Origin of the sequence: Amycolatopsis azurea DSM 43854 (genome assembly GCF_001995215.1) — a bacterium.
Lineage (GTDB): Bacteria > Actinomycetota > Actinomycetes > Mycobacteriales > Pseudonocardiaceae > Amycolatopsis > Amycolatopsis azurea.
Map to the genome: position 1 here is coordinate 1 of NZ_MUXN01000029.1, position 46840 is coordinate 46840.

A 46840-nucleotide genomic window follows, 5' to 3' on the forward strand; every position below is an offset into this window, starting at 1 on the left:
CCGGACAACCGGGGGAAGCTCAAAGTCGCGTTCTAACGACACTTACCACTCACGACCACCTTGACCCACCCGATACCGGCACCCTCGCCGCCCGCCCCGCCCGCGCCCTACCCGCCGGTAGCCATCCGATCATCCGAACTAAGCTCGTTCACAGCTTCCTGCCGTAGGGTCCCCGCCCGTCGGTGGCCGGTGATCTTGGTGGGTGGTTGTGTGCGGGAGAGTGCTGCCGAACGACGGTTCCGTCCGGAGATCCAGGGACTGCGGGCGCTGGCGTGCGTGCTGGTGGTCGTCTATCACGTGTGGCTCGGCCGGATCTCCGGCGGCGTCGACGCCTTCTTCCTGATCTCCGGGTTCCTCGTCACCGGCCAGCTCCACCGCGCGGCGGCGCGCGGGAAGATCGAGTACCGGCCGATGTGGGGCCGGATGATCAAACGGCTGTTCCCGGCCGCGCTCACCGTGTTGCTGCTGATCATCGCCGCGAGCACGGTGCTGCTGCCGCAGAACCGCTGGTTCCAGACGATCAAGGAGGTCGTCGCCTCCGCGCTCTACCTGGAGAACTGGCAGCTGGCGGCGGATTCCACCGACTACTTCGCCCAGCACAACTCGGCCAGCGTCGTCCAGCACTTCTGGTCGCTGTCGATCCAGGGGCAGTTCTACGTGGTCTGGCCGCTACTGGTCGGCTTGGTGCTGCTGATCGCCAAGAAAGCGGGCCGCAACGTCCTCCCGCTGCTGCTCACGACTCTCGGCGCGATGTTCGCGGCCTCGCTGGCCTACTCGGTGTGGCTCACCGCGGCCGACCAGCCGCTGGCGTACTTCGATTCGCTGACCAGGGCCTGGGAATTCGCGCTCGGTGGCCTGCTCGCCCTGCTTCTCGACCGCGTCCGGGTGCCCCGGTCCGCGCGGGTCGTGTTCGGCTGGGCCGGCGTCGTCGGGCTGGTTTCCTGCGGGCTGGTGCTTCAGGTCGGGACGGTCTTCCCCGGCTATCTCGCGTTGTGGCCGACGCTTTCGGCCGCGCTGGTGATCCTCGCGGGCGACACCGCGTTCAAGGGCGGCGTGGACCGCTTCCTGTCCAGCCGCCCGCTGACGTACCTCGGCGACCTGAGCTACGCGCTCTACCTCTGGCACTGGCCGGTCCTGGTGTTCTACCTCGTCGCCCGTGACCGGCAAGAGGTCGGCCTGCGCGGCGGCGCGGTGATCATCGCGCTGGCCTTCGTCCTCGCCGTGCTGACCCACCACCTGGTCGAAAAACCGGTCCGCGCATCCGCGATCGGGGCAGGGAACCGGTGGGGCGCCTACCGGTTCGGCGTCGCGACCCTCGCGGCCGTGCTCGCCGCGACGGGCGCTTGGCAGTGGGTGAGCGTGAGCCAGGCGGACACCTATTCGATCGCGGTCGACGATCCCGACCACCCCGGCGCGCTCGCGCATACCGAAGGCTTCAAGTACTGGGGCGCCGCCGACGCCACCCTCGTCCCGTCGTTCGTCGCCGTGTCCGAAGACTGGGCGGGGATCGACCCGGCCCGCTGCGGGGTGTCTCCGCGCAACGCCGACCTCGAGGTCTGCACTTCGGAGACGTCGGGGCATCCCACCCGGCGGATCGTGGTCACCGGCGACTCGCACGCCGGGCAGTTCCTCGGTGCCCTGCTGCCGATCGCCGAGCAGCGGAACTGGGAGGTGACCTCGATCCTGCGCGGCGGCTGCCCGTTCTCCACCGACTCCGACGCCGTGCCGGGCGACCAGGCCTGCATCGACTGGAACTCCGCCGTGGTGGACGAGATCGTCACGGCCCGGCCCGACGCGGTGATGACGATCGGCACCAGGGACGTGCGGACCGGTGTCGAGGAACGGGTTCCGGGCGGCTACGTCGCCCAGTGGCGCAAGGTCGACGAGGTGGGCATCCCGGTGCTGGCCGTGCGGGACAACCCGCGGTTCGGCCAGTCGCCGTCGGCCTGTGTCGAGAGCCGGGGCGCGCAGGCGCCCGAGTGCGCCGCTCCACGCTACGACCTCTATGCGGAGGAACCGCCGTACGAGACGCTGCCGGATCTGCCGCCGAACGTGCGCTTCCTCGACTTCAGCGACTACTTCTGCACGGCCGAGGTCTGCCCGCCGGTGATCGGCAACGTGCTGGTCTATCTCGACGACAACCACGTCAGCGGTACCTATATGTCGACCATGTCGGCCATCGCGGAGAAGGCGATCACCGAGGCGCTCGGCTGGGCGGACGACCAGGCGGAGGAGCCGGCTCCGGGCGGGTGATCCAGACAACAGATCGCCGCAGAATTGCAGCGAACCGCATCAGTTCGAGGGTCTGCCAGCTCCACGCGCAACGATTGGCCCTTATCGGCGCATCGAAACGGCGGATATCGTCGTCGGTGTGAAGATCGCCGTCCATCAAGGTTCCCATGCCGAGCTGCCGTCCGCCGTCGCGACGTCGGACGCCGATCTCGTGATCGCCGCCGAGATGATCACCACCGGCTATCACATCGGCGCCCGCTCCCACGAACTCGCCGAACCGGCCGACGGCCCGACTTCGGCCCGGATGTCCGCGCTGGCAAGGGAAAACGGTGCCGCGCTGGTCTACGGCTACCCCGAGTCCGACGGCGGCCGCGTGTACAACGCCGTCCAGCTGATCGGCCCGGACGGACGCCGTCTGGCGAACTACCGCAAGACCCATCTGTTCGGCGACATCGACCGCGACTGGTTCGAGCCGGGCGCCGAAGCGGTCGTCCAGGCGGACCTCGACGGCCTCCGGATCGGCTTGCTGATCTGCTACGACGTCGAGTTCCCCGAGCTGGTGCGGGCGCACGCGCTGGCCGGGACCGAGCTGCTCGTGGTGCCGACGGCGCTGATGAGCCCGTACGAGCTGGTCGCCGACACGCTGGTTCCCGCCCGCGCCTACGAAAGCCAGCTCTTCGTCGCCTACGCGAACCGCTGTGACACCGAACAGGACCTGACCTACTGCGGCCGGTCCTGCGTCGTCGCCCCGACCGGCGAGGTACTCGCCCGCGCGGGCTCCGGCCCGGAGCTGATCAGCGCCGACGTCACCCGTGACGCGCTCGTCGCGTCGCGACTGGAGAACACCCACCTGGCCGACCGACGGCCCGATCTGTACCGAGGACTTTCCGCATGACCTCCGCCCTCCCGACCGCGATCCACAGCGACGAACCGGCCGGCCGCCCGATCACCATGTTCGGCCCCGACTTCCCGTTCGCCTACGACGATTTCCTCGCCCACCCCGCCGGCCTCGGCTCGCTCCCCGCCGAACGGCACGGCACCGAGGTGGCGGTGATCGGCGGCGGCCTCTCGGGCATCGTCACCGCGTACGAGCTGATGAAGCTGGGCCTGCGCCCGGTCGTGTACGAGATCGCCGAGATCGGCGGCCGCCTGCGCACCGTGAACTTCCCGGGCTGCCCGGACGACGTCGTCGCGGAGATGGGCGCGATGCGCTTCCCGCCGGCGTCGACCGCGCTGTTCCACTACATCGACAAGGTCGGCCTGGAGACCACACCGTTCCCGAACCCGCTGGCGCCGGGAACGCCGAGCACCGTCGTCGACCTCAAGGGGGAGAGCCACTACGCGCGCTCGGCCGACGAACTCCCCGCGGTCTTCGGCAAGGTCGCGGCCGCTTGGGACAGCACGCTGTCCGAGCAGGCCGCGTTCACCGAGATGCAGAAGGCGATCCGCGAGCGCGACGCGAAGACGATCAAGCGGCTGTGGAACGAACTCGTGCCGCGCTTGGACGACCAGACCTTCTACGGTTTCCTCTGTCAGTCACCCGCGTTCGCCTCCTTCCGCGACCGTGAGATCTTCGGGCAGGTCGGATTCGGCACCGGCGGCTGGGACACCGACTTCCCGAACTCCATCCTGGAGATCCTGCGGGTGGTCTACACCGGCGCCGACGACGAGCACCGCAGCATCGTCGGCGGCAGCAGGCAGCTTCCGTTGCGGCTGTGGGAACACGCGCCCGAGGACCTCGCGTTCTGGCCCCAGGGAACGAGTCTGAGCTCGCTGCACGGCGGCGGCCCGAACCCCGGCGTAGCCCGGCTGCACCGCACCGCGCCGAACAACATCACAGTGACCGACACCGAAGGCCGCATCCGCACCTATCCGGCGGCGGTGTTCACCGCGCAGAGCTGGATGCTGCTGTCGAAGATCGAATGCGATGAGGCGCTGTTCCCGATCGACCACTGGACGGCCATCGAGCGCACGCACTACATGGAGTCCTCGAAGGTCTTCGTCCCGGTGGACCGGCCGTTCTGGCTGGACAAGGATCCGGTGACCGGACGCGACACGATGAGCATGACGCTGACCGACCGCATGCCGCGCGGCACCTATCTGCTCGGCGACGATCCGGACGCGCCCGCGGTGATCTGCCTGTCCTACACCTGGGCCGACGATTCGCTGAAGTGGCTGCCGCTCTCGGTGTCCGAGCGGGTCGAGGTGATGCTCCAGTCGCTCAAGGAGATCTACCCGGGCGTCGACGTCCGGCGGCACATCATCGGCGACCCGGTGACCGTGTCGTGGGAGGCCGAGCCGCATTTCATGGGCGCGTTCAAGGCCAACCTGCCCGGCCACTACCGCTACCAGCACCGGCTGTTCACGCATTTCAAGCAGGACCGGCTGGAGGAGCGCCACCGCGGTCTCTTCCTCGCCGGTGACGACGTTTCGTGGACGGCGGGCTGGGCCGAAGGCGCGGTTCAGACCGCGCTCAACGCGGTGTGGGGCGTCATGAACCACTTCGGCGGCGAGACGGACCCGGCCAACCCGGGACCGGGCGACGTCTACGACGACATCGCGCCCGTCGAACTGCCCGACTGAGCGCGGCGGTTCGCCGGCCGGGCCGTGCCTGCCGCGAGGAGTGCGCCGAGGATCGCGCCGAGGGTGTTCATCAGCCAGTCGTTGGTGTCGCAGGCACGGCCGATCGCGGGCACCAGCGCCTGCAAGGCCTCGATCACGGCGGACAGCGCCGAGCCCGCCGCGAGCATCGCCAGCGGGCGCCGGGACGCCAGCGCGGCGAAGCAGACCGGCGGTAGGAACAGGGCGACGTTGGCCAGGAGTTCCACCGCGCCGAGCGTCGGCAGCGAGAACTGGACCGTGCACACGATCTCGTCGATCGTGCGGCCGGTGGGCACCAGCGTCAGCGCGAAGACCGGGACCAGCGACACCCCGGCGAGGGCCCACAGAATCCGGCGCCTGCCCGCGAACAGCAGGCCGAGGACGGCGCAGAGGAGCGCCACCAGGAGGATCGCCACCGGCACCAGGGCGGAGTGGTCGAGCAGGAAGTTCGTGATCATGGCGGGCCGATCCTACGATCACGCCCGCTCAGGCGGTGAACTCGAGCTCCGCCGCGGGCACCACGCGCAGCCGTCCGCCGGGATGGATCGCGGTGGCCAGGAGCAGGTTGTGCCGGGCGATGACCTGTTCGGCGGTCAGTCCCACGGTGGGATCGCCGTCGGACGAGGGCGCGTGGCCGTCGCCGACCAGCACGACGTCCAGACCGTGGCTCTGCGCGGACCGCGCGGTCGCGTCGACGCAGTAGTCGGTGGCCAGCCCGGTCAGCACCACGGTGTCGACGCCCCGGTCGACGAGCAGGCCTGCCAGTCCGGTGCGGTGGAAGGAGTCCGTCGCGGTCTTGTCGACCACCACGTCGATCGGTTCGAGGCCGAGCAGCGGGCTGAGCCGGGTGCCCGGTGACGCGGGATCGAAGTCGGTGCCGGGCGCGCCGACCTGCCGCAGCGCGATCACCGGAACGCCATGGGCGCGGGCTTTCCGTGCCAGCGCCGCGATCCGGGTGGCCAGCTCCTCGCCGCGCCAGACCAGCGGAACGAGCATCTCCTGCATGTCGACGATCAGCAGCGCGTCCTTCATTTCCGGAAGCCTAGGACACGGCCTACTCGAGCCGAAGGTCAAAGTCGTCCTGTCGGGCTGCGGGCGACGCCTGCTCGGATGATCGCTACGGCTCGCCGGGCACGTGGCCTCGTCGGGAAGCGTTGTGAAAGCCACTTTCGGGACGTCTGATGTCCCGAAAGTGGCTTTCGCGACACCCGACTCCGGCAGGCACGCGAGCAGTCGAACACGCCGCGTTCGCCAAGAGAACATCGCCACTCACGACCCCTCATTAAGGCAGCGCGGCGGGCGATTCGGCCTCCGGGATGAGCAGGTGCGGAGCTCCGGTGCCGTCGGCGGGAACGGCCCAGACGTCGGAATGTCCTTGCGTGCGGGGGAGCGCGTAGGCGACGGTGCGGTCGTCGAGCCACGCGGGCTGGTCGTCGACGTTCCGGGTCTCGGCCAGCGGCGTCACGGTGCCGCTCGCGAGGTCGAGCACCGAGACCCGCCAGCCCTTGGCGGGATCGCCGTCGATGGCGGACTTGAAGGCGATGCGGGTCTCGTCGGGGGAGAGGGAGGGGCATTCGACGTTGTCCCGCAGCGTTTTCACGGTCCGGGCGGCGGAGTCGCCTTCGACGAGGTACCGGTGGGAGCCGGTGGACATGGTGGCGTAGAACCGATTCGACTGCCGGGTGAAGGTGACGCCCCAGAAGTTGAAGTCGGCCGCCTTGTACGGCTTGCCTTCCACGGTCACGGCGAAGTCCTCCAGCGTGCCCTCGACGCTGTCGGTGGTGAGGTCGAGGGTGCCGGCGCGGGTGGAGAACCGGCCGCCGTTGTAGGAGTCGCCGGTGACGAACACCGTCCACGCGAGCCGCCGCCCGTCGGCCGAGACGCGGGCCCGGTTGGGCAGCCCGACCAACGGGATCTCCTGCGTGACCGCCAGCTTGCCGTCGAGCACCGCCAGCTGATACGTGGTCAGACCCGACTCCGGTCGCAGGCAGATCCCGGTGCCGCCCGCCGCGTAGACCCGGCTGCACGACACGGTCGACACCGCCCGTGCTCCACCCGGATCGGCGGCGGCGACGCTGGACACGTGCCCGCGGTCGGCGTCGGCGGTGCTGCGGAACAGCAGCCGCCCGCTTTCGAGGGTGACCGCGCCGCTGGTGCCCGCCGACGCGGTGTCCTGGTTGCGCGCTCCCGCCACCCCGACGTAGATCACGGCGGCCGCGGCCAGCGCGAGTACTCCGGTGACGGCGATCAGGACGCGGGTGCGGGTGTTCACGGTCGTGCCTTCCTGCGGGGAGCCAAGAGAACGAGGGTGGCGGCGACGGCGGCCAGTACCGTTCCGGCGGCGATCGCGATCGCCGTGGTCGCACCCCAGAATTGCCATGAGAGTCCGAAAAGGACGGACGAGACGAAGTAGGCGAGCGCCTGCCCGCTCTGCACGATCGCGATGCCGGTGGTGCGCAACGCCTCCGGCAGCAACGGCCCGGCCAGTGCCATCAGCACGCCGTCGGTCGACGCGTAGAACACGCCGTACAGGCCGAGGGTGAGCGCGAACAGCGCCCAGCCGGTCAGCGGGCTGAGCAGCAGCAGATAGACGGTGGCCAGAGCGCCGTAGCCGGCGAGCATCACCGGCAGCCTGCCGATCCGGTCGGCCAGCGCGCCGAGCGGCGCGGCCAGTAGCAGGTAGCCGAGGTTCGTGCCGACCGCCAGCAGCGGGAACCAGCCGGTGGCGATGTCCTCCTTCGCCTGGAGCAGGAGGTACACGAATCCGTCGCCGATGGTCGCGAGACCCAGGACGCAGGCGGCGATCAGCAGCCGTCGCACGCCGGTGCCGCGCAGGAGCCCGGTCGCCGCCCGCAGGGACACGGTGCCCGAGGGTGGTTTGGGCGTGCGGTGGTCGCGGACGAACAGCGCCAGCAGCAGCACCCCGGCGGCGGCGATGCAGAAACTGGTCACGAAGACCGCGTCGAACCCTTCGACCCCGGTCGCCGAACCCGCCACGGCCAGCACGGCGACCGCGGCGAGCGGGCCGAGGAACGCGCCGACGCTGTCCATCGCCCGGTGCACCCCGAACGCGCGGCCCAGCATGTGCTCGGGAGCCGAAAGGGTGATCAGCGCGTCGCGGGGCGCGGTCCTCAGGCCTTTACCCGTCCGGTCCGCGGTCAGCACCACGCCGATCGCGGTCGCCGACGAACCGGCCGCGACCAGCCCCAGTTTTGCCACCGCCGACATCGCGTAGCCCAGCCCGGCGACCGCCTTGCGCCGCCGGACGCGGTCCGCGACGTAGCCGCCGACCAGGCGAAGGAACGCGGTCGCGCCGGTGTAGAGGCCGTCCACCACGCCGTAGGCCGCCGGGCCCAGGTGCAGCCCGAGCACCAGGTACACCGGCAGCACGGCCGTCACCATCTCCGAGGAGACGTCCGTGACGAGGCTGACGGTGCCCAGGGCGAAGACGTTCCCGCCGAGCAGGGCGAAGGACTTCTTGGAAACGCCGCCGGGATGCTCCCGGCGGCCGATCGTGGACAGGTACACGCGACGGACCACCTTTCCCGCCCGCGGGCGCGTCCACAGTGGACACGCCCGCGGGGTTCACCCGATTACTGCCACACGCTCGTGATCGGCGACTTGTTCGCCGCGTTGGCGATGCCCGGCAGGCCGAACGCCGCCTCCATCGTGCGGAGGATCGAATAGTGGTTGACGGATTCGCTGTAGCTGCCCGGCTTCACGTGGGCGCCGACGAAGGTGGTGTAGATCTGGTTCACCGATGTCCCGCTGTCCTCGTCGAAATTGACGATCAGCAGGCTGTTGTGCGTCTTGGCCCACTGCGCGTACGCGTCGAGGTTCTTCTTCAGCCATTTGTCGCCCGTGTCGACCGAGCAGTCGTGCATGTCGCTGCACAGGTCGGGGGTCACGAAAGCGACGTGCGGAAGCTTGGTGAAGTCGGTCGGGAACGACGAGAACCGTTTGTTGGCCGAGGCGGGGACATTGCCGAAGCTGACCCAGCTGTTGTGCTTTCGGGCGTAGTTGCCCTTTTCGCAGCCGGTGTAGCCGTCGGACGGCATGCTTTCCGCGTAGCCGACGAACTTCTTGCCGATCCCCGCCAGCTGGGAGGCGATGTTCTCCTTGTTCCCCAGATCCTGGCATTTGTTGCTGTCGACACCGTGCGTCGAACCCGCGAACTGGGCGATGTAGTTCGGCTGGCTCGGGTGCGTCGTCCCGTAAGCCTTGGTGAACTTCGCCCCCTGCGAGGCGAGTTTGTTGAAGTAAGGCGCCTTGGAGCTGCCGTTGATCTCCTTGTAGTCCTTGTTCTCGAACATCACGAGGACGATGTGGTCGAACGCGGGCACCTTCGCCGCGGCGGGCTCGATCGCGGCGGCGGGAGTGTCCTGATGGGACACCACCAGCGCCGCGGCCAAGCCGGTCGCGGCCACGGCGGCGACCGCGATCCGTTTCCAGAACATGCGAAAACCTCCTGGTGAAAAGTTGAAACTTTGACGACCAACCATCGGGTTCAGCGGCGCTCCGCGGGCGTCGACAGAGTCGAGACATCAGATGTCTTGGCAGCATTTAAACGGTAAGGAAGTCCCCGGCCCACCAAGATCGCCTGACCGGAGTAGTCGGCGGGCGGAGAACGCCCCAAAACCGGCATCGGCTGGCACGAAACCATGTAAACCTCCCGTTCACCTTGTGTTCCCGGGCGGGAACCGATGGACTTATGGCAACTCGTTGATTCAGCCGGGTGACGGTGGTGCCGCCATTGCGCCCGCCTTCACTGGGTACTCATCCGACCATTGGTTAAGCTGGTCGGCGTGAAGCCCTTTTCGTCGCGACCGGCCGGATACACGATCGAAGAACTGTCCGCGATCGTCGGCATGTCGGCACGCAACATCCGGGCGCATCAGACGAGAGGCCTGGTGCCTCCGCCGGTCCGCCGTGGCCGATCCGCCTACTACGGCCCGGTTCATCTGCGGAGGCTGAGGCGTATCACGGTGCTGCAGAAACAGGGCTTCAACCTGGTGTCCATCGCCGCGATGCTCGGAACGACCACGGTGGACGCCGCCGAGCGGCTGGACGCGGCGATGGCCGACATCGCCCGCGACCAGCCCGCCGTCGCCCGGTGCCTGGAACGGCACGGCGTCCTCGGCAAGGACGACGCGGGAGCGCCCGCCGTCGTGCGCCAGTCCGTTTCCCGGGCGGTGGCGGACCTCGCCGGGGCCGGGATCCCGCCGCTCGCGGCACTGCGGTTCCTCGGCCAGTTCATGGACCGGATCGCACCGCTGGCGAGTGAGCAGCTGGCCGTGCTGAAGGCCCAGACCGGAGGTGTCTCGGCGGCGCCGCGGGCCTGTTTCGCCGAGCTTCTTGTAAGCGCTTTCAGGGCGACGGTGGAGAACGCCGCCGAAGTCACTTTTCCAGACGGGGAACCAGGGACTCGGCGGTCGAAGTAGCCGATGCTGTCGCCACCCCGAGGTCGGTGCCTTCGGCGAAGCTGGACAGGATGACGACGATGTAGCGGTCGCCCCCGCCGACGAGCCCGGTCGTATGCGCATCCACGGCGCCGTGTCCGGCCGCCCAGCCCTGTTTCACGGCCCACGGCCGGTCCTGGAAGGCCGACGGGATGCCGAAGTGCTGGTCGAACCCGTCGGCGGCGGTCCTGGGCGCCTCCCGCAGCGGCTTCAGGATCAGATTCCGCTTGGCTTTCGGCAGCGCGAGGATGTGCCGGTAGGTCGCGACGATGTCGTCCGCGGTGGACAGCGTGTCGCCCCAGCGGCCCGCGTCGGCGGGCGGGGTGGTGTTCTTGAGGCCGATGGCGGCCACCGTCCTGGTGACGATCGCGGACGAGCCGTTCCGGGTCCACAGGGTGTTGGCGATCGCGTCGTCGCTTTTCGACAGCATCCGGTGGATCTGGGCTTCGTCGGACTTCCGCGGGCCGCGGGTGATGGCGTCGAGCGCGATGAACAGTTTCACCACCGAGGCGGTGCGAAATCTCTCGTCGCCATGGTTCCCGACCACCTGCTCGCCCGACGTACGGTCGAAGACGACGGTGGCGCTCCGCTCGTCCCGCACGGGGCGGCCCGCCGCGTTGGCCCGGAAGATCACGTAACCGAGGATTCCGGTGACGACCAGGAAAGCGGTCACGACCATCACGCGGAGGCGGAGCCGCCGGTTCGCGCCGGGAACGGCTATCGGCCTGGTTCGTTCGTCGTCGAACATGACGTCGATGTTCAGAGACGATCATCGTTGTCCCGTCTCGTTCTTGTCATGAGTCCGTAACAGCGGCGGACCGCACGAAAACCGTTCCGGCGCTTCGGAAACCAGGTCGGAAATGGTGTCCGGACACCGGCCGATCGGCCGATGTGGACCGACTTTCCGGTCGATGCGGGAAAGGCGGCGGCTCCCGCGCTCGGCGGTGCCGGGGGCCGCCGCCGGGTCAAGAGCGCTGCACGATGATCTGATCGACCAGGGTGCCGTCGGCACTGATCGCCCGGACGTCCATTTTGGGCGGTGTGGTGCCCGTGCCCGCGATGACGTCGACCGCGACCAGGCTGTAGCCGCGGAACCGGACACGGGACCAGGTGACCTTCTTGGTGCGGTCCTGGCCGTCCCGTTCGGAATATTTCATCGGGACCGGGGAGTCGTTGGTGGTCTCGTGGCCCAGGTAGGTGTCGGGCGCCGGGAACTCGGAAACGCTGCCGCCGCCACCGCCCGCGGTGATGTAGGTCGTCCCGTCCTTGACCGGATTGGTGGTCCCGCGCGACGGCACCTTCTTGACGGCCTTGCCGGCACGGATCGGGTCGGTCCGTTCGTAGATGTGGTTGTGCCCGTTGAGTACAAGGTCGACCTGGTACTTGTCGAACAGCGGGGCCCAGTCCTTCTGCGCGCCGAGTTCGGCGCCGTTGGAATGGCAGGTGGAGTACGTGCACTGGTGGCAGTAGACGACGATGAAGTCGATCGTGGGGTCGGCGCGGAAGGCGGCGAGCGTCTTGCCGAGCCACTTGAGCTGCTTGCCCTTGGTGTAGTCCAGATTGGACGGACTGTTGTAGCAGACGTCGTTGCCGTCCAGGCTGATCAGGCCGACGTTCTGGTAGCGCCACGAGTAGATGCAGGTGGACCCGTCCCAGGCGTTGTCCGGCATGGTGAACCGCGCCCGGACGCCGCCGTAGCCGTCCTCGGAGTACCAGCCCTCCATCTCGTGGTTGCCGAGCGCCATCATCCACGGGATCCCGGCGGTGACGGGCTCGTTCTGCACGAAGAACGAGTCCCACAGCCGGGCGTCGTACTGGTCCTCCTCGGGGTGCCCGCCCTCGCCCTCGAGGGCGTAGCTCAGGTCGCCCATGGCGAGGTGGAAGGCCGGGTCGAGCCCTGCGATCAGGCTGCTGGTCGCGACGGCGTTGTAGCCGACGCCCTGATCGCCGAACGCCGTGAACGAGAACGTGCCGTCGCCACCCGCGGCCGGGGCGGTGCGGAAACTCGCCATCTCGCCGAGCCTGCCGGCGGGGTCGTAACCCTCGTGGCCGACGACGTAGTAGTACGTGGTGTTGGGCAGCAGGCGGTCGATCCGGGCGTGGAGGTAGTACTGCGTGATCGACTTCGGGCTGTTCGGCGGATACTCCTCGACCGGGTGCTGCCAGGACATCTGGCTGGTCAGCGCCCGGACCTCGGCCTGGATGGGCGGGCTGAAGTCGCCGGGGACCGTGCCGATCCGGACGAACGGCGCGGTCACCGCCGCGGGTACCTGCCAGGAGACGACGACCTGCTGGGACGGGTCGGCGCCGTAGGCGATGTGCCGTCCGAACGGCCGCAGCGCCGAACCCGCGACCTTGTCCGCGTTGAGCAGCACGGTCGGCCCAGGGGAGGCCATGGCGGTGCCGGGCAGAAGGACACCGCCGGCGGCGAGCGCCGCGCCGCTCACCGCGCCCACCCGGAACAGGGTCCGCCGCGAATACTGATTGACGAATTTGTCGTGTTTCTCGGCCAAGCTGAGCCGACGGTAGGCTTGGGACCTGCTGTTCCGGGGAGTTTCGGCCATGAAATCGAAGTTAAGAAGGCTTCCTAACTAAGTCAAGAGGCTGCTGCGGGCTGCATGGAACCGTGCAACCGGGCGTGACTCGCGTGCTTGGACGCGGAACTCGGTGTGTCGCGTCCAAGCACGCGATCAGAGCAGCTCGGAGGAGACGACCGCGTCCAGGGTGCGCAGCCGGTCCAGCAACGGCTCGATCTCGTCCTCGGCGATCAGGACGGCGCAGGTCATGGTGCTTTCGCGGACCCCGTCGCGCACGTCGAGCGACAGGTCGTGGACCAGACAGCCGAGCGCGTCGACCAGGCCGGGGATCCGGTCGACGCCGCCGATGAAGTAGGTGGCGATCCGGCGGCGGATCAGCATGGACGAGCGAGGGGCGGGAACCTGGAAAGTGGTGAGCGACATCGTGGTCTCCGAAGGCGAGGGAACGAACAGGCCATGGAGGGCCAGGTCCCGGGAGATGCCCCGTGTCGAGGGGTCGCCGGAATGCGCGCCGGCGACCTGGTTCAGCCGGCGCGCTTGACTACGAGTCGGGTAAAGCGGCGCACGGCGACAGGCTAGCACGCCCTGCCGGAATGTCACGAAAGCCGCAGCCGCGGCCCTTGCTCGCGGACGTGCGCGATGGATCCACAGTCGAGGTCCAGCTGTCGCTGCCGTTCCGCGACGAAAGCCCGGCCGAGGCCGGTGCGGTCCGAAGTGGACAGTGTGCGCCGGAGTTCGTTCAGCAGCCCGCGTTCCTCGGAACGGATATGGGCGTCGACCGAGTTCTCCAGAGCTGCCAACGCTTTTTCGAAGTCGTCCGATTCCAGCACCGCGAGCAACTCGGAAGCGAGCCCGCTCTCCGTCGCATCGGGACGGACGATCCGTTCCGTCGCGGTGGCATGCGCGACCAGCGACGCGGACAGCTCCGCGATGAGCGCCGGACGATCGGCCTCGTCGTTGCGGAGGTCCCGGAAGAGCTGCTCGATCCGGCGGTGATCGGCCAGGACGACCTCGACCAGGTCGGAGCCCGGGGGAGCGGCCGTCGGCCCGGGACGCATCCAGCCGAACGTCAGTTCCACGGCCTGCCGCCAGTGCGCGTACTCGCTGTCGCGGCGGGCGGGGTCCATGGTCGGCAGCCACTGCCCGGCGCGATGCCAGTTCCGGCGCAGGCCCTCCAGATCCGGCCAGTACCCGACCGACAGCCCGGCCGCGTACGCCGCGCCCAGCGACACGGTCTCGGCGACCATCGGGCGGACCACTGGCACGTCGAGGACGTCGGCGACGAACTGCATCAGCAGATTGTCCGCGGTCATCCCGCCGTCCACTTTGAGCGTCGACAGCGCCAGGCCCGAATCGGCGTTCATCGCGTCGACGACCTCTCGGGTCTGCCAGCCCGTCGCCTCCAGCACGGCCCTGGCCAGGTGCCCCTTGGTGATGTACGACGTCAGCCCGGCGATCACGCCGCGGGCCTCGCTGTGCCAGTGCGGCGCGAACAGGCCCGAAAAGGCGGGCACGATGTAGCAGCCGCCGTTGTCCTCGACCGTCCGCGCCAGCGTCTCGATCTCAGGAGCGCTGCCGATCAGCTCCAGGCCGTCCCGAAACCACTGCACGAGCGACCCGGTGACCGCGATCGACCCTTCGAGGGCGTACACGGCGGGCTCGTCGCCGATCTTGAACCCGACGGTGGTCAGCATGCCGTGCGTGGAGTGCACCGGCGTCGGACCGGTGTTGAGCAGCAGGAAACTGCCCGTCCCGTAGGTGCACTTCGCCTCACCGGGCGCGAAGCAGGTCTGGCCGAACAACGCCGCTTGCTGATCGCCGAGCGCCGCCGCGATCCGGATCCCCGGTACCACCCGCGACGTCGTCCCGTACACCTCGGTCGAGGGCCGGATCTCCGGCAGCATCGCGCGCGGGACGTCGAAGAACTCCAGCAGTTCGTCGTCCCACGACAGCGTCCGCAGGTTCATCAGCATGGTGCGCGAGGCGTTGGTGACGTCGGTGACGTGGACGCCGCCCTCCTGGCCGCCGGTCAGGTTCCAGATCAGCCAGCTCTCGACCGTCCCGAACAGGACGTCGCCGCGTTCGGCGCGTTCCCGCAGGCCAGGAGTTCTTTCCAGCAGCCAGCGGATGCGGGGTGCGGAGAAGTAGGTCGCCAACGGCAACCCGCACAGCCGACGGACCCGGTCGGCGCCCGGTTCGCGGGCGAGGTGTTCGAGCATCGCGTCGGTGCGGGTATCCTGCCAGACGATCGCGCGTCCGATCGGGTTCCCGGTGTGCCGGTCCCACAGCACCGTCGTCTCGCGCTGGTTCGCGATGCCGAGACCGACCACCTGCCCCGGTTCGGCGCCCGCGTCGGCCAGGGCCTGCGGCACGATCCGGCCGACGTTGCGCCAGATCTCCGTCGCGTCGTGTTCGACCCAGCCCGGCCGGGGGAAGTGCTGCTGATGTTCGCGTTGCGCGACCGACACCAGCCTGCCGCGTGCGTCGAACAGGATGCATCGGGTCGAGGTGGTGCCCTGGTCGATCGACATCACATAGCGCTGGACCACGCGAGCACCTCCATCACCATCGGGACGCGCCGAGATCGCGGGAGACCGCCCGTGCCGCGTCGCGCACATGACCGAGCAGCCGGGGGAGCGGGCTGCCGTCGGGTTCACAGATCCGTTCCGTCGCGCCGGACACCCCGATCGCGCCGACCACGATGCCGCCGTGCCCGCGGATCGGCGCCGCTATCCCGGCCTCGCCGGTGATCATCTCGCCGTTCTCACTCGCCCAGCCGGCCTCGCGCACCTTGCCACAGGCGCGTTTGATCGCGGTCTGGGTGACCAGGGTCCGGCGGGTGTAGGCCTCCGGTACGCCGGAGCGCAACGATGCCACGAGACCGGTGTCGTAGGCCAGAAGTACTTTTCCGAGCGCCGTCGCGTGCAGCGGCAGAAGCGTGCCGACGTCGAGTGTCTGCAAGCTGTCGTCGGGCCGGAACACGTGGTGCACCACCAGGACCCGGCCCTCCAGTGGGGCGCCGATCCGGACTGCCTCGCCGCTGCGCGCGGCCAGCGCGTCGGCCCAGTTGATCGCGCGTGACCGGAGTTCGTTGACGTCGAGATAGCTCGTGCCGAGGTGCAGAAGTGCCGCGCCCAGTTGGTATTTCCCGGTATCGCGGTCCTGTTCGACAAAACCGACCCCTTGCAGGGTGCGGAGGATCCCGTGCGCCGTTCCCTTGGCCAGTTCGAGGGAATCGGCGATCTCGCCGACCCCGAGACGGCCGGAACCGCGCGCCAGCAACCGCAGGATCGCGGCGGCGCGCTCGATGGACTGGATCGGACCGGGCACGGCCCAACCGTAGCCCGACCGGCCCTGATTCGACAATGTCGAACATCGTCTTCGGACGTTCGACAATGCCGACCGCCGTCCGTTGACCCCGGGTTTCCGCGAACTTAACTTCGGCCTCAACAGGGCAACGGTGTCCTTTGTGGAGGAAGCAATGGTGCGAAACCTCAAGACTCGCGGACTCGCGGGCGAACTGGCGGCGGAGTTCGTCGGGACGATGATCCTCATCCTGTTCGGCTGCGGGGTGGTGGCTCAAGTCGTCGCGGGCGGCATCGGCGACCACGACAGCATCGCGTGGGCGTGGGGCATCGGCGTCACGCTGGGGATCTATGTGGCTTCACGGATCAGCGGCGCGCATCTGAACCCCGCCATCACCGTGGCACTCGCGGTGTTCAAGGGCTTCTCGTGGCGCAAGGTCGCCCCGTACGCCTTGGCGCAGACCGCCGGCGCGTTCCTCGGCGCCCTGCTGGTGCGCTGGAACTACACCGAGGTGCTCAACGCGGCCGACCCCGGACTGACGATCAAGACCCAGGGCGTCTTTTCCACCCTTCCGGGTAACGGAACCCTTCCGGTGGGTGACTGGGGCGCGTTCCGCGACCAGATCATCGGCACCGCCATCCTCGCCTTGGTGATCTTCGCCATCACCGACCTCCGCAACACCGCGCCCGCCGCGAACCTCGCCCCGGTCGTCGTCGGCTTCCTCGTGGTCGCGATCGGCATGGCCTGGGGCACCAACGCCGGCTACGCGATCAACCCCGCCCGCGACTTCGGCCCGCGGCTGATGTCCTGGCTCACCGGCTACGACACCGCGTTCACCGACCAGTACGGCTATCCGTACTGGTGGATCCCGATCGTGGCCCCGATCGTCGGCGCGGTCATCGGCGGCGCGATCTACAAGTTCTTCATCGAGCGTTACCTCCCCAGCGATCCCGCGCCGGAAGCCTTGCCCGCCAAGGATCTCGAAACCGCCGCCTGAGCCGTCCTCAAAGGAGAGAACATGCCTGACTACATCGGCGCCGTCGACCAGGGCACCACCAGCACGCGGTTCATGATCTTCGACCACGGCGGCAACGAGATCGCCCGCCACCAGCTGGAGCACGAGCAGATCCTGCCGAAGCCGGGCTGGGTCGAGCACGACGCGACCGAGATCTGGGAGCGGACCCGCTCGGTCATCGCCACCGCGCTCAACAAGGCGAAGCTGACCGCCGCCGACCTCGCCTCGCTCGGTATCACCAACCAGCGTGAGACCACCGTCGTCTGGAACCGCCGGACCGGGCGCCCGTACTGCAACGCGATCGTGTGGCAGGACACCCGCACCGACCGGATCGCCTCGGCGCTGGAGCGCGAGGGCAAGGGCGACGTCATCCGGCGCAAGGCGGGCCTGCCGCCCGCCACCTACTTCTCCGGCGGCAAGTTGCAGTGGATCCTGGAGAACGTCGACGGCGTCCGCGAAGACGCCGAGAAGGGCGACGCGCTTTTCGGCACCACCGACTCGTGGCTGATCTGGAACCTCACCGGCGGCCCCGACGGCGGCGTGCACGTGACGGACCCGACCAACGCGTCGCGCACCATGCTCATGGACCTCGAAACGCTGGAGTGGGACGACGAACTGCTGTCGTTCTTCGGCGTCCCCAAGCAGATGCTGCCGTCGATCCGGCCGTCGTCGAACAACGGCCACTTCGGCGTCACCCGCGCGGACGGCCCGCTCGGTGGCGAGGTCGCCATCACAGGCGTGCTCGGCGACCAGCAGGCAGCGACCGTCGGCCAGGTGTGCTTCCGCCCCGGCGAGGCCAAGAACACTTACGGCACCGGCAACTTCCTGCTGCTCAACACCGGGCACGAGGTCGTCCGCTCGAAGCACGGCCTGCTCACGACGCTGGCCTACCAGTTCGGCGACGACAAGCCGGTCTACGCGCTGGAAGGGTCCATCGCCGTCACCGGTTCCGCCGTGCAGTGGCTGCGCGATCAGCTGGGCATCATCAGCGGCGCGTCGCAGAGTGAAAGCCTCGCTCGGCAGGTCGAGGACAACGGCGGCGTCTACTTCGTCCCCGCGTTCTCCGGCCTTTTCGCGCCGTACTGGCGTTCGGACGCGCGCGGCGCGATCGTCGGCCTCACCCGCGCCACCACCAACGCGCATCTGGCGCGGGCGACGCTCGAAGCGATCTGCTACCAGACCCGCGACGTCGTCGAGGCCATGCAGAACGACTCCGGCGTCACGCTCGACGTGTTGCGGGTGGACGGTGGCGTGACCGCGAACGAACTGTGCATGCAGCTGCAGGCCGACATCCTCGGCGTGCCGGTGTCGAAGCCGGTCGTCGCCGAGACCACCGCGCTCGGAGCCGCCTACGCGGCGGGGCTGGCCGTCGGGTTCTGGAAGTCCACCGACGAGCTGGAACAGAACTGGAACGAGGACAAGCGCTGGGAGCCGTCCTGGACGGACGAACAGCGCGCCGTGGGCTACGCGGGCTGGCAGAAGGCCGTCGGCCGCACGCTCGACTGGGTCGAGGTCGAGTGAGCCCGATGAAGAGGAGGAACACAGTGACACCCGTACCGCTTTCCCCGGTCTACCGGGCCGAGACGCTGCGCAAACTCGCTCGCGAAGAGATCGACGTGCTGGTCGTCGGCGGGGGAGTGACCGGTGCCGGCGTCGCGCTCGACGCGGCGTCGCGCGGGCTCTCCGTCGCGCTCGTCGAGGCCCGTGACTTCGCCGCCGGGACGTCCAGCCGGTCGTCGAAGCTGATCCATGGTGGGTTGCGCTACCTGGAGAACCTGGACTTCAAGCTGGTGCGCGAGGCGCTGAAGGAACGCAGCCTGCTGCTGCAGACCCTCGCGCCGCATCTGGTGCGCCCGGTGAAGTTCCTGGTGCCGCTCAAGCACCGGGTCTGGGAGCGCGGGTACATCGGCGCGGGTGTCACGCTTTACGACACCCTCGGCGGGGCTCGCGCGCTGCCGAGGCACCGGCATCTGTCCAAGCGCGGCGCGGGCAAGGTCGCTCCCGGTCTCGCCGACGACGCCCTGATCGGCGCCATCCAGTACTACGACGCCCAGGTCGACGACGCCCGCCACACGATGACGATCGCGCGGACCGCGGCCGAGCAAGGTGCTTCCGTCCTCACCCGGGCGCGCGTGACGTCGTTGATCCGTGACGGCGAACGCGTCGTCGGCGCCAAGGTCGTCGACCGCGAGAGCGGCGCGGAGATCGAGGTCCGGGCGAAGACGGTCGTCGCGGCCACTGGCGTGTGGAGCGACGACATGGCCGAGGCGGCGGGCATCCCCGCGCCGTTCACCGTGCGCGCGTCCAAGGGCATCCACCTGGTGGTGCCGCGCGAGAAGATCGACCTGGACACCGGGCTGATCCTGCGCACCGAGAAGAGCGTGCTGTTCGTCATCCCGTGGGGACGGCACTGGATCGTCGGCACCACCGACACCGAATGGGACCTCGACCGCGAGCACCCGGCGGCCAGCCAGGCGGACGTCGACTACGTGCTCGATCACCTCAACGCGGTCCTGCGCACGCCGATCACCGCCGACGACATCGAAGGCGTGTACGCCGGGCTTCGGCCGCTGCTGGCCGCGAAGGCGACGTCGACGACGAAGCTGTCGCGGGAGCACGCCGTGGCGCATCCGGTGCCGGGGCTGGTGATCGTGGCCGGCGGCAAGTACACGACGTACCGGGTGATGGCCGCCGACGCGGTCGACGTCGCGGTCGAGGACCTCGGCCGTCCGGCGCCGTCGTCGTGGACCGAGCGGCTGCCGATCGTCGGGGCGACGGGCTACCACGAACTGTGGGGCGCGCGGCACGCGCTGGTCCAGCGCACGGGCCTGCCGATCCGCCGGATCGAGCACCTGCTCCAGCGCTACGGCACCGCGATCGAGGACATCCTGGAGTCGATCTCGGACCGTCCCGAACTGGGCGAGCCGATCCCGGGGACGGCGGAGTACCTCAAGGCGGAGGCCGTCTACGCCGTCTCGCACGAGGGCGCGCTGCACCTGGAGGACGTCCTGACGCGCCGCACCCGGATCTCCATCGAGGAGCGGGACCGTGGCGTGACGGCCGCGCCGGTGGTGGCCGAGCTGATGGCGCCGCTGCTGGGCTGGGACTCGCACCGGCAGGAGCGCGAGGTCGCCAACTACCTCGCGCGGGTCGAGGCGGAGCGTTCCGCCCAGGCCCAGCCGGACGACGAGGCGGCGAACGCCAGCCGTCTCGCCGCCCCCGCTCTGCTGCCCAGCTGACGTGGGCTGAAGGGGCCCTTCACCGCATGTGACGCGGCGAAGGGCCCTTTCGTCGCGTCACATGCGGGCATGGTTCCCTTCAGCCCACGGCTACTTCAGCCAGTCGAGGTAGCGGGTCGCGGCGATGCGGGCGCCCTCCCTGGTGGTGAGCACGTCACCGGAGACGGCGGAGAACATGCCCGCGGTCTCGTCGGTGGTCACCGAACGCGTGTCTCCCTTGACGGACAAGGTGATCCGGCCCAGTTCGTCGAGCGGGTAGACGTCCGGGCCGCCGACGTCGAGCGTGCCGTTCAGCGGCTTCCCCGCCGAGACCTCGGACACCGCGGCGGCGACGTCGGCCGCCGCGATCGGCTGGATCGGCGTGCTGGGCAGGCGGACCGTGGTCTCGTCGGCGGTCCAGGACAGGACCGCGTCGACGAACTCCATGAACTGCGTGGCGCGGACGATCGAGTAGGGGAGGCCGCTTTCCTTGAGGATGTCCTCCTGCAGCGTCTTCGCGCGGTAGTAATCGAGCTGGGGGACCTGGTCGACGCCGACGATCGACAGGATCACGAAGTGCCCGGTGCTCGCCTTCTTCGCCGCGGCCACGAGGTTGTCCATCGACGTCCGGAAGAACGTGGGGGAGGCGTCGTCGAAGGTCGGCGAGTTCGTGAGGTTGACGACCACGTCGGCGCCGTCGAGCGCGGCGTCCAGCCCCTGGCCGGTGAGCAGGTCGACCCCGGTGGACGGCGAATGCGGCACGGCCTCGTGCCCGGCCTCGTTCAGGTTCCGCACGACCTGCGAACCGATCAGCCCGGTCCCGCCGATGATCGCGAATTTCATGACGCAGCGCCCTTCCTCGATGGGCGTCCGCTAACTCGGACACCTCATGTCCGGAATAATACTCGGATACATTATGTCCGAGTCAAGAGGCGAGTTAGAGTGATCCGGGTGAAGATGTCCGGCGGAGTCGAATGGGCTCTGCACTGCTGTGTCGTGCTGACCTCGGTCGACGAACCCGCGCCCGCCGCGCGCCTGGCGCAACTGCACGACGTCTCGCCCAGCTACCTCGCGAAGCAGCTTCAGGCCCTTTCGCGGGCCGACCTCATCCGGTCGGTGCAGGGGAAGGCCGGCGGCTACGTCCTCACCCGGCCGCCCTCGGAGATCACGGTGCTCGACGTCGTCGAGGCCATCGACGGGCCTGGTCCGGCCTTCAGCTGCACCGAGATCCGTCAGCGTGGCCCGATGGCGACGCCGCCCGAAGCGTGCACCGCGCCGTGTGCGATCAGCCGCGCGATGGCGAACGCCGAAGCCCAGTGGCGGGCGGCGTTGCGCGCGGTATCGATCGCGGATCTGGCCGACGACGTCAGGGGTGACTACGGCCCGGGCGCCCTGGCGGGGATCGGCGCCTGGTTCAAGGCCGAGGGGTAGCTGAAGGGGACTTTCCCCGCATGTCATGCGAGGAAAGCGCCCTTCACCGCGTGAGATGAGGGGAAAGTCCCCTTCAGCCCCGGAACCGGTCCACGTGCTCGCCGACCCACTGCGCGAACGTCCGGGCCGGACGGCCGAGCACCCGCTCGACCGTGTGGTCCACGGTCCGCGCCTCCACGGGCGGATCGCTGTGCCAGCCGATCACGTATTCGGCGTCCGCCGCCGAGACGCCGTCGGCCAGTAGCCGGTCGATCGCCTGCTGCCGCGTGATCTGTTCCAGGCCGATGTCGCGGCCCAGTGCGGTGCCCAGGATCGCGATCCGCTCACGCGTGGTCAGGGATTCCGGTCCGGTGAGGTTGTAGACCTTGCCCGAGTGCCCGTCCTCGACGAGCGCGGTGGCGGCGACGGCGCCGATGTCGGCCTCGTGCACCACCGCGCTGGGCAGGTCGAAGGGCTCGCGGACCAAGCCCTCGGCGCGGATCGAATCGGTCCAGGTGAGGGCGTTGGACATGAACTCCTGGGGCTCCAGCCGCGTCCATTCCACGCCCGACTCGGTCATGGCCTGTTCCGTCGGCCCGACGTAGCCGCCCCACACGATCGTCATCCGCCGCACGCCCGCGTCCACGGCGCGTTTGACCAGGTCGGCGCCGACATCGGCGAGGCCGGCCGTCGCGGTGATGTGCAGCCGGGTGACGCCGTCCAGTGCTTCGGTCAGCGTTTCGGGTGCGGTGTGCGTGCCCCGCGCCAGTTCGACGCCCGCCGGAAGCCGGGCTTCGGCGGGGTTCCTGCTGAGTGCCCGGACGCGTTCCCCGCGGCGGACGAGTTCGGCCACCACGTGGCGGCCGGTGTTCCCGGTGGCCCCGGTTACCAAGACGGTCATAGGTGATTCCCTTCGTTCTCCGCGAAGGTAAAAGCTCAAGCAATGTGGAGGTCAAGTGAGCCGGTCAGGAATCGAGAAGCGTCGGAGCGCACGGAATCCCTAGCGTCGTCGCCACACGCAAAACGACTCCAGGAGGTTCTCGTGAGCAAGCGGATCCGGACGTTCCACCGGTGGACGTCGCTCGTCTTCGTCGCCACCGTCATCGTCTGCTTCGTCGTCATCGCGCTGGGCAGTTCGGCCCAATGGGTGCTCTACACGCCACTGCCGCCGCTCTTCCTGCTGATGTTCAGCGGGCTCTACCTGTTCGCGCTGCCGTACACCGCCAAGCGGCGTGGGCGGCGCGCGGTGACGGACGCGTCTTAGTTTATGACAAAAATTAACGGTCCCCGTACCTGTCCGAAACTCTTGACGCCGCCGCCCGGTCCGGTGAAGATCGGCCGGTCCCCGCCTCCCGCAGAATGGACCAGACCATGGCAAGACGTCCTCGTACGCGCCGAAGTCCGCTCATCGCCTTGCTGGGGCTCACCCTGCTCGGCGGGACACTGGCGGCCACGCCCAACGCCGTCGCCGCCGAGCAGCCCGTGATCGGGAAGCCCGCGCTCGACCGGGACGGTTGCGCCCGGATCGAGAAGAGCCTGCCGACGCTCGCCGACTGGCCGAAGGTCGAGAGCCGGTTCAAGGGGAAGGCCGGTGACGAGCAGCGGATCGCCGAGATCCTCAAGGGGATGACCCTGGAGGAGAAGGTCGGGCAGATGACGCAGCCCGAGATCGCCGCCATCACCCCCGATGAGGTCCGCCAGTACTCCATCGGCTCGGTCCTCAACGGCGGCGGTTCGTGGCCGAACAAGGACAAGCACGCGTCCCAGCAGGACTGGCTGAAGCTCGCCGACTCCTACTGGGACGCCGCGAAGACAAGCCGGACGAAGATCCCGGTGATCTGGGGCATCGACGCCGTGCACGGCAACAACAACGTGTACGGGGCCACCGTCTTCCCGCACAACATCGGTCTCGGCGCGGCGCACGACCCGTGCCTGGTGCGCGACGTCTCCGCGGCGACGGCCCGGCAGATCCGCGCCACCGGCCAGGACTGGGCGTTCGCGCCGACGCTGGCCGTCGTGCGGGACGACCGCTGGGGCCGCACCTACGAAGGGTTCTCCGAGGACCCGCGGATCACCCGGGCCTACGGCTACGAGGCGATCAACGGCCTCCAGGACGGCTCGACCAAACGCATCGGCTACAACGGCGTGATCGGCACCGCCAAGCACTTCATCGGTGACGGCGGCACGCTCAAGGGGCAGGACCAGGGCGTCAACCCCTCCTCCGAGGCCGAAATGATCAACGTCCACGGCCAGGGTTACTACGGCGCGCTCGCGGCCGGCTCCCAGACCGTGATGGTGTCCTTCAACAGCTGGACCAACGCCGAACTCGGCATCAACGAGGGCAAGCTGCACGGCAGCGACAAGGCGTTGAACCAGATCCTCAAGGGCAAGATGGGCTTCGACGGCCTCGTCGTGTCCGACTGGAACGGCATCGGCCAGGTCCCGGGCTGCACGAACTCCTCGTGCCCACAGGCGATCAACGCCGGGATCGACATCGTGATGGTGCCGAACGACTGGAAGGCGTTCATCACCAGCACCGTCGCCCAGGTCAACGCCGGCCAGATCCCGGTCTCGCGGATCGACGACGCGGTGACCCGAATCCTGCGCGTCAAGCTGCGCTCTGGGCTGTACGAGTCGCAGAAGCCGTCGGACCGTTCCTACGCCAACTCCGATGAAGCGCTGAAGGAGACCTGGCTGGCGCGCGACGCGGTCCGCTCGTCGCAGACGCTGCTGAAGAACAACGGCAACGTGCTGCCGCTGAAGCCGAAGTCGAAGGTCCTGGTGGTCGGCAAGAGCGCCGACAGCATCCAGAACCAGACCGGTGGCTGGACGCTGAGCTGGCAGGGGACCGGCAACACCAATGCCGACTTCCCCAACGCCACGTCGATCCTCACCGGACTCAAGCAGCAGCTCGGCGACGTCAACGTCACCTTCGACGAGAAGGGCGACACCGACCCGAAGGGCTACGACGCGGTCATCGCCGTCATCGGTGAGACCCCGTACGCGGAAGGCGTCGGCGACCTGACCCGCAAGACCCTGGAAGCTTCGAAGCTCTACCCCGAGGACCTCGCCGTGCTGGACAAGGTCCGCGGCAAGGGTGCTCCCGTCGTCACCGTCTACGTCGGCGGCCGCCCGCTGTACATGAACAAGGAGATCAACCGTTCCGACGCGTTCGTGGCGGCGTGGCTGCCCGGTACCGAAGGCGGCGGTGTCGCGGACGTCCTCGTCAAGGGCGGCTTCAAGGGAACCCTGTCGTACTCGTGGCCGAAGAGCGCGTGCCAGACACCGTTGAACCCGGGCTCGGCGGACTACGACCCGCTGTTCAAACTCGGCTACGGCCTCAAGACCGGTCAGCGCGTCACGATCGGGCAGCTGGACGAGACCGCCGGTCCGGTGGCCTGTGGTTCGACCGGTGGCGGCGGCACCGCGACCGAGGACCTCGAGGTGTTCAACCGCACCGATATCGCGCCGTACAAGGGTTTCATCGGTTCCGCGGAGAACTGGGGCGGCACCGAGATCGGCCCCGACGGCGCCGCCTCGCACGCTGAGATCGCCGTCGTGCAGTCCGACGTCAACGTGCAGCAGGACGGGCTGAAGTCGACCTGGACCGGCACCGGGCCGGCGCAGCTCTACTTCCAGAACCCGGCCGGTACCAACGATCTGCGCGGGTACCTGAACGCCGACGCGGCGCTGGAGTTCGACACGGTCGTGCACGAGGCGCCCGCCAACCGGACGGTGATCAGCATGCACTGCGTCTACCCGTGCTTCTCGGAGGTGAACGCGACCAAGCTGTTCACCGACCTGGCGGGCGCGCCGAAGTCGACGGTGAAGATCCCGGTGTCGTGCTTCGCCACCGGGCTGGATCTGGAGAACGTCAACACGCCGTTCCTGGTGTACACCGACGGCAAGTTCTCCGCTTCGTTCGCGAACGTGCGGTGGGTGCCCAAGGGGGCGCAGGATCCTGATGCGAGGCCTTGCTCCAGTTTGAACTGACCGCGGATCACCACCGAACACCGGTCCGTGAAGGCCGCCTTGAGGGACCCAGAGTCCCTCAAGGCGGCCTTCACGGACTTGCCACCCGACACGACACCTCAATAACCGCCTACGAGGTCAGGAAGGCCGGTTCATGTCCGGGATCTCGATGTTCACCGGCCTGCCCTCCGAAAGCCAGAGCCGGATGTACCGCCGGATCGCCTCGTCCAGCACCCAGGCGGCCTGCGGCACCAGCGGCAGCGGGATGAGCTTTTCGTGGAACGCCACCAGCGCCGGGAAAGCGGTGCCGATCAACGGATCCCAGATCGGTTCGCGCGGGATCCCGTTCCACTCGGAGAACCGGTCGCCGATGATGTGGCGGGCCAGCGCGTTGACCATCGGCCGGTCGGCGCGGCCGGGGCTGGTCTGCTCGGCGAGCATGTCGAGGAGGATGTCGGTGAGCTCGACACCCTCGCGGGTCGGGCCCATCGCCGGGTCCAGCACCTGCTTGGACTGCGCGTAGGCCGCGTCCCAAGTGGACGGCAGGTACTCGTCGCGGATCCCGAGCATGTGCCCGGTCACCTGCCAGCTGTGCAGGTACGCGGCGGAATGCGCGGAGGAGACCCGGACACGCCAGTCGGTCAGCTTGCGCATCGTGTACGTCGGCAGGGTGTGCCACGTGACCAGCATGTCGTTCTGGCTGATCGGGATTCCCTGTTGCCAGTGCGGTGATTGCGGCAGCAGATGCCGGACGGCGGCGTGCACCAGGCGGGTCTTCACCGCCGAGACGATCATCTGGCCGTCGGGCCGGTAGGCGTTGAGCGAACCGACGTCGTAGCCGAGTTTGGCCGTCTTCGCGACGCGGTCCTTCATGTCCGCGCCGCCCTTGGAGTAGTAGACCGCCCTCGCCTCGTTGGGGATGGCGGTGCTCAGCATCCCGCCGCCGAGCCCGTTGAGCAGGTTGACGAACCGGCCGCTGACCTTCATGAAATCCGCCGCCTTGTCCAATGTGGACTGATTGGCCCAAGAAGGCAGCTGTCGCGCGTGTTCGACGAACTCCCGCAGGTCCGGCGGGAGCCCGGACGGCGTCGGCTGGTCGTTCCTGGTCCAGGTCCGCAACGCCTGGTTGACCGCCGCGACCTGTCCCCGGTCGAGCATCGCGGCGACCACCGGATCGGCTTCGGCGTCCCACACCCATTTCGGATCGGTGCCCGCCCCCGCCCCGGCCACCGAACCGCTCGGACTCCACGCCCAGGCGGGCCGGGCCATCCCCATGGCCCCCAGGACGGTCGCTCCGCCACTGACGATCAGCATCTTGCGTCGATTGAGTTCGGTCATGCGCCAGTACTCCTCCTTGAGTCCCGGACCTGCGGATTGATACTGTGATACAAGTAGTGCAACCGCGTATCTCAAGGAGAGCACAATCATCGCGAAGACGCCAGACCCGGATTCTTTGCTGGAGCGCGCCCTCGCCGACGCGCTCGAACGCGCCGAGGAGAGCGACGAGATCGCGCTCCGGCTGCTCGACGCCGCCTACGAACAGTTCTGCCGGATGGGGATCCGGCGCTCCACCATGGAGGATGTCGCGCGCCGCGCGGGCGTCTCGCGGATCACCGCGTACCGTCGGTTCGCCACCAAGGACGCCCTGGTCGAACAGGTCGTGCGCCGCGAGTTCCGCCGCTACTTCGACCAGTTCCTGCACGACATCCAGCAAGCGGAGACCGCCGCGGACCGGGTCGTGCTCGGCTTCGCCAGCGCGCTGGGCGCGATCCGCCGCAACCCGCTGATCGGCGGGCTGATGGCCGTCGAGCCCGACGTGCTCGTCCCGTCGATGGTCAGCGACGGCGGCAACACCCTGGCGACGGTCCAGCGGTTCGTCGCGGGTCAGCTCCGCCGTGAGCAGCAGGCGGGCAACGTCTCGGAGGACGTCGACGTCGAACTCGTCGCCGAGCTGATGACCCGGGTCTCCGCGTCGTTCCTGGTCACCCCCAGCCAGGTCGTCGACCTCGACGACGACGAGCAGGTACGGGAGGTGGCTAGGCGGTTCCTGGTCCCGATGCTGCGGCCGCGACCAGGCCGTTGATCAGCAGATCCAGTGCCCCGATGAAGTCCGGCTCGGGATCGTGCGCCTTCAACGCGGGGATCGCGCGGCTGAAGTTCGGCAGGACCGCCGGGTCGATCCGCCGCAGGAACTGCTCCTCCTGCTCCAGCTCGGCCTCGCCCTTGCGAGCCTTGGTGAAGCCGGCGGTCGTCAGCAGCAGGGAGCCGAAGACGAGGCTGTTCAGTGCGCCCAGTGCCGGGCGGATCCCGTCGTCGTCGAAACCGGCGTCGTAGAGCGCGCCGATGAGATCGTCGAGCGGCAGCAGGGCTTGCAGTGAGTTCGGATTGGCCTCGTCGGTGGCCAGCGCCATCGGCACGACCGGATGCGCGGCGAGCGCGCGATAGGTGTTGAGCACGGTGACCCGCACCCGTTCCGGCCACGGTGAGCCGGGATCGGCCCGGTCGATCCCGCGGTAGACGCGTTCCGCGATGCCGTCGAGGATGTCGGTCTTGTTCTGGACGTGGTTGTACAGCGCCATCGCTTCCACGCCGAGCGTCTTGGCGAGCTTGCGCATCGACAGCCCTTTGAGGCCTTCTTCGGCGGCCAAGGCGAGTGCGGCGTCCAGGACCTTCTCCCGGTTGAGCGGTTCCCTCCGCGTCATCTCACGTCCTTCACTTGACAGGTTTACGGTGTATCTATCATATTTACGGTGTAAATATACGCTGTAAATAGGGGTGTCATGAACGACGTGATCATCGTGGGCGGGGGACCGGTCGGCCTGCTGCTGGCCGGTGAGCTGCGGCTGGCCGGCGCGGATCCGCTCGTCCTGGAGGCGGCCGACGGGGCTCTGCGCCGGAACCGGAGTTACGGGTTGCGCGGGATCAACGGCCGCACCTCGCAGTCGTTGCGGATGCGCGGCCTGACCGAGGCGTTCTCGGCGGCGCAGAGTGAGCTGTTCGCCGTCGCCCGACGTCTCCCGCGGCTGATCAAGGGGGATCGGGCGCGGGGGCATTTCGGCGGCCTGCCGCTCGTCGAGGACGAGGTCCAGCCGGGTGCCGCCCATGGCTTCGTCCTCAGACAGCATGTGCTGGAAGGGATTCTCGCCGATTGGGCGACCGGGCTCGGTGTCCGGATCCGGACGGGCTGCGAAGTCGTCGACGTCGTCCAGGACGATTCGGAGGTCCGCGCCGTGCTCGCCGACGGTCGATCCGAGCGGGCCGCGTATCTGGTGGGCTGCGACGGCGGCCGCAGCGTCGTGCGGAAACGGACCGGGTTCGCGTTCCCGGGCACGGACGCGACGATGACCGGACGGGTGGCCTCGGCCGATATCGCCGACCCTGGCGCGGTTGAGTCGTCCCTGTACGGCCGCCGCGGCATGGTGCACGTGTCGATGGTGCCGGGCGAGATCGCCACCATGGAGTTCGACGGCGGGCCGGAGGACCGCGACGCGCCGATGACGGCCGAGGAGATGCAGGCGAGCATCCGGCGGGTCAGCGGCGTCGACGTGACGGTCACCCGGCTGGACGGCGGGATCCGCTTCAGCGACAACACGCGTCAGGCGGACACCTATCGGCAGGGGCGGGTGTTCCTGGCGGGCGACGCCGCCCACGTGCATTCGCCGATCGGCGGCCAGGGACTGAACCTCGGCCTCCAGGACGCGATGAACCTCGGCTGGAAACTGGGCCTGGTGGCGGGCGGCCGGGCATCGGAGTCCTTATTGGACACTTACACCGCGGAACGGCATCCGGTGGGGGCGCGGGTCCTGCGCAACACCCGCGCCCAGGTCGCGCTGATGCGTCCCGGCCCGCAGGTGGCCGCGCTTCGGCAGGTGCTGGAGGAGACGCTGGCGATCCCGGAGGCGATGCGCCACTTCATCGCGATGGGCAACGGCACCGAGATCGATTACGCGCCGGGCTCCGCCCAGCCGCTGGTCGGCAGGTTCGCTCCGGTGCCGTTGGTCTCGGAAGACGGGCGCCCGGTGCTGGTGACCGGTTCCGAGGAGATCCGAGACGCGGTGAACGGCCGGGTCCGGATCGTCGAGGCGGATTCCGGGACCGGCTTCCTGGCGCGGCCGGACGGGTACGTGGCGTGGGCCGCGCCGGACGGCGATCCGGCCGGACTGGCCGAAGCGCTCCAGTTCGTTGCGGGTTCGGACGGGGTGCGGGTATAAAGTGAAACGAGTGTTCAATATGTAACGATCGTTCAAGTTGTGGAGTGTGTCGTGGCGGGTCGGTATCGAGAGCTGTTCTCCGCGAAGGGCGCGCTCGCCTTCTCCGCAGCCGGGCTGGTCGCCAGGATCCCGGTCCCCATGGTGGGGATCGGGATCATCGCCATGCTGGCGCGGACGCGCGGCGACTACGCGCTCGCCGGACTGGTCTCGGCGGCGTTCACGTTGTCCATGGCGTTGCTCGGACCGCAGGTCTCGCGGCTGGTGGACCGCCGGGGGCAGGGCAGGATCCTGCTGCCGGTGACGGGGGTCAGTGTGCTGGCGCTCGGCGCGCTCCTGCTCTGTGCCCGGTTCGGGGCGCCGGCCTGGACGCTGTTCGTGTGCGCGATCCTCGCCGGGTTCATGCCCAGCATGGCGGCGATGGTCCGGGCCCGGTGGTCGGAGCTCTACCGTGGCTCGCCGCGGCTGCACACGGCGTTCGCGCTGGAATCGGTGGTCGACGAACTGACCTTCGTCATCGGGCCCGCGCTGTCGGTGGCGTTGTCCACCACCGTTTTCCCCGAGGCGGGACCGCTTGTCGCGCTGGTGCTCCTCTCCGTCGGGGTGCTGTTGTTCGTCGCGCGACGCGACACGGAACCGCGTGTCCTGCCGTCGAGTGGGCCGGCCGGGAGTTCGGCGATCCGGCTGGGCGCGGTGCGGGTGCTGGTGCTGACGCTGGTGGCGGGCGGTGTCATCGTCGGCACGGTCGATGTCGTCAGCGTGGCGTTCGCGGAGCGGGCCGGGGCGCCGTCGGCGGCGGGTGTCGTCGTCTCGGTCTACGCGGTGGGCTCGGCGATCTCGGGACTGGTTTTCGGGACACTCAAGCCGACCATGGCGCCGCCGCGGTCGCTGCTGATCGGTACCGCGGGCACGGCCGCGAGCGCGGTACCGCTGCTGGTCGTGGACGGCGTCATCGGCCTGTGCGTGGTGGTCTTCGTCGCCGGATTGTTCTTCTCTCCCACGATGATCGTCGTGATGGGGATGATCGAGCAGGTCGTCCCAGCGGAGAAGCTGACCGAAGGGATGACGTGGGCGATCACCGGTCTCAGCATCGGGGTCGCGCTCGGCGCCGCGGTGTCGGGAGAGGCCGTCGACCGCTTCGGGCCGGACGGCGGGTTCACCGTCGCGGTCGTCGCCGGTGGCTTGATCATCCTGATCGCCCTGCTCTCGTATCCTCTGCTGAGCAGGAAGACCACGATCCGCGAGGGGGTGACCCGGTGACCGAGCCGAGTACCGATGGCCGCCTCGCCAAAGGTGAGCAACGCAAACGGGAACTGATCGGGGCGACCCTGCGCATCGTCGCGAGGGACGGCGTGTCGGGGGTCAGTCACCGCACGGTCGCCCGCGAGGCGGGGCTGCCCGCGACAGCGGCCGCGTACCACTTCCGGGGGATCGAAGACCTGCTGACCGCCGCGCTCACCCGGTGCATGGACGAAGACGCCGAGCGGATGCGCGTCCTCGCCGCGGAAACCGGCGCGGACGCCTTGCCGAAGTTCGCCGCCCTGCTGGCCCGGGTGGCCGCGGAACCCGGGCATCTGCTGGCGGAGTACGAGCTGTACTTGCTCGCCGCGCGAGAGCCGAAGCTCCGCGAGTCGACCGATCGCTGGATGGCGGCCCTGGCGGAGTTCGCGCGAGGGCACACCGACGATCCGGTCCGGGTCGAGATGCTGGTCGGGCTGGTGGACGGGTTGCTGCTGCAGGGTTTGCTGCGTGACGAACCGCCGACGGCGGAACGGTTCGAGGCCATCCTGCGGACCGCGCTGGGCTCGTGAGTGTTAAGTCGCGTTAGAACGACACTTACCACTCACGACCCACGCAACAGGGTCGCCGGGTCAGTGGCTCCGCGCGACGCCAGGCTCTTCGGCGTCGACTGTGTGGATTTTGGTGCGTTGGACGACCAGAAATCCACACAGTCCCTCGTGACCGGCCCCGTCGCGAAGGGGTGTGTGGAAGTAGGGACGCTGAACGTCCCTACTTCCACACACCCCTCACTCTGAGCGACACTTCGCGCCTCGCCGGCGACAGTGGCAGTGAGTGGTCGGTCGAGTGGGTCGTGAGTGGTAAGTCGCGTTAGAACGACACTTACCACTCACGAGACCCGATGCGGCCCGTCAGCCGGTCGCGGGCGGCGACCAGGTCAGCCGAGGGTCCGTCTGCACGAAACTCCCCAGCAGCTGGTCGATCCGCGTCAGCGCGTCGAGGTCCAGCACCACGCCGGACGCCTTCGCGTTCTCGGTCACCTGGGCGGCGCTGCTCGCCCCGGTGACCGCGGACGCGACGGTGTTGTGCTGCAACGTCCACGCGAGCGCCAGCTGGGCCATGGTCAGCCCGGCCTCGTCGGCGACGCCGCGCAGCATGCCGACGCGTTCGAGGAGGTCCGGCAGGAGCAGCGGCCGCGCCTCGACCGACTTCGCGCCGCGCGAGTCCGGCGGGATCTCACCCGGCCGGTACTTGCCGGTCAGCACACCCTGCGCGAGCGGGACCGAGGCGAACTGGCCGATCCCGGCGCGTTCGCACACCGGCATCACCTGAGCTTCGGCGACCCGCCAGAGCATCGAGTAATGCGGCTGGTTCGCGACCAGCGGGACGCCGTAGCGGTCGGCCAGCGGCCGAGCCTCCAGCAGTTGCTCCGCGGTCCATTCCGCAGTGCCCGCGTAGAGGATCTTCCCTTGCCGCACCAGATCCGACAGCGCGAGGAACGTTTCCTCCAGCGGGGTGCGGTAGTCGAACCGCAGCAGCTGGTAGACGTCGACGTGGTCGGTGCGCAGGCGCCGCAGCGATCCGTGCAGCGACGTCGTCAGGTGCTTGCGGCTGAGGCCGGCGTCGTTGACGCCCGGGCCTTCGGGCCAGAAGACGCCGGTGCACAGGACGAGGTCGTCGCGGCGCGCGTGGCTCAGCGCCGCGGCGAGGTTCTCCTCGGCCGCGCCGCCGTCCCAGGCGGCGGCGGTGTGGAACGTCGTGATGCCCGCGTCGAGCGCGGCCTGGACGCATTCCGCGCCGTCGGGGTGGGTGAGCCAGTTGCCGTACGAGATCTCGCTGACGGACAGTCCGCTCGCGCCGAGCCTGCGGTACTCCATGGTCACCTCTTCCGCGCGCCGGTTTCGAGGATGGTGCGGTCGATCCACTCGTCGAGGCCCGCCGCCTTGCGGGCGTAGGTCTCCCGCACCGATTCGTGCGGCAGGATCAGGAACTCCTCCGACGCCAGGCCGTGCACGACGGAGTCCGCGACGTCCTCCGGTTCCAGCAACGGCGCCGCGGCGGCGATCGCGAGCGCGGCGGGGTGCCCGGCGGCGATCCCCGGCTCCAGCAACGCGGTCCGCACGCCGAGCGGGCACAGCGCGCTGACCCGCACCCCGCGCGGCCGGTAGGTGATGGCCAGCCATTCGGCGAGTCCGACGGCCGCGTGCTTGGTCACCGAGTACGGCGCGTCGCCGGGGGTGCCCAGCAGACCCGCCCCCGACGCCGTGATCAGCAGATAGCCGTTCCCTCGGCTCAACATCGCGGGAAGCGCGACCTGAGCGGCGTGCACATGCTGCATGACGTTGATCGACCACGATCGCGCCCATTGCTCGTCGGCGGCGTGCACGCCCGTGCCGAACGCGGCACCGGCGTTGGAACAGAACAGATCCACCGGACCGAACTCCGCGCGGGCCTCGGTGACCAGCATCTTCAAGTCCTCTTTGGACGACGCGTCCGCGTGGCGCGCGATCGCGGCACCTCCCGAGGCCGTGATCCCGGCGACGACCTTCTCCGCCGACTCGAGGTCGAGGTCGGAGACCACCACCCCGGCGGCGCCCTCGGCGGCGAACCGCCGGGCCATGGCGGCGCCGATACCGTGTGCCGCGCCGGTCAGCACGACGACTCGTCCTGTCACTTCCACATGCGCTCCATGGTTATTTCGTCTGCTTTCGATGACAATTATTCTGTTTTGTCACACCGGTGAGCAGTGCGTTGTTCAAATATGCGATACGGATGATAAAAGTGCAGGTCAGAGACTTGTTCGGGCCGTGTCGACATATTTGTTTCCGGCGCCGGACTTTAGCATGTGTTCCCTTGTTTTTCGAGTTTCACCGCGAGAGTATTGCGCTCTCTGCGGCAAGTAGGTTATTTCTTGTGAATCCCGCCGAAGATCGCCGAAACCGGCGAGGTTCGACCAGCCCAGCCGAACAGGAGGTCCGCCGGTGAGTCATGCGACGGCGCGCACGCGGGTACTCGGCGTCAACCCGCTCGGACGTCCGGATCCGGGGCTGGCGGCCGCCGTCGCCAGGGGCGGCGGCCTCGGCATTCTCGACCTCGGGCGGACGACGTCCACAGTGGACGGAAGGTTCCCGTTCGGGGTCCGGGTCCCGGCGGGCCGTCACGTGCGGGAAGAAGAGGTGCGGGAGAGCGGCGCGGGGCTCCTCCTGCTGGCCGAAGGGGCAGTTCGGCAGGGCAGGGGAGATCTTCCCGTGCTGGCCGAGGTGACCGGCGTCGAGCAGGCCGTCCGGATGCTCGACGCCGGCGCCTCCGGTCTGGTGGCGAAGGGCGCCGAGGCGGGCGGCTCGGACCTCACCACGTTCGTCCTGCTGCAGCGACTGCTGGAGCGCTTCGGCGAGGACGTCCCTGTGTGGGCGTACGGAGGCATCGGGCCGCGGACGGCGGTGGCCGCGCTCGCCGGGGGCGCGGCCGGTGTGGTGCTCGACGGACTCGGTCTGTTCCCGGAGGCCGACGTCCCCGAGAGGGCGAGAAAAGAACTACTCAGGGCCGACGACGGACTCGCCTCGCTGTTCGCGAATCGCTTCGAGGACGCGGAAAGCGCTGTCCGATCCGTCGTGCGATCCCTTGCCGCACCGCCGCCGGTGAACCCCTCGGACCAAGGCGTACGGCTGTGCCGCACGTTGGGGACCCGGCTGCCGGTCGTGCAGGGACCGATGACGCGGGTGAGCGACCAGCCCGGTTTCGCCGCCGCCGTCGCCGCGCACGACGGGTTCCCGTTCGTCGCGGTGGCCACCGCGAACGGGGCCAAGACCGCCGAACTGCTCGGCCGCACCGCCGAAGCGCTCGGTGAGCGGCCGTGGGGCGCGGGCATCCTCGGGTTCGTCCCGGAGGACCTGCGCGCCGAGCAGCTCGCGGCCGTGCGTGCGGCGCGCCCGCGCTGCGTGCTGATCGCGGGCGGGAAACCCGCGCAGGCCAAGGCACTGGAGGCCGACGGGATCGCGACGTTCCTCCACGTGCCGTCGCCGATCCTTCTGCGGCAGTTCCTCGACGCCGGTGTCCGCCGGTTCGTCTTCGAGGGCGCCGAATGCGGCGGGCACATCGGCCCGCGGTCGAGCTTCGTGCTGTGGGAGCAGCAGCTGGACGTCCTGCGTGAGTACGGCGCCGAGGACGTCGAAGTGCTGTTCGCGGGCGGGATCCACGACGCCCGGTCGGCCGCCATGGTCTCCGCCATGGCGGAGCCGCTTTCGGGAATCGGTGTCCTCATGGGCACCGCGTATCTGTTCACCGAGGAAGCCGTCACCCATGGTGCCATCACCGAGGTCTTCCAGGACCGGGTGCTCGGCGCCGGGTCGACGGTCACCCTGGAAACCGCGCCCGGGCACCTCACCCGCTGCCTGCCGAGTCCGTACACCGACGAGTTCGCCGCGCTCAAGGCCGGGCTCCGCGCGGACGGGGTCTCGCCGCAGGAGAGCTGGCAACGCCTGGAGGAGCTCAACACCGGACGGCTGCGGATCGCGAGCAAGGGCATCCGGCGCGAAGGCGATGCCCTCGTCGAGGTCGACACGTCCGGCCAGCTCGTCGAGGGGATGTACATGGCGGGCCAGGTGACCGTTCTGCGTGAACGGCGTACCGATATCGCCGCCCTGCACCGGGAAGTCACCGAAGGCGCGACGGAACTGCTGGCCGCGCGGCCTCTGCGCGAAGAGTCCTTTGTGGACGGTGACGTCGCCATCGTCGGCATGGCCTGCGTGTTTCCCGGCGCGTCGGATCTCCCGGCCTTCTGGGCCAACGTCCTGCGCGGCGCGGACGCCGTCACCGAAGTGCCGGACCAGCGCTGGGACAAGGAGGTCTACGCCGACCAGTCGACGTCGAAATGGGGCGGCTTCCTGCCGCCGGTGGATTTCGACCCGCTCGCGTACGGCATCCCGCCGAAGTCGATGGGCAGCATCGACCCGGCGCAGCTCGTGTCGTTGCAGACGGCGCGGCGCGCTCTCGAAGACGCGGGCTACGGCGACGGCGGCTTCGACCGCGAGCGCACCAGCGTCATCTTCGGCGCCGAAGCCGGGGGAGACCTGGCCAACGCCGGTGTCCTGCGCGCGCTGTTGCCCAGCTATCTCGAAGACGTCCCGGAGGAGCTGCTCGCGCAGCTGCCGGAACTGACCGAGGACTCGTTCCCCGGCACGCTCGCCAACGTCATCTCCGGCCGGATCGCCAACCGGCTCGACCTGGGCGGCACCAACTACACGGTGGACGCCGCGTGTGGTTCCTCGCTGGCGGCGCTGGATCTCGCGGTGAAGGAACTGCGGGCGGGCACCAGTTCGATGGTCCTGTGCGGCGCGGTCGATCTGCACAACGGCGTCAACGACTACCTCATGTTCACCTCCGCGGGCGCGCTGTCGCCGACCGGCCGGTGCCGTCCGTTCGATGCGGCGGCGGACGGGATCGCGCTCGGCGAGGGCGTCGCGTGTCTCGTGCTCAAGCGCCGGGCCGACGCCGAACGCGACGGCGACCGGGTCTACGCCGTGGTCAAGGGTGTCGGCGCGGCCAGCGACGGCAAGGCGCTCGGCCTCACCGCGCCACGCCCCGAGGGGCAGCGGCGAGCGCTCGCCCGGGCATACCACGACGCCGGGGTGTCCCCGGCGGACGTCTCACTGGTCGAGGCGCACGGCACCGGCACGGTCGTCGGCGACGCCACCGAACTGACCACGCTCACCGAGTTCTTCCTCGACGCGGGCGCCGGACCGGGCACCTGCGCACTCGGTTCGGTGAAGAGCCAGATCGGGCACACGAAATGCGCCGCGGGGCTGGCTGGCCTGATGAAGGCGGCGCTGGCGCTGTGGCACGAGGTCGTGCCGCCCACGCTGCACCTGAGCACGCCGAACCCCGCCTGGGACGCCGAGCGCAGTCCCTTCACCTTCTCCACCGGCGCCCGGCCGATGCCGGTTCCGCGCGGACGCGAGTTCGCCGGAGTGAGCGCGTTCGGGTTCGGTGGGACCAACTTCCACGCCGTGCTGGCCGCGCCGGGAGTCCCGCCCGGGCGGCGGCACGGGCCGCGTGACTGGGACGCCGAGCTGGTCCTGCTCCGCGGTCCCGACGTGGACGGCGCCCGTGCCGCGTTGCGGAACCTCCTGGCGGCGAACGAAGGCCGTCCGCTGCGGGAGATCGCCGCGCTCGCCGCCGAGCAGAGTGGGCCGGTGCGGCTCGCGGTCGTCGCGAGCGATGTCGCGGAACTGTGTGAGGCCGCCGAGGGCCGGGGCGGGCTCACCGCGAAGGACACCGAAGCCGGTGCGGTCGCGTTCCTGTTCCCCGGTCAGGGAAGCCAGCGGACCGGGATGCTCGCGGACCTGTTCGTGCACTTCCCGGAACTGGCCGACGTCTTGCGGCTCGCCCCCGACGTCGCCGCGACCACGTTCCCGCCGCGCGCTTTCACCGAGGAGGCTCGTGCGGCGCAGGACGAGGCGCTCAAGGACACCCGGGTCGCGCAGCCCGCGCTCGGGCTCGTCGAGTCGGCCCTGTGCGGATTGCTCGCCGACCTCGGTGTCCGGCCGGATCTGCTGGCGGGACACAGCTACGGCGAGCTGTCCGCGCTGTCGGTCGCCGGGGCGTTCGACACCCCGACCCTGGTCGCGCTCAGCCGGGCCCGCGCCCGTTCGATCGCCGAGGTCGCGGGCGCCGACCCGGGCGCGATGGCCGCGGTGAAGGCGTCCCGCGAGGAATTGGCCGCCGCCTTCAAGCACCCGGACGTCGTCCTGGCCAACCACAACGCACCCGGGCAGACCGTCCTTTCCGGACCGACGGCCGCCGTGGAGGAGGCCGTCCGCGTCCTCCGGGACCAGGGGATCGGGGCCAAGCGGATCCCTGTCGCCTGTGCCTTCCACAGCCCACTGGTGGCGGGCGCGAGCGACGTGTTCGCCGTCGATCTCGACAACGCCGAGGTCGGCGAGCCCGGCCCGCCGGTGTGGTCGAACCGCACCGCCCGGCCGTACGAACCCGGGAAGGTGCGCACCGAACTCGCCGCGCAGATCGGCTCACCGGTGCGCTTCGTCGAGCTGATCGAGGACATGTACGCGGCGGGGGCGCGCACTTTCGTCGAGGTCGGCCCGGGGCAGGTGCTTTCCCGGCTGGCCAAGGACATCCTCGGCGACCGGCCGTACACCGTGATCGCGTGCGACCCCGGCGGACCGGGTCTGCGCGGGTTCCTCACGGCGCTCGCCCGCCTCGCGCTCACCGGCGTCGACGTGCGTACCGAACGACTCTTCCGCGGGCGCGTCCGCGTCGGCCCGCTCCCGAAGCCCGCCTGGACCGTGGACGGCCAGACCGTCCGCGCGCCCGGCGGCGAGGTTCCCGCCCATGGGCTCGTGCCCGCCCGACGAATCCCGAGGACGACCATGAACCAGCCCGCGCCCGGTCGTGACCAGGCCGTCGTCGAATTCCTCCGCACCAGCCGTGAACTGCTGGCGGCGCAGCGGGACGTGATGCTGGGCTACCTCGGCACCACACCGCTCGCCCCGGCGCCGGTGGTGCAGGCCCCGGTCGTCCCGGCGCTGCTGCCGCCGGTCGTCGCGCCGGTCGTGCCGGTCGTGGACCCGGAACCGGCCACCGAAGCCGTCGTCACGGATGTCCTGGCCACCGTGATCGGCGCGATCAGTGAACGCACCGGCTATCCCGCCGAGATGATCGACGCCGATCTCGACCTCGAAGCGGATCTTTCCATCGACTCGATCAAGCGCACCGAGATCGCGGGCTCGCTGCTGGCGAAGCTCGGTCTTTCGGGGAAGGTGCACGACGACGCCCAGGATCATCTCAGCCGGGACCGGACGGCGAACGCGCTGACCAGCCGGCTGCGGAAGTGGCTCGAACCGGCGGCCCCGGTTGTCGCGGCACCGGCTCCCACCGAAGCTCCGGCCGGCCGAGCGCCCGGCCGCTACCTGATCGGAAGGGTGGCCGCACCGCTCGGAACGCCCGACCTCGCCAGGGTGAACGGCAAGACGGTCGCGGTGAGCTTCGAGCCGGGCCAGGAGGACCTGGCCGAATCGGTCCGCACGGTGTTCGCGGAGGCGGGCGCCATCCCGGGTGAGCGGGACGACGCCGACGTCGTCCTCGTGCTGAACCCGTTGGCGGACGCCGAAGAACCGGTTGCGGCCCAGGTCTTCGGCCTGCTGAAAGGCGTCAAGGGAGCGGTGGTCGTGGTGGCGAGGTCAGGGTCCGGGCACACCGCCGGGCTGCGCGGCCTCGTCCGGGCCGCGGCCCGGGAACGGAACGAGCCGACGAGGCTGGTCGAGCTGGAGTCCACTGTGGACCTCGCGCGGATAGTGCTGGAGGAAGTGATCGCGGACGGACCCGCCACCGTGCGGTACGACACCGCCGGGCGCGCGGCCTTCGAGCCGTCCGCCGGTTCGCTGGGCTCGATCGCCTACGCGGGCGCGGGTCCCGGCGGCGGGGAGGTCAAGGCACTCGGTCTCGGCGCGGAATCGGTGCTGCTCATGATCGGCGGTGCCCGCGGGATCACCGCACGGGCGGCGGTCGCACTGGCGGCGAGCGGATGCCGGATCGAACTGGCCGGGCGCACCCCGTGGCCCGCCGAACCCGGCGACGACGACCTGCCCGGCGACGCGCCGGGGATGCGTTCGGCCCTGGCCGCGCGCGGCGGTTCGCTCGCGGACATCGAACGCCGGGTACGCACCGTGCTGGCCCAGCGCGAGATCTCCAGGACACTCGACCAGATCGCCGCGGCCGGGGGTACCGCGGCCTACCGATCGCTCGACGTACGCGACGGTGCCGCCGTCCGGCAGGTGGTCAAGGATCTGTACACCCGCTACGGCCGGATCGACGGCGTCGTCCACGCGGCCGGGGTGATCGACGACAAACTGATGGCGGACAAGGACGAGAACTCGTTCCGCACGGTCTACGGGACCAAAGTGGACGGTGCGCGGGCGCTGCTCGACGCGCTGGAGCACTTCGGTGTCCGGCCCGGGTTCGTCACCTTCTTCGGCAGCATCGCCGCCGTGCTGGGAAACCGGGGACAGACCGACTACGCGGCGGCGAACGACGCGCTGGAGAGCCTCGGCGAACAGTGGGCCGACCGCACCGGCTGCCGCGCGCTGACCGTCCACTGGGGACCATGGGCGCCTTCGGACGACCACGCCGGCATGGTGTCGCCGGAGCTGGCGCGCGAGTACGAACGCCGCGAGGTCGCGCTGATCGATCCGGACGAGGGCACCGCCGCGCTCCTGCGTGAGCTGGCCTACGGTCCGGCCGACGTCCGCTCGGTGCTGTACACGGCGTCGCTGTGGTGAATCAAGCTGTGGTGAACCAGGAGCTGGTCGCGATCGTCGGGATGGGCGTGTTCCTTCCCGGATCGTCCACTGTGGACGCATATTGGCAGAACATCGTCTCCGGTACCGACGCGATCACCGAGATCCCGCCGCATCGCTGGGATCCGACCTTCCACGACGGTGACGGCAGCACGCCCGATCGCACCTACGGACGGCGCGGCGGTTTCGTCGCCGACAGCCTGGACTTCGACGCGACGGCGCTCGGCATCGCGCCCAGCTCCGTCAGCGGGATGGAGCCCGACCAGCTGGTCGCGCTGGCCGTCGCCGCGTCCGCGGTCGACGACGCCGGCGGCCTGCGACGGCTGGGCGACCTCGAACGCGTGGGCGTGATCCTCGGCCGGGGCGGCTATCTCTCGCCGGGGCTCCAGCGGTTCGACCAGCGGGTCCGGTCGGTCCGCCAGATCACCGGCGCCGTCCGGGAACTCCTCCCGTCGGCGCGGCCGGAAATGCTCGACAGGCTCCGGGACGCGTTGCTGGAACCGCTCGGCGAATTCCGGCCCGACACCGCGATCGGGCTGGTGCCGAACCTCGCCGCGTCGCGCGTGGCCAACCGCCTGGATCTCGGCGGCCCCGCGTACACGGTGGACGCCGCCTGCGCGTCCTCGCTGCTCGCGGTGGATCAGGCGATCGGCGAACTCGCCCGTCGTCGCTGCGACGTCGTGCTGGCCGGCGGCGTGCACCACTGTCACGACGACACGCTCTGGTCGATGTTCACCCAGCTCGGCGCCCTGTCGCCGAGTCAGCGGATCAGCCCGTTCTCGCGCGACGCGGACGGCCTGCTGATCGGCGAGGGCACCGCGATCGTCGTGCTGAAACGGTTCTACGACGCGCGCCGCGACGGCGACCGGGTGTACGCGGTGCTGCGGGGTTCGGGGACGTCGAGCGACGGCAAGGGCGCGAGCCTGCTCAGCCCGGCAGTGGCGGGCCAGACCCTGGCGCTGCGCCGCGCGTGGGCGTCGGCGGGCCTCGATCCCACCGCTCCCGGCGCGCTCGGCCTGCTGGAGGCGCACGGGACCGCGACGCCGACCGGGGACGCGGCCGAACTGGCCACCCTCGCCGAGGTGTTCGGCCCGCCGGACGGGCCCCGTGCCGCGATCGGCGCGGTGAAGGCGATGATCGGGCACACCATGCCGACCGCCGGGGCCGCCGGGCTGGTCAAGGTGGCGCTCGCGCTGCATCACGCCGTCCTGCCGCCGACCCTGAACTGCGCCGATCCGAGTCCGCTGCTGGACAAGACCCGGTTCCGGACCTTGTCCGCCGCCGAGCCTTGGGCGGCCGGTGACGTGCCACGCCGGGCGGCGGTCAACGCCTTCGGGTTCGGCGGCGTCAACGCGCACGTGGTGCTGGAGGAGGCCGACCCCGCGCCGTCGAGGCCGCGCCGGGCCAAGGTGACCGGGGAACCCGAGCGGGTCCTGCTGTTCGCGGCGTCCACTCCGGACGAACTGCGTGTCCTCCTCGACCGCCCGGAGCCCGAATCCGGCGGGCAAGGTCCTTGCCGGATCGGGATCGTCGGGCCGACCGGGAAGCGGCTGGAGGTCGCGCGCAGGGTGCTCGCGAAGGTCGCGGCCGAAGGCAAGTCCTGGCACGGGCCCAACGACATCTGGTGCAGTATGGCGCCTTTGCTGGAGCAGGCCGGGGCGAAGACGGCGTTCATCTACCCGGGCCTGGAAGCGGACGCGGAACCGCGCTGCGCCGACGTCGCCCGGCACTTCGGCCTGGACCGGCCCGAATGGTCGACGACGAGCGTGCTCGCGCGCGCGTCGAGTGTGTCCCAGGTGGGGCTGCTGCTCGACACCGCGTTGCGGCGGCTCTCCGTCAAGCCGGATCTGCTCGCCGGGCACAGCGTCGGCGAGTGGACCGCGATGCAGGCGGCCGGGATGTACCCGGGTCAGTCCACAGAGGACATGCTGGACCGGTACTGGCCGCAAGGGTTCACCTTGCCGGACGCCGAGTTCCTGGTGCTCGGGTGTTCCGCCGAACGGGCGGAGGCGCTGCTCGCCGCCGAACCGGAACTGATGGTCTCCCACGAGAACGCGCCGCGGCAGACGATCGTGTGCGGTGATCCGGCGGCCGCGGCGCGGCTCGCCAAACTGTGCACGCAGCACGGCGTCGTCGCCAGGACACTGCCGTTCCGGTCCGGGTTCCACACCCCGCTGATGCGTTCCCGGCTCGGCCCGTTCACCCGGCTCGCGGCGGAACTGGACCTGAAGGCGCCGCGGATCCCGGTCTGGTCGGCGACCACGGCCCGGCCGTACCCCGAGGATCCGGTGGAGGTCCGCGAGCTGTACCTGGCCCATCTGGTGCGCAAGGTCCGGTTCCGGGAACTCGTCGACGCGCTCTACGACGATGGTGCCCGCGTCTTCGTGCAGGCAGGCGCCGGTCAGGTCGGCTCGTTCGTGGCGGACACGCTCGGCACGCGGCCGCATCTGGTCATCCCGGCGTCTTCCGGCACGAGGCCCGGCCTCGCCCAGCTGCGCCGGGTCGCCACCGCGGTCTGGGTGGAGGGCGGACGCCCCGCGTTCGACGCGCTGGAGCCGCGCCGGACCCGGATCGACACGGCGGGCACGCTGCTCTCGGTCGATGGCGATGCCAAGGGCATGTTTGCGACCGCCACCGACCTGCCAGGGCTGGCCGACGGGATACCGGACGCGATCGTCGCGGAGTTCACCGCGCTGCTCGCCGAGACCAGGCAAGCCGCGGCGACCGTGGCCAACGCGGCCGCGCGGCGCACGGTCGAGTCCACTGTGGACGCGTCGCTCGCCACGATGCCCTATCTGATGGACCACCGGTTCTTCCGGCAGCGCGAAGGCTGGCCCGAGGAAGCGGACTTCCGGCCCACCGTTCCCGCCACGACACTGGTGGATCTCGCCTGCCGGGAGGCGGAACGGAGCTGGCCTGGCACGGTCGCGACCGGGGTGAGCAACGCGGCGTTCTCCCGCTGGCTGATCGCCGCCCCGGCGGCGCGCGTGCCGCTGTCGATGACCCGCGAGGGCGATCGGATCAGTGTCCAGATAGGACCGCACGCCAGTATGGACGTCCATCTGGCGCGGCGTTATCCCACGGCGCCGAGGCCGTCTCCGCTGCCGGGGCCGGAGACCGCGCCGCCGTTGACCGCCGCCGAGATCTACTCGCGACGCGAGATGTTCCACGGCCCCGCGTACCAAGGGCTCGCCCGGCTCATCGGGCTCGGCGAACGGCACATCCGCGGCGACCTCGTCGTCCCGCCGGCGCCCGGCGCGCTGCTGGACAACGTCGGCCAGCTGCTGGGCTGCTGGCTGATGGCGACCAAGGCGGACGCGTTGCTGGCGTTCCCGACGTCGATGGGCCGGATCACCTGGTACGGCCCGGAACCGGCGCCGGGGACCACGGTCGGCTGCGTGGTCCGGGTCCGCCTGCCGCGGCCGGACGTGCTGGAGATGGACGCCGAACTGGTGCTGGACGGTGCCGTGCTCGCCCGGATCGAACAATGGCGCGACATCCGGTTCCCGTGCGACCGGCCCGCTCACCGGGTCTACGCCTTCCCGGACCGGCACCGGCTTTCCGAGGAGCACCAGGGCGGGTGGACGGTGGTCACCGACCGGTGGCCGAGCCCCGCCGCGCGCGACATCTACGCAGGCATCTACCTCGGCGCCGAGGAACGCGCGGAATTCGCCGCCTGCGCGCCCCGGCGGCAGCGTGGGTGGCTGCTGGAACGGATCGCACTCAAGGACGCGGTCCGCGCGAAACTCGGTTTGGACGGCGTCTACCCGGCCGAACTCCGGGTGAGCGCGGACGGCACGCGGGTGACCGGGGTCCACGGCCGGACCTTGCCGCCGCTCGCGGTCGCCGTCGCGTCGGCGGGAGAGGTCGCGGTCGCCCTCGTCCGGGAGGAGAGCACGACGTCGCCCCGGATCGCGGTCCGGGGCGAAGGAGAGCTGGCGGGGCTGGCCGAGGAGATCGGCATCGGAGCGGAGTTCGCGGGGATCCCCGGGTACGTGGTGGCCTGGAATCGCGGGTAGGAACAGGAGCAGAGCATGACGATCGAACAGCAGAGCCCGACGTCGGTCTTCGGCACGGTGGCCGAGTTGCTGCGGGAACTGGTCGGGGACGTCGACGTCCTCGGCATCGAAATCACCCCGCAGACCACCTTTCACGAGGATCTCGGGCTGGAGAGCATCGACCTGGTGACCTTCGCGAGCATCCTCGCCGAGTTCTTCGGCGAGGACGTCAACCTCGCGGAGTTCCTGGCGGAGAAGGATCTCGACGACGTGATCGGGCTCCGGGTCGGCGACATCGCGGACTACGTGGCCGCCCGCCTCGGCGAACGGGGCTGAGGCGGTGCCGACGATGACCGTCAACGGGTTGCGCACGAACGTGCAGCTCGTGCCCGGCGGCGGTACCGAGACCGTGGTGTTCCTGCACGGGATGGGCACCGACAGCCTGGCGAGCTTCTACCTCACGCTGGCCCCTCCGGTCGCCGCCGCCGGGGTGGACGTGATCAGCTACGACCTGCGCGGGCACGGCAAGACCGAACGCCCCGAGCGCGGGTACACGATCGCGGACTTCGTCGCCGACCTCGACGACCTGCTGGTCCAGCTCGACCTCGACCGGCCCGTCCACTTGGTGGGCAACAGTTTCGGCGGCACCCTCGCGTACAGCTACGCGGTGGCGAAACCGGAGCGGGTGCGCAGCATCGTGTGCATCGAATCGGAGCCCGCGACCGAACTGTGGGCGGACAAGATGGCGCAGATCCTCGAACACACCGTGCGGTTCTTGAAGTTCGAGGAGAGCTTCGAGTGGATCGAGGCCAACTACAGCGCCCATCACCGGCGGCTCGCGAAGATGGCGGCCGAACGGATCATGGCCACGTCGATGGCCGAGGAGGTCCCGCTCGGGCCACTGCTGACCTTGGACCAGGTGGCGGGGATCGACTGCCCGGTACTGTCCATTTTGGGCAGTCACGGCTACCAGGCCGACGACCTCGACGCGCTGACGTCCTTGCTGCCCCGCGGCGAGCTGCACGTGTTCGAAGGCCAGGGGCACTCAGTGCTCGTCGAACAGCACCGTGAGGTGCGGGAGCTGGTGCTGAGCTGGATCTCCAAGCACGGGAGGCCGCGCGGATGAGCCGGTTCCTGCTGGTCGTGCCGCCGCTCACCGGACACGTGGCGCCGTTGCGCGCGGTGGCCGGCGAACTGGTGGGGCGTGGTCACGACGTCGCCTGGTGCGGCCCGGAACCCACGACGTCGGAGCTGACGCGCGCGGGCCGGGTGTACGCGGCGGGAGACTCGCTGGAGTTCGCCGTCGAGCGCCGTCCCGAGGGGCTGCGCGGGTTCGCGGCACTGAAGTTCCTGTGGGAGCAGTACCTGGTCCCGCTGGCGGACGCGATGGTCCCCGGCGTCGAGAAGGCGGTGGCCGCCTTCCGGCCCGACGTCGTGATCGCCGATCAGCAGGCCTTCGCGGGCGCTTTGGTGGCGAGCCGCCGTGGCCTGCCGTGGGTGACCTCGGCGTCGACGTCGACCGAACTCGGCGATCCGCTGGCGGCCATGCCGAAGATCGCCGCCTGGGTCGGCAAGCTGCAAGGAGATCTCCGGACGCGGCACAAGGTGTCCTGTGGTGACCTGCGGTTCTCCCCGGACCTGGTGCTGGCTTTCACCACCGTGTCCCTGACCGGGCCGATCGCCGACGCCGGCGCGGTCCGGTTCGTCGGTCCGGCGCTGGCTCCCGCGCCCCCGGTCGGGTTCTCCTGGGACCGGCTCGACGGGCGTCCGCTCGTCGTCGCCACCCTCGGCACCGCCAACGCCGCGCTCGGCCGACGGTTCCTGTCCGAATGCGTCGACGCCTTGGCCGGGATGCCCGACGTTCAAGGTCTGGTCGTCGATCCCACCGGCGAACTGCTCAGCGAAACCGTGCTGACGGCCAAGCGGATCCCGCAGGCGGACGTCGTACGGAAGGCGGCGGCGGTGATCTGCCACGGCGGGCACAACACCGTGAGCGAGACCCTCGCGTCCGGCCTGCCGCTGGTGATCGCGCCGATCCGGGACGACCAGTCGATGCTGGCCCAGCAGGTCGAGGCGGCGGGCGCGGGGCTGCGGCTGCGCTTCGACCGCGTGAAGGCGCCGGACATCCGCGGCACGGTCACCGAAGTGCTCACCGAGCCCGCCTACGCCGCGGCGGCCGCGCGGGTGCGGGCTTCGTTCGCGGCGGCCGGGGGAGTCGTGGCTGCCGCGGACCACCTGGAGTCCCTGCCGCACTAGAGGGCGGGTCGTGCGTGGCGATTTGGGGTCTGGGTGTGTGGGAATAGGGACGTTGAACGTCCCTATTCCCACACAGTC

The 46840-nt window shown here is 69.7% G+C and carries 35 protein-coding genes; 19 read left to right on the top strand and 16 right to left on the bottom strand.

Annotated elements, in window-relative coordinates:
* Positions 1-210 precede the first annotated feature (210 nt).
* From B0293_RS38735 to B0293_RS38745, 3 genes are all read left to right on the top strand, one after another.
* Positions 211-2253, top strand: coding sequence for an acyltransferase family protein (locus B0293_RS38735; protein WP_005167308.1), 2043 nt, complete (start codon positions 211-213; stop codon positions 2251-2253).
* 118 nt (positions 2254-2371) lie between these two features.
* A complete protein-coding gene (locus B0293_RS38740) occupies positions 2372-3127 on the top strand; it encodes a carbon-nitrogen hydrolase family protein (RefSeq protein WP_005167306.1) in 756 nt (251 codons plus the stop codon).
* On the top strand, positions 3124-4815 hold the full coding sequence (locus B0293_RS38745) for a flavin monoamine oxidase family protein (RefSeq protein WP_005167304.1): 1692 nt from the start codon (positions 3124-3126) through the stop codon (positions 4813-4815). The genes B0293_RS38740 and B0293_RS38745 overlap by 4 nt, the downstream gene beginning before the upstream one ends.
* On the opposite strand, the gene B0293_RS38750 is transcribed toward B0293_RS38745, so the two are convergent.
* The 5 genes from B0293_RS38750 to B0293_RS38770 all read right to left on the bottom strand — a co-directional run bounded on the left by B0293_RS38750 (position 4779) and on the right by B0293_RS38770 (position 9290).
* The gene (locus B0293_RS38750) at positions 4779-5291 is read right to left on the bottom strand and encodes a VanZ family protein (protein ID WP_005167302.1); all 513 of its coding nucleotides are present in this window, start codon (positions 5289-5291) and stop codon (positions 4779-4781) included. The genes B0293_RS38745 and B0293_RS38750 overlap by 37 nt on opposite strands.
* Before the next feature lie 28 nt (positions 5292-5319).
* Complete coding sequence (locus tag B0293_RS38755; protein ID WP_005167300.1) at positions 5320-5865, bottom strand: cysteine hydrolase family protein; 546 nt, start codon at positions 5863-5865, stop codon at positions 5320-5322.
* 250 nt (positions 5866-6115) lie between these two features.
* The gene (locus B0293_RS38760) at positions 6116-7105 is read right to left on the bottom strand and encodes a TolB family protein (protein ID WP_005167298.1); all 990 of its coding nucleotides are present in this window, start codon (positions 7103-7105) and stop codon (positions 6116-6118) included.
* Positions 7102-8361: an MFS transporter gene (locus B0293_RS38765; protein ID WP_005167296.1), complete on the bottom strand. Its 1260-nt coding sequence runs from the start codon at positions 8359-8361 to the stop codon at positions 7102-7104. The genes B0293_RS38760 and B0293_RS38765 overlap by 4 nt, the downstream gene beginning before the upstream one ends.
* A 65-nt stretch (positions 8362-8426) precedes the next feature.
* Complete coding sequence (locus tag B0293_RS38770; protein WP_005167294.1) at positions 8427-9290, bottom strand: alkaline phosphatase family protein; 864 nt, start codon at positions 9288-9290, stop codon at positions 8427-8429.
* 348 nt (positions 9291-9638) lie between these two features.
* Between B0293_RS38770 and B0293_RS38775 the strand changes: the two genes are divergently transcribed.
* On the top strand, positions 9639-10274 hold the full coding sequence (locus tag B0293_RS38775) for a MerR family transcriptional regulator (protein WP_039919793.1): 636 nt from the start codon (positions 9639-9641) through the stop codon (positions 10272-10274).
* Here B0293_RS38775 and B0293_RS38780 read toward each other — a convergent pair.
* The 5 genes from B0293_RS38780 to B0293_RS38800 all read right to left on the bottom strand — a co-directional run bounded on the left by B0293_RS38780 (position 10231) and on the right by B0293_RS38800 (position 16159).
* Positions 10231-11040, bottom strand: a complete 810-nt coding sequence (locus B0293_RS38780) for a serine hydrolase (RefSeq protein WP_005167288.1) — start codon at positions 11038-11040, stop codon at positions 10231-10233. The genes B0293_RS38775 and B0293_RS38780 overlap by 44 nt on opposite strands.
* A 217-nt stretch (positions 11041-11257) precedes the next feature.
* Positions 11258-12805, bottom strand: a complete 1548-nt coding sequence (locus B0293_RS38785) for a purple acid phosphatase family protein (RefSeq protein ID WP_245192159.1) — start codon at positions 12803-12805, stop codon at positions 11258-11260.
* Between the two features lie 177 nt (positions 12806-12982).
* Positions 12983-13252, bottom strand: coding sequence for a hypothetical protein (locus tag B0293_RS38790; protein ID WP_005167282.1), 270 nt, complete (start codon positions 13250-13252; stop codon positions 12983-12985).
* Between the two features lie 173 nt (positions 13253-13425).
* Complete coding sequence (glpK, locus tag B0293_RS38795) at positions 13426-15378, bottom strand: glycerol kinase GlpK (RefSeq protein ID WP_005167280.1); 1953 nt, start codon at positions 15376-15378, stop codon at positions 13426-13428.
* A 13-nt stretch (positions 15379-15391) separates the two neighbouring features.
* On the bottom strand, positions 15392-16159 hold the full coding sequence (locus B0293_RS38800; protein ID WP_005167278.1) for an IclR family transcriptional regulator: 768 nt from the start codon (positions 16157-16159) through the stop codon (positions 15392-15394).
* 151 nt (positions 16160-16310) lie between these two features.
* Between B0293_RS38800 and B0293_RS38805 the strand changes: the two genes are divergently transcribed.
* The 3 genes from B0293_RS38805 to glpD are packed head-to-tail and all read left to right on the top strand — an operon-like array spanning position 16311 to position 20389.
* On the top strand, positions 16311-17132 hold the full coding sequence (locus B0293_RS38805) for an MIP/aquaporin family protein (protein WP_039919791.1): 822 nt from the start codon (positions 16311-16313) through the stop codon (positions 17130-17132).
* Between the two features lie 21 nt (positions 17133-17153).
* On the top strand, positions 17154-18671 hold the full coding sequence (gene glpK / locus B0293_RS38810) for a glycerol kinase GlpK (protein WP_005167273.1): 1518 nt from the start codon (positions 17154-17156) through the stop codon (positions 18669-18671).
* Between the two features lie 5 nt (positions 18672-18676).
* The gene (gene glpD, locus B0293_RS38815; RefSeq protein ID WP_039919790.1) at positions 18677-20389 is read left to right on the top strand and encodes a glycerol-3-phosphate dehydrogenase; all 1713 of its coding nucleotides are present in this window, start codon (positions 18677-18679) and stop codon (positions 20387-20389) included.
* 90 nt (positions 20390-20479) lie between these two features.
* Here the strand turns inward: glpD and B0293_RS38820 are convergent, their stop codons facing one another.
* Complete coding sequence (locus B0293_RS38820) at positions 20480-21211, bottom strand: SDR family oxidoreductase (RefSeq protein WP_005167269.1); 732 nt, start codon at positions 21209-21211, stop codon at positions 20480-20482.
* A 114-nt stretch (positions 21212-21325) separates the two neighbouring features.
* Between B0293_RS38820 and B0293_RS38825 the strand changes: the two genes are divergently transcribed.
* A complete protein-coding gene (locus tag B0293_RS38825) occupies positions 21326-21799 on the top strand; it encodes an RrF2 family transcriptional regulator (protein ID WP_039919802.1) in 474 nt (157 codons plus the stop codon).
* Positions 21800-21872: 73 nt separating this feature from the next.
* Here B0293_RS38825 and B0293_RS38830 read toward each other — a convergent pair whose 3' ends face one another.
* On the bottom strand, positions 21873-22679 hold the full coding sequence (locus tag B0293_RS38830; RefSeq protein ID WP_005167266.1) for an NmrA family NAD(P)-binding protein: 807 nt from the start codon (positions 22677-22679) through the stop codon (positions 21873-21875).
* Positions 22680-22820: 141 nt separating this feature from the next.
* Here B0293_RS38830 and B0293_RS38835 point away from each other — a divergent pair, with 141 nt between their 5' ends.
* Positions 22821-23042, top strand: a complete 222-nt coding sequence (locus tag B0293_RS38835) for a hypothetical protein (protein ID WP_005167264.1) — start codon at positions 22821-22823, stop codon at positions 23040-23042.
* A 152-nt stretch (positions 23043-23194) separates the two neighbouring features.
* Positions 23195-25771 carry a glycoside hydrolase family 3 protein gene (locus tag B0293_RS38840; RefSeq protein WP_039919801.1) on the top strand — a complete coding sequence of 859 codons (2577 nt, stop codon included), beginning with the start codon at positions 23195-23197 and terminating at the stop codon, positions 25769-25771.
* 117 nt (positions 25772-25888) lie between these two features.
* On the opposite strand, the gene B0293_RS38845 is transcribed toward B0293_RS38840, so the two are convergent.
* Positions 25889-27088 (bottom strand): oxygenase MpaB family protein, encoded by a 1200-nt coding sequence (locus tag B0293_RS38845; protein ID WP_005167261.1) that lies wholly within the window; start codon positions 27086-27088, stop codon positions 25889-25891.
* Between the two features lie 115 nt (positions 27089-27203).
* Between B0293_RS38845 and B0293_RS38850 the strand changes: the two genes are divergently transcribed.
* The gene (locus B0293_RS38850; RefSeq protein WP_005167259.1) at positions 27204-27833 is read left to right on the top strand and encodes a TetR/AcrR family transcriptional regulator; all 630 of its coding nucleotides are present in this window, start codon (positions 27204-27206) and stop codon (positions 27831-27833) included.
* Here B0293_RS38850 and B0293_RS38855 read toward each other — a convergent pair.
* A complete protein-coding gene (locus tag B0293_RS38855; protein ID WP_005167257.1) occupies positions 27787-28452 on the bottom strand; it encodes a TetR family transcriptional regulator in 666 nt (221 codons plus the stop codon). The genes B0293_RS38850 and B0293_RS38855 overlap by 47 nt on opposite strands.
* A 78-nt stretch (positions 28453-28530) precedes the next feature.
* Here B0293_RS38855 and B0293_RS38860 point away from each other — a divergent pair, with 78 nt between their 5' ends.
* Genes B0293_RS38860 through B0293_RS38870 form a run of 3 tightly spaced genes read left to right on the top strand, consistent with a single transcriptional unit; the run spans position 28531 to position 31769 of the window.
* Positions 28531-29961, top strand: a complete 1431-nt coding sequence (locus B0293_RS38860) for an FAD-dependent monooxygenase (RefSeq protein WP_005167256.1) — start codon at positions 28531-28533, stop codon at positions 29959-29961.
* A 51-nt stretch (positions 29962-30012) separates the two neighbouring features.
* The gene (locus B0293_RS38865) at positions 30013-31218 is read left to right on the top strand and encodes an MFS transporter (protein WP_039919788.1); all 1206 of its coding nucleotides are present in this window, start codon (positions 30013-30015) and stop codon (positions 31216-31218) included.
* Positions 31215-31769, top strand: a complete 555-nt coding sequence (locus B0293_RS38870; protein WP_005167254.1) for a TetR/AcrR family transcriptional regulator — start codon at positions 31215-31217, stop codon at positions 31767-31769. The genes B0293_RS38865 and B0293_RS38870 overlap by 4 nt, the downstream gene beginning before the upstream one ends.
* A 339-nt stretch (positions 31770-32108) precedes the next feature.
* Here B0293_RS38870 and B0293_RS38875 read toward each other — a convergent pair whose 3' ends face one another.
* Both B0293_RS38875 and B0293_RS38880 read right to left on the bottom strand, forming a co-directional pair.
* Positions 32109-33074, bottom strand: a complete 966-nt coding sequence (locus B0293_RS38875) for an aldo/keto reductase (RefSeq protein WP_039919787.1) — start codon at positions 33072-33074, stop codon at positions 32109-32111.
* A gap of 2 nt (positions 33075-33076) precedes the next feature.
* Positions 33077-33877 (bottom strand): SDR family oxidoreductase, encoded by an 801-nt coding sequence (locus B0293_RS38880; RefSeq protein ID WP_005167252.1) that lies wholly within the window; start codon positions 33875-33877, stop codon positions 33077-33079.
* A 301-nt stretch (positions 33878-34178) separates the two neighbouring features.
* Between B0293_RS38880 and B0293_RS38885 the strand changes: the two genes are divergently transcribed.
* From B0293_RS38885 to B0293_RS38905, 5 genes are read left to right on the top strand one after another with little or no spacing between them, the layout of a single operon-like run.
* On the top strand, positions 34179-40490 hold the full coding sequence (locus B0293_RS38885; RefSeq protein ID WP_005167251.1) for a type I polyketide synthase: 6312 nt from the start codon (positions 34179-34181) through the stop codon (positions 40488-40490).
* 8 nt (positions 40491-40498) lie between these two features.
* Positions 40499-44527, top strand: coding sequence for a beta-ketoacyl synthase N-terminal-like domain-containing protein (locus B0293_RS38890; RefSeq protein WP_005167250.1), 4029 nt, complete (start codon positions 40499-40501; stop codon positions 44525-44527).
* 15 nt (positions 44528-44542) lie between these two features.
* Complete coding sequence (locus B0293_RS38895; RefSeq protein ID WP_005167249.1) at positions 44543-44842, top strand: phosphopantetheine-binding protein; 300 nt, start codon at positions 44543-44545, stop codon at positions 44840-44842.
* Between the two features lie 4 nt (positions 44843-44846).
* Positions 44847-45632 carry an alpha/beta fold hydrolase gene (locus B0293_RS38900; RefSeq protein ID WP_005167248.1) on the top strand — a complete coding sequence of 262 codons (786 nt, stop codon included), beginning with the start codon at positions 44847-44849 and terminating at the stop codon, positions 45630-45632.
* The gene (locus tag B0293_RS38905) at positions 45629-46762 is read left to right on the top strand and encodes a glycosyltransferase (protein WP_005167246.1); all 1134 of its coding nucleotides are present in this window, start codon (positions 45629-45631) and stop codon (positions 46760-46762) included. The genes B0293_RS38900 and B0293_RS38905 overlap by 4 nt, the downstream gene beginning before the upstream one ends.
* Positions 46763-46840 lie beyond the last annotated feature (78 nt).

What these genes read in the sequence shown, in the direction of transcription:
- B0293_RS38745 (WP_005167304.1), top strand. Translation starts at nt 3,124, where the DNA reads ATGACCTCCGCCCTCCCGACCGCGATCCACAGCGACGAACCGGCCGGC.
- B0293_RS38750 (WP_005167302.1), bottom strand. Translation starts at nt 5,291, where the DNA reads ATGATCACGAACTTCCTGCTCGACCACTCCGCCCTGGTGCCGGTGGCG.
- B0293_RS38755 (WP_005167300.1), bottom strand. Translation starts at nt 5,865, where the DNA reads ATGAAGGACGCGCTGCTGATCGTCGACATGCAGGAGATGCTCGTTCCG.
- B0293_RS38770 (WP_005167294.1), bottom strand. Translation starts at nt 9,290, where the DNA reads ATGTTCTGGAAACGGATCGCGGTCGCCGCCGTGGCCGCGACCGGCTTG.
- B0293_RS38780 (WP_005167288.1), bottom strand. Translation starts at nt 11,040, where the DNA reads ATGTTCGACGACGAACGAACCAGGCCGATAGCCGTTCCCGGCGCGAAC.
- B0293_RS38790 (WP_005167282.1), bottom strand. Translation starts at nt 13,252, where the DNA reads ATGTCGCTCACCACTTTCCAGGTTCCCGCCCCTCGCTCGTCCATGCTG.
- B0293_RS38805 (WP_039919791.1), top strand. Translation starts at nt 16,311, where the DNA reads ATGGTGCGAAACCTCAAGACTCGCGGACTCGCGGGCGAACTGGCGGCG.
- glpK (WP_005167273.1), top strand. Translation starts at nt 17,154, where the DNA reads ATGCCTGACTACATCGGCGCCGTCGACCAGGGCACCACCAGCACGCGG.
- glpD (WP_039919790.1), top strand. Translation starts at nt 18,677, where the DNA reads ATGAAGAGGAGGAACACAGTGACACCCGTACCGCTTTCCCCGGTCTAC.
- B0293_RS38820 (WP_005167269.1), bottom strand. Translation starts at nt 21,211, where the DNA reads ATGAAATTCGCGATCATCGGCGGGACCGGGCTGATCGGTTCGCAGGTC.
- B0293_RS38825 (WP_039919802.1), top strand. Translation starts at nt 21,326, where the DNA reads ATGTCCGGCGGAGTCGAATGGGCTCTGCACTGCTGTGTCGTGCTGACC.
- B0293_RS38830 (WP_005167266.1), bottom strand. Translation starts at nt 22,679, where the DNA reads ATGACCGTCTTGGTAACCGGGGCCACCGGGAACACCGGCCGCCACGTG.
- B0293_RS38845 (WP_005167261.1), bottom strand. Translation starts at nt 27,088, where the DNA reads ATGACCGAACTCAATCGACGCAAGATGCTGATCGTCAGTGGCGGAGCG.
- B0293_RS38855 (WP_005167257.1), bottom strand. Translation starts at nt 28,452, where the DNA reads ATGACGCGGAGGGAACCGCTCAACCGGGAGAAGGTCCTGGACGCCGCA.
- B0293_RS38860 (WP_005167256.1), top strand. Translation starts at nt 28,531, where the DNA reads ATGAACGACGTGATCATCGTGGGCGGGGGACCGGTCGGCCTGCTGCTG.
- B0293_RS38875 (WP_039919787.1), bottom strand. Translation starts at nt 33,074, where the DNA reads ATGGAGTACCGCAGGCTCGGCGCGAGCGGACTGTCCGTCAGCGAGATC.
- B0293_RS38895 (WP_005167249.1), top strand. Translation starts at nt 44,543, where the DNA reads ATGACGATCGAACAGCAGAGCCCGACGTCGGTCTTCGGCACGGTGGCC.
- B0293_RS38905 (WP_005167246.1), top strand. Translation starts at nt 45,629, where the DNA reads ATGAGCCGGTTCCTGCTGGTCGTGCCGCCGCTCACCGGACACGTGGCG.